General features: G+C 54.7%; 54 protein-coding genes and 1 riboswitch (1 of these 55 running past the window's edge). Of the genes, 30 read left to right on the plus strand and 24 right to left on the minus strand.

Annotated features, from left to right (window positions below; all coding sequences use genetic code 11):
* The 3 genes from DK507_RS03365 to DK507_RS03375 form a co-directional block, all read left to right on the plus strand.
* On the plus strand, positions 1–687 hold a 687-nt coding region (locus DK507_RS03365), incomplete at its 5' end, for a hypothetical protein (RefSeq protein WP_109354875.1).
* A 365-nt stretch (positions 688–1,052) separates the two neighbouring features.
* On the plus strand, positions 1,053–1,937 hold the full coding sequence (locus DK507_RS03370) for an alpha/beta hydrolase (protein WP_109354876.1): 885 nt from the start codon (positions 1,053–1,055) through the stop codon (positions 1,935–1,937).
* Positions 1,934–2,764 (plus strand): NTP transferase domain-containing protein, encoded by an 831-nt coding sequence (locus DK507_RS03375; protein WP_109354877.1) that lies wholly within the window; start codon positions 1,934–1,936, stop codon positions 2,762–2,764. The genes DK507_RS03370 and DK507_RS03375 overlap by 4 nt, the downstream gene beginning before the upstream one ends.
* Here DK507_RS03375 and DK507_RS03380 read toward each other — a convergent pair.
* Positions 2,761–4,116 (minus strand): lipopolysaccharide biosynthesis protein, encoded by a 1,356-nt coding sequence (locus DK507_RS03380; protein WP_109354879.1) that lies wholly within the window; start codon positions 4,114–4,116, stop codon positions 2,761–2,763. The genes DK507_RS03375 and DK507_RS03380 overlap by 4 nt on opposite strands.
* A gap of 95 nt (positions 4,117–4,211) precedes the next feature.
* On the opposite strand from DK507_RS03380, the gene DK507_RS03385 reads away from it, so the two are divergent.
* On the plus strand, positions 4,212–4,958 hold the full coding sequence (locus tag DK507_RS03385; RefSeq protein ID WP_109354880.1) for a sugar phosphate nucleotidyltransferase: 747 nt from the start codon (positions 4,212–4,214) through the stop codon (positions 4,956–4,958).
* On the opposite strand, the gene DK507_RS03390 is transcribed toward DK507_RS03385, so the two are convergent.
* Both DK507_RS03390 and DK507_RS03395 read right to left on the minus strand, forming a co-directional pair.
* Positions 4,955–5,386 (minus strand): HIT family protein, encoded by a 432-nt coding sequence (locus DK507_RS03390; protein WP_109355501.1) that lies wholly within the window; start codon positions 5,384–5,386, stop codon positions 4,955–4,957. The two genes, DK507_RS03385 and DK507_RS03390, sit on opposite strands and share 4 nt — an antisense overlap.
* A 7-nt stretch (positions 5,387–5,393) precedes the next feature.
* Positions 5,394–6,491 (minus strand): CDP-alcohol phosphatidyltransferase family protein, encoded by a 1,098-nt coding sequence (locus DK507_RS03395; protein WP_109354881.1) that lies wholly within the window; start codon positions 6,489–6,491, stop codon positions 5,394–5,396.
* Positions 6,492–6,796: 305 nt separating this feature from the next.
* Here DK507_RS03395 and DK507_RS03400 point away from each other — a divergent pair, with 305 nt between their 5' ends.
* The 4 genes from DK507_RS03400 to zapE all read left to right on the plus strand — a co-directional run bounded on the left by DK507_RS03400 (position 6,797) and on the right by zapE (position 10,358).
* Positions 6,797–7,579, plus strand: coding sequence for a succinate dehydrogenase iron-sulfur subunit (locus DK507_RS03400; protein ID WP_109354882.1), 783 nt, complete (start codon positions 6,797–6,799; stop codon positions 7,577–7,579).
* Between the two features lie 81 nt (positions 7,580–7,660).
* Complete coding sequence (locus tag DK507_RS03405) at positions 7,661–8,692, plus strand: phosphatidylserine/phosphatidylglycerophosphate/cardiolipin synthase family protein (protein WP_109354883.1); 1,032 nt, start codon at positions 7,661–7,663, stop codon at positions 8,690–8,692.
* 74 nt (positions 8,693–8,766) lie between these two features.
* Positions 8,767–9,240 (plus strand): PaaI family thioesterase, encoded by a 474-nt coding sequence (locus tag DK507_RS03410; protein ID WP_109354884.1) that lies wholly within the window; start codon positions 8,767–8,769, stop codon positions 9,238–9,240.
* On the plus strand, positions 9,237–10,358 hold the full coding sequence (gene zapE / locus DK507_RS03415) for a cell division protein ZapE (protein WP_109354885.1): 1,122 nt from the start codon (positions 9,237–9,239) through the stop codon (positions 10,356–10,358). Before DK507_RS03410 ends, zapE begins: the two co-directional genes overlap by 4 nt.
* 1 nt (position 10,359) lies before the next feature.
* On the opposite strand, the gene DK507_RS03420 is transcribed toward zapE, so the two are convergent.
* Together DK507_RS03420 and DK507_RS03425 are read right to left on the minus strand one after the other, a co-directional pair.
* Positions 10,360–11,424 (minus strand): phosphotransferase, encoded by a 1,065-nt coding sequence (locus DK507_RS03420; RefSeq protein WP_109354886.1) that lies wholly within the window; start codon positions 11,422–11,424, stop codon positions 10,360–10,362.
* The gene (locus DK507_RS03425) at positions 11,421–12,533 is read right to left on the minus strand and encodes a hypothetical protein (RefSeq protein WP_109354887.1); all 1,113 of its coding nucleotides are present in this window, start codon (positions 12,531–12,533) and stop codon (positions 11,421–11,423) included. The genes DK507_RS03420 and DK507_RS03425 overlap by 4 nt, the downstream gene beginning before the upstream one ends.
* Before the next feature lie 163 nt (positions 12,534–12,696).
* On the opposite strand from DK507_RS03425, the gene DK507_RS03430 reads away from it, so the two are divergent.
* From DK507_RS03430 to DK507_RS03475, 10 genes are all read left to right on the plus strand, one after another.
* A complete protein-coding gene (locus DK507_RS03430) occupies positions 12,697–12,879 on the plus strand; it encodes a hypothetical protein (RefSeq protein WP_216822327.1) in 183 nt (60 codons plus the stop codon).
* A gap of 176 nt (positions 12,880–13,055) precedes the next feature.
* Entirely contained in the window at positions 13,056–14,018 is a 963-nt protein-coding gene (gene mdh, locus DK507_RS03435; protein ID WP_109354889.1) for a malate dehydrogenase, read from the plus strand.
* A gap of 38 nt (positions 14,019–14,056) precedes the next feature.
* Positions 14,057–14,566, plus strand: a complete 510-nt coding sequence (locus DK507_RS03440) for a hypothetical protein (protein WP_162558873.1) — start codon at positions 14,057–14,059, stop codon at positions 14,564–14,566.
* A 25-nt stretch (positions 14,567–14,591) separates the two neighbouring features.
* Complete coding sequence (gene sucD / locus DK507_RS03445) at positions 14,592–15,482, plus strand: succinate--CoA ligase subunit alpha (RefSeq protein WP_109354891.1); 891 nt, start codon at positions 14,592–14,594, stop codon at positions 15,480–15,482.
* A 54-nt stretch (positions 15,483–15,536) separates the two neighbouring features.
* On the plus strand, positions 15,537–18,326 hold the full coding sequence (locus tag DK507_RS03450) for a 2-oxoglutarate dehydrogenase E1 component (protein ID WP_109354892.1): 2,790 nt from the start codon (positions 15,537–15,539) through the stop codon (positions 18,324–18,326).
* Positions 18,327–18,368: 42 nt separating this feature from the next.
* Positions 18,369–19,592, plus strand: coding sequence for a 2-oxoglutarate dehydrogenase complex dihydrolipoyllysine-residue succinyltransferase (gene odhB, locus DK507_RS03455; protein WP_109354894.1), 1,224 nt, complete (start codon positions 18,369–18,371; stop codon positions 19,590–19,592).
* A gap of 94 nt (positions 19,593–19,686) precedes the next feature.
* On the plus strand, positions 19,687–21,096 hold the full coding sequence (gene lpdA, locus DK507_RS03460) for a dihydrolipoyl dehydrogenase (protein WP_109354895.1): 1,410 nt from the start codon (positions 19,687–19,689) through the stop codon (positions 21,094–21,096).
* Between the two features lie 52 nt (positions 21,097–21,148).
* Positions 21,149–22,483 carry an amidase family protein gene (locus tag DK507_RS03465; RefSeq protein ID WP_109354896.1) on the plus strand — a complete coding sequence of 445 codons (1,335 nt, stop codon included), beginning with the start codon at positions 21,149–21,151 and terminating at the stop codon, positions 22,481–22,483.
* 3 nt (positions 22,484–22,486) lie between these two features.
* Positions 22,487–23,164 (plus strand): PepSY domain-containing protein, encoded by a 678-nt coding sequence (locus tag DK507_RS03470; RefSeq protein WP_109354897.1) that lies wholly within the window; start codon positions 22,487–22,489, stop codon positions 23,162–23,164.
* On the plus strand, positions 23,161–23,793 hold the full coding sequence (locus DK507_RS03475; RefSeq protein ID WP_109354898.1) for a trimeric intracellular cation channel family protein: 633 nt from the start codon (positions 23,161–23,163) through the stop codon (positions 23,791–23,793). Before DK507_RS03470 ends, DK507_RS03475 begins: the two co-directional genes overlap by 4 nt.
* Here the strand turns inward: DK507_RS03475 and sppA are convergent.
* The 7 genes from sppA to DK507_RS03510 form a co-directional block, all read right to left on the minus strand.
* On the minus strand, positions 23,766–25,661 hold the full coding sequence (gene sppA, locus DK507_RS03480) for a signal peptide peptidase SppA (protein ID WP_254054247.1): 1,896 nt from the start codon (positions 25,659–25,661) through the stop codon (positions 23,766–23,768). The two genes, DK507_RS03475 and sppA, sit on opposite strands and share 28 nt — an antisense overlap.
* A 66-nt stretch (positions 25,662–25,727) precedes the next feature.
* A complete protein-coding gene (locus DK507_RS03485) occupies positions 25,728–26,369 on the minus strand; it encodes an NrsF family protein (RefSeq protein ID WP_109354901.1) in 642 nt (213 codons plus the stop codon).
* 1 nt (position 26,370) lies between these two features.
* Positions 26,371–26,895 (minus strand): sigma-70 family RNA polymerase sigma factor, encoded by a 525-nt coding sequence (locus DK507_RS03490; protein WP_108811366.1) that lies wholly within the window; start codon positions 26,893–26,895, stop codon positions 26,371–26,373.
* Positions 26,896–26,919: 24 nt separating this feature from the next.
* On the minus strand, positions 26,920–27,360 hold the full coding sequence (locus DK507_RS03495; RefSeq protein WP_109354904.1) for a DoxX family protein: 441 nt from the start codon (positions 27,358–27,360) through the stop codon (positions 26,920–26,922).
* Between the two features lie 25 nt (positions 27,361–27,385).
* Positions 27,386–28,108, minus strand: coding sequence for a putative DNA-binding domain-containing protein (locus DK507_RS03500; RefSeq protein ID WP_162558874.1), 723 nt, complete (start codon positions 28,106–28,108; stop codon positions 27,386–27,388).
* On the minus strand, positions 28,092–28,928 hold the full coding sequence (locus DK507_RS03505; RefSeq protein WP_254054248.1) for a DUF692 domain-containing protein: 837 nt from the start codon (positions 28,926–28,928) through the stop codon (positions 28,092–28,094). Before DK507_RS03505 ends, DK507_RS03500 begins: the two co-directional genes overlap by 17 nt.
* 150 nt (positions 28,929–29,078) lie before the next feature.
* On the minus strand, positions 29,079–29,375 hold the full coding sequence (locus DK507_RS03510; protein ID WP_109354906.1) for a DUF2282 domain-containing protein: 297 nt from the start codon (positions 29,373–29,375) through the stop codon (positions 29,079–29,081).
* Between the two features lie 342 nt (positions 29,376–29,717).
* Between DK507_RS03510 and groES the strand changes: the two genes are divergently transcribed.
* Positions 29,718–30,005: a co-chaperone GroES gene (gene groES, locus DK507_RS03515; protein ID WP_109355504.1), complete on the plus strand. Its 288-nt coding sequence runs from the start codon at positions 29,718–29,720 to the stop codon at positions 30,003–30,005.
* 50 nt (positions 30,006–30,055) lie between these two features.
* Positions 30,056–31,714 carry a chaperonin GroEL gene (gene groL, locus DK507_RS03520; protein ID WP_109354907.1) on the plus strand — a complete coding sequence of 553 codons (1,659 nt, stop codon included), beginning with the start codon at positions 30,056–30,058 and terminating at the stop codon, positions 31,712–31,714.
* A 103-nt stretch (positions 31,715–31,817) separates the two neighbouring features.
* Here groL and DK507_RS03525 read toward each other — a convergent pair whose 3' ends face one another.
* Positions 31,818–32,318 (minus strand): ClbS/DfsB family four-helix bundle protein, encoded by a 501-nt coding sequence (locus DK507_RS03525; RefSeq protein ID WP_109354908.1) that lies wholly within the window; start codon positions 32,316–32,318, stop codon positions 31,818–31,820.
* Positions 32,319–32,502: 184 nt separating this feature from the next.
* On the opposite strand from DK507_RS03525, the gene DK507_RS03530 reads away from it, so the two are divergent.
* From DK507_RS03530 to DK507_RS03545, 4 genes are all read left to right on the plus strand, one after another.
* The gene (locus DK507_RS03530) at positions 32,503–34,359 is read left to right on the plus strand and encodes a DUF885 family protein (RefSeq protein WP_109354911.1); all 1,857 of its coding nucleotides are present in this window, start codon (positions 32,503–32,505) and stop codon (positions 34,357–34,359) included.
* Between the two features lie 128 nt (positions 34,360–34,487).
* Positions 34,488–35,864, plus strand: coding sequence for an L-serine ammonia-lyase (locus DK507_RS03535; protein ID WP_109354913.1), 1,377 nt, complete (start codon positions 34,488–34,490; stop codon positions 35,862–35,864).
* A 26-nt stretch (positions 35,865–35,890) separates the two neighbouring features.
* The gene (locus DK507_RS03540; protein ID WP_109354914.1) at positions 35,891–36,985 is read left to right on the plus strand and encodes an MBL fold metallo-hydrolase; all 1,095 of its coding nucleotides are present in this window, start codon (positions 35,891–35,893) and stop codon (positions 36,983–36,985) included.
* 29 nt (positions 36,986–37,014) lie between these two features.
* On the plus strand, positions 37,015–38,019 hold the full coding sequence (locus tag DK507_RS03545; RefSeq protein ID WP_109354915.1) for an NADP-dependent oxidoreductase: 1,005 nt from the start codon (positions 37,015–37,017) through the stop codon (positions 38,017–38,019).
* On the opposite strand, the gene DK507_RS03550 is transcribed toward DK507_RS03545, so the two are convergent.
* Entirely contained in the window at positions 38,009–39,142 is a 1,134-nt protein-coding gene (locus tag DK507_RS03550) for an MFS transporter (RefSeq protein WP_162558875.1), read from the minus strand. The two genes, DK507_RS03545 and DK507_RS03550, sit on opposite strands and share 11 nt — an antisense overlap.
* A 10-nt stretch (positions 39,143–39,152) precedes the next feature.
* On the opposite strand from DK507_RS03550, the gene DK507_RS17760 reads away from it, so the two are divergent.
* A complete protein-coding gene (locus DK507_RS17760; protein WP_162558876.1) occupies positions 39,153–39,311 on the plus strand; it encodes a hypothetical protein in 159 nt (52 codons plus the stop codon).
* On the opposite strand, the gene DK507_RS03555 is transcribed toward DK507_RS17760, so the two are convergent.
* The 5 genes from DK507_RS03555 to DK507_RS03575 all read right to left on the minus strand — a co-directional run bounded on the left by DK507_RS03555 (position 39,308) and on the right by DK507_RS03575 (position 44,392).
* Positions 39,308–39,991, minus strand: coding sequence for a DJ-1/PfpI family protein (locus DK507_RS03555; RefSeq protein ID WP_109354918.1), 684 nt, complete (start codon positions 39,989–39,991; stop codon positions 39,308–39,310). The two genes, DK507_RS17760 and DK507_RS03555, sit on opposite strands and share 4 nt — an antisense overlap.
* Positions 39,992–40,011: 20 nt before the next feature.
* A riboswitch (ZMP/ZTP riboswitch) is annotated at positions 40,012–40,108 on the minus strand.
* 37 nt (positions 40,109–40,145) lie between these two features.
* Positions 40,146–41,399, minus strand: coding sequence for an ABC transporter permease (locus DK507_RS03560; protein WP_109354921.1), 1,254 nt, complete (start codon positions 41,397–41,399; stop codon positions 40,146–40,148).
* Positions 41,396–42,100 (minus strand): ABC transporter ATP-binding protein, encoded by a 705-nt coding sequence (locus tag DK507_RS03565; RefSeq protein WP_216822328.1) that lies wholly within the window; start codon positions 42,098–42,100, stop codon positions 41,396–41,398. The genes DK507_RS03560 and DK507_RS03565 overlap by 4 nt, the downstream gene beginning before the upstream one ends.
* Positions 42,101–42,103: 3 nt before the next feature.
* Positions 42,104–43,357, minus strand: coding sequence for an efflux RND transporter periplasmic adaptor subunit (locus DK507_RS03570; protein WP_109354924.1), 1,254 nt, complete (start codon positions 43,355–43,357; stop codon positions 42,104–42,106).
* A gap of 102 nt (positions 43,358–43,459) precedes the next feature.
* A complete protein-coding gene (locus tag DK507_RS03575) occupies positions 43,460–44,392 on the minus strand; it encodes a Gfo/Idh/MocA family protein (protein ID WP_109354925.1) in 933 nt (310 codons plus the stop codon).
* Between the two features lie 133 nt (positions 44,393–44,525).
* Between DK507_RS03575 and DK507_RS03580 the strand changes: the two genes are divergently transcribed.
* From DK507_RS03580 to DK507_RS03595, 4 genes are all read left to right on the plus strand, one after another.
* The gene (locus tag DK507_RS03580; protein ID WP_109354926.1) at positions 44,526–46,253 is read left to right on the plus strand and encodes an IlvD/Edd family dehydratase; all 1,728 of its coding nucleotides are present in this window, start codon (positions 44,526–44,528) and stop codon (positions 46,251–46,253) included.
* A gap of 4 nt (positions 46,254–46,257) precedes the next feature.
* Complete coding sequence (locus tag DK507_RS03585) at positions 46,258–47,160, plus strand: 2-dehydro-3-deoxygalactonokinase (protein WP_109354929.1); 903 nt, start codon at positions 46,258–46,260, stop codon at positions 47,158–47,160.
* Positions 47,157–48,044, plus strand: a complete 888-nt coding sequence (locus DK507_RS03590) for an SMP-30/gluconolactonase/LRE family protein (RefSeq protein ID WP_109354930.1) — start codon at positions 47,157–47,159, stop codon at positions 48,042–48,044. Before DK507_RS03585 ends, DK507_RS03590 begins: the two co-directional genes overlap by 4 nt.
* A gap of 92 nt (positions 48,045–48,136) precedes the next feature.
* The gene (locus tag DK507_RS03595) at positions 48,137–48,853 is read left to right on the plus strand and encodes a FadR/GntR family transcriptional regulator (RefSeq protein ID WP_109354931.1); all 717 of its coding nucleotides are present in this window, start codon (positions 48,137–48,139) and stop codon (positions 48,851–48,853) included.
* Here DK507_RS03595 and DK507_RS03600 read toward each other — a convergent pair whose 3' ends face one another.
* Both DK507_RS03600 and DK507_RS03605 read right to left on the minus strand, forming a co-directional pair.
* A complete protein-coding gene (locus DK507_RS03600) occupies positions 48,854–49,483 on the minus strand; it encodes a 2-dehydro-3-deoxy-6-phosphogalactonate aldolase (protein ID WP_109354932.1) in 630 nt (209 codons plus the stop codon).
* Positions 49,484–49,512: 29 nt separating this feature from the next.
* Positions 49,513–51,036 (minus strand): SLC5 family protein, encoded by a 1,524-nt coding sequence (locus DK507_RS03605; protein ID WP_109354933.1) that lies wholly within the window; start codon positions 51,034–51,036, stop codon positions 49,513–49,515.
* A gap of 114 nt (positions 51,037–51,150) precedes the next feature.
* Here DK507_RS03605 and DK507_RS03610 point away from each other — a divergent pair, with 114 nt between their 5' ends.
* Positions 51,151–53,301 (plus strand): alpha-galactosidase, encoded by a 2,151-nt coding sequence (locus DK507_RS03610; RefSeq protein WP_162558877.1) that lies wholly within the window; start codon positions 51,151–51,153, stop codon positions 53,299–53,301.
* 79 nt (positions 53,302–53,380) lie between these two features.
* Here DK507_RS03610 and DK507_RS03615 read toward each other — a convergent pair whose 3' ends face one another.
* The 3 genes from DK507_RS03615 to DK507_RS03625 all read right to left on the minus strand — a co-directional run.
* Positions 53,381–56,518, minus strand: a complete 3,138-nt coding sequence (locus DK507_RS03615) for a TonB-dependent receptor (protein ID WP_109354935.1) — start codon at positions 56,516–56,518, stop codon at positions 53,381–53,383.
* A gap of 485 nt (positions 56,519–57,003) precedes the next feature.
* Positions 57,004–57,408: a MucR family transcriptional regulator gene (locus DK507_RS03620; RefSeq protein ID WP_109354936.1), complete on the minus strand. Its 405-nt coding sequence runs from the start codon at positions 57,406–57,408 to the stop codon at positions 57,004–57,006.
* 188 nt (positions 57,409–57,596) lie between these two features.
* On the minus strand, positions 57,597–57,671 hold the 3' end of the coding sequence (locus DK507_RS03625; protein WP_109354937.1) for a CoA transferase subunit B. The gene runs 561 nt beyond the window's last position; 75 of the gene's 636 nt are visible here — the last part of the coding sequence; its start codon lies off the right edge, out of view; it ends in the stop codon at positions 57,597–57,599.

Genomic DNA, 57,671 nt, shown 5'->3' on the forward strand with positions numbered 1-57,671 from the left:
CATGATGGCTGGGCGCCGGTTATGCAGGTGGTGGTCCTGGGGGCCCTGGCGTGGACCGGTAATGTAAAGGCAGCGGCGCGCTATGCGGGATTGTCCCGGGAGGGCGCTTACAAGCTCAGGCGGCGGCCGGATGCACGGGCTTTTGCCCGGGCGTGGGATGCGGCGATTATCCATGCGCGGGATGTGTTTCAGGATGAGCTGATGGACAAGGGTCTTAATGGCTGGCGGGAAGCCGTCTGGCATCAGGGCGAGGAAGTGGGAACAAGGGAACGCTGGAGCGCGCCCCTGTTTCTGGCGGCACTTTCCCGGCTCGACAAGATGGCCGATGGTCTGGACGTGGCCGGCAAGCCAGCACGGGTGGCGGCAGAGAAGTTTGATGATTTACTGGAGGGCATCGGCAAGGGTGATGATTGTGCCGCGCTGGTCGACGAGATCGATGGGGCGGGCCGGACGGCGGAGCAGGAGCATGGCTCGCTTTCCAATGCACAGATTATGAACGCCCTGCAGCTGCAACAGGGGCGCGAGCGGATACTGGCGATGGCGCCGGAGGATATTGATGTGTCTGATCTGGATCTGGCGGACTGCGAAGAGTGGGGCGAGCTTGACTGGGAGCGGGCTGATCGCAGCGGGTTTCTGGAACGTAGTGGTTTTTATGAGCAGGAAGAGAGCGAAGCCGAAGCGGTGTGATTTGTGTGAACTTTGGGGGGGGGGGGAGGGGGGGAGTCTTTATTAGACCTCAAGCGCCGGGCGCGCAGTCGCGCTTGCCTCGCTGCGCTCGGACATAGCCTCTGTAACTGGCACCAGACCGACGCGAAGCGGAGGCAAGCACGCCAAAATCAAATGGCGTCCGCCGCGCCTTATTGGCGCGTAGCCAAGGGCACGGATGTGCCCGCCCGGCGCCTGAGGGAATCAACAAAGACTCATCCTCCCCCCGCCCGGCGCCTGAGGTCTAACAAAAACTCCCCCTACCTCCGCGAGCCAAATCCCTGCAACATTGCCAGCTCCTCCTCGGCTGGCTAAAGCGCTGAGAATAATAATAAGGTCCCAATATAATGAAATGGCTTATCACTTTCGGGGTTATGGCGGTTGCTATCGCTGGTTTTGCCTACTGGTTTTTCTCGCAGCCCGGTCCGCGTCAGCTGGATATGGTCAATAATATTATTCCCGGTGACAGGGACGCGAAACTGCTGGTTAGCGATCAGGTCTATGATGAGGAGCTGGGCCTTGGCCTCAACATCTGGGCACCGACCAAGGCGTCTGACAAGCCCTTGCCGGTCGTCATATTCATCTATGGCGGCGGCTGGCGGTCAGGATCGAAGGATGAATATGCCTTTGCCGGACGCGCATTGGCTCATCGCGGTTATATGACGGTGCTGGCTGACTACCGCCTCTATCCCGACACCAAATTTCCCGGATTTCTCGAAGATAGCGCCAAAGCGGTTGCCTGGGTGCATGACAATATCGCAGGTCACGGCGGCGATGCGGAACGGATATTTCTGTCGGGCCAGTCGGCGGGCGCGTATAATGTCGCGATGCTGGCACTTGACCGGCAATGGCTGGGGCGGCTCGGCAAAACGCCCGATGTTATCAAAGGCGTGGCCGCTTTGGCCGGTCCCTATGATTTTTATCCGTTTGACAGCGAGACGACCAAAAACAGCTTTGGTTCTTACCATGTCCCGGAAATGACGCAGCCGGTGAATTTTGTCCGCGCCGATGCGCCGCCGCTCTGGCTGTCGACTGGCGTGAATGATACGCAGGTTAGGCCGCGTAACAGTCGGATATTAAGCGAGAAAGTCCTCGAGGCGGGCGGCGATGCGGAATATGTGGAATATCCCGATATGGATCATCTGGAAATCATGATGGCGATATCCAAACCGTTTCGCGGCAAAGGCCCGGTGCTGGATGACATGGTTGCCTTTTTCGAAAGCCGTCGATGACAGGCAAAAAATCCGACGATAATGCCGCGCCGGAAACCGCCGATGCGATCATATTGGCCGGCAGCCGACCGGGTGGTGATGCGATGGCGGATAACCGGGGCATTGCGGTCAAAGCGCTCATCCCGGTGGCGGGAAAAGCGATGCTTGCACATGTCACGGCGGCTTTGCTGCGGCACAGGGCCATCGGCAACATACATCTGCTGGCACAGGATTTTACGCCCTTTTGGGACAATGACGATACCCGGCATCTGGCATCGGACGACCGTGTGGTTGCACAGACCAGCGCAGCGACCATCGCAACATCGATCGATGCACTATTGGGGGGGGAAGAGGCGCGCTACCCGATGCTGATCACCACCGCGGACAATGTGCTGTTGAGCGACGCGATGGTCGATGATTTTCTGGGGCATGCGGTATCATCTGATATTGCCATTGCGGTGGTCGAGAAAGATGTTCTGCTTCGCCGCTATCCCGCATCAAAGCGGACCTGGCTGAAATTGCGGGGCGGCCATTACAGCGGGGCGAACCTCTTCTATTTTGGTTCTCCGAAAGCGCGACAGATATTGCGCTATTGGGCCGAGGTTGAACAGGACCGCAAAAAGGGCTGGAAGATTCTGACGATATTCGGGCCGTGGCTTTTGTTTCTGGCGGTGACCAGAATGCTGACCGTTGATCAGCTGGCGGCGCGGGTCGGCAAGAAGCTGGGATTGACGATCAGAATTGTGAAGATGGCGCAGGCAGAGGCTTGCATTGACGTTGACAAGGACAGTGACCTTGAAATGGTCGAGCAGATAATTGCCGCGCGGAACGAGGCTGGTAGCGCTTAACCTTTGGCCAGATTGCGCCGGGCGGCGACGCCAAAAAGAACGAGCCGGATGATCGCCGCGACCAGCATTGCACCGGCGGCACCTGTCGCTCCGAAGAAATGCAGACCCACAAGCAGCATGGTGATGAACAAGACAGCAACGGTCGCCTGTAATTTCAGGGCCGTGCGCGCGCCGCTGCCGGACAATAATGTCGGTTCATATATCGCCCCGGCAAGATCGACAGAAGCCGCCGCGGCAAGCAGGATCAGCAGGGGATAGGCGGGCAGAAATTCCGGCCCGGACATGTAAAACAGGGCGGGTTGGCCAATGGCGACCACGATCAGGATAACGGTTCCGCCGGTCATGAACAGCATCCGGCTGGCCTTGCGGAACAGGACCTTCATGGCTTCTGCACCCTGCTGCGCGCGCATCAGATTGACCTCTGCAAATATCGCGCGGGACAGCAGCACCGATATTTTGGTCATCGCGACACTCAGCTGGCTGGCGAGCCGGTACAGGCCCGCAGCGGTCGGCCCGACAAAATAGCCGACGATCAGCAGCGATATATTCTGGGACAGACCGGCAAGGGTCGAGCCGAGATTGGATATCAGCAGAAATTCGCCAATGCCTCTATTCTCCCGCGCCGCCCGCTTCACGCGAAAAAGGTTGCGAGGGGACATGATGTCGCGGCTGTTCCATGCGGCAAACAGCCAGTAGCCAATGGCATGAATGACCTCCGACAAGGCCCAGACGGCCAGAAAATTGATCAGCCTGGGGTCGGTGAACCAGACAATCAATGTGCCGATCAGGCGGACCGTTGGAATAATCGCCTCGGCATAAGCGGCAAGGTCAAAACGGTTTTCCACCCGCAATATGCCGGTCGGGGTTGATTTGATGGAAAGCAGCATGACCAGAGCAAAGATCAGCGCATTTTGTGCCAGCTCATCATCCCAGCCGAAAAAGGGGGCCAGCCAGCCAACCGCAAAATAGGCCAGGATGCACCCGGTCACCGCTCCGGCAATGTCGAGCAAGGTGCACAGTCCGACCAGCCGTCCGAATTGCTGCCGGTTTTCCGCACCCTTGATATTGCGCGCACCAAAGCGGATGACGACTTGCCAGGTCTGAAACGTGACGATCAGGGCAATCGCCTGCGCAGTGCCGGTGATCAGTGCAAACTGTCCAAATCCCGCAACGCCCAGCGTGCGGGTCAATATCGCGAGATAGAAGAGGCTCAGGATGCCGCCAAAACCCTTGCCCCCCAGCAGCCATCCGGTATTGGCTATGATTCGCTTGATGCCGGTTTTTTCCGGTTTGGCACCTGTTGGTTCGATCACCGCTTCTTCAGCCATGGTCAGACAGGCATCCGAACGCATATCTGCAACTGGCTGTTACAGGATTGAGCTTTGATGGCCATCGTTCTAAGTGTCTCCCCGCACCATCCCTATCCCGATAAAGGCCAATTGCCAACATGATCGACAAAGTAATAATCCTGAGCGCAGGTCAAGGCTCGCGGCTGCTGCCGCTGACTGCTGAGCGCCCCAAATGCCTGATCGACTTTTCGGGCAAGAGCCTGATCGCATGGCAGATCGAAATGCTGGCGGCCGGCGGGGTGAAGGAATTTCACGTGGTGACCGGCTTCATGACCGACATGGTCGAGGCGGAGCTTGAGGCGTTGAAGCAGGCGGGTACCAACATCACCATCCACTTCAATCCGTTTTTCAAGGTTGCCGACAATCTGGGTAGCTGCTGGATTGTCCGCGATGTGATGGATGGGGATTTCATGATCCTGAACGGTGATACACTGATCTCGCCGGAGATTATCGAGACCGCTCAGCAAACCGAGAATTGGCCGATTACGGTGACGGTTGATATCAAAGATCATTATGACAGCGATGATATGAAAGTATCGCTGAGCGGCGAGCGGCTGACCGCGATCGGCAAGACGCTGACGGCCGAACAAAGTGATGCGGAATCCATCGGTTTTCTGGCTTTTCGCGGAGAAGGCGGAGCAATGTTCCGGGAAAAGGTACGCGATGTCATGCGCACACCGGCGGGCGTGGAAAACTGGTATCTCAAGATCATCGATACGCTGGCACCCACCGAGAAAGTCGGCACTGTGTCTATCCAGGGCCATGACTGGGCCGAGGTCGATTTTCTGAATGACGTGGAAACGGCAACCGTTCTCACTGATCAATGGTTGGCGAAATTCGGTTAATCGGGAAAGTCTGATTTGACCCAGGTCGCCATAGCCGAGATCTGGTCATCCGACAGTTTGACGGCATCACCAAGGGCTGGCGGGCCGGGCCATGATTTGTCTTCGAAATCCTGATCCATCCACTCGCGTTTTCCCTCATAGCGGGGGATCAGGTGGAAATGGACATGCGGATCAACCATCATCAGCATCAGCCAGTTGAGTTTCTGATGCGATATAAGGCCTTTCAAAGCCGACGACACATCAGCGGTTACTGTTTTCAGTTCGGCGAAATGATCGTCCGACAGATCGCCAAAATCCGTTGCATCCGATTTGGCTGCGACAACCAGTGAGCCTAAAGTTACCTGCGCCGGGCGGAGCAGCACGACCCAGTGATCATAGTCCTTCACCAGCGTTGCAGGATATCCGAACTTCTTGATGGTATCATTGATCATCCGTCTATCCTTGCTCTTGCTCCAGCCATGAAACAATTTGTCCGCCACGTATTTTTACGAGCCAAGCCTGCATTATCTGAACCATATGCACCGCGAGTGAGATTAATGTCCACCAGGCAACGGCGATGAGGCCGATGTCGGGACGGCCAAAAATCAAGGAAATAAATAGCAACACCATATTGGGATTCCGTCTGGCAGTGATCAGGCGGAACCATGAATCCATCGGGCGCCAGACATGGATATGCTGGCCGAAAGCGCGGATGAAAATGCCTTCAATCACCCGCTGCAGGACATAGCCGCCCAGAATGACGATGAGCGCGAGGCGGAGTTGATCCTCGGGCAAAGCAAGCCCCACTGCACCAAGGCCAAATGCCCATGCGACCCACCAGAAGGGTGGGTGAACCAGATCTAGTCCGTGATCAAAAATATTACCCCAAAAGGAAGATGTGATGGTGCAACGCGCCAGCTTGCCGTCCACTGTGTCGAGCACCATGAAAACAAAACCCGCGGCCATGCCGGACCAGAAATGGCCGTAATAGAACAGGAAAGTTGCAGAGATACAGCCTATCGCACCTATGGCCGTGACCATATTGGGGGTCATTCCCAGCCGGGCCGCCAGGCGCGTGAGAACCAATGCCAGTTCCGGCCAGAGATATTTGGTGAGAATGTCGGTAACGCCTTTATAGGCCCCGAAATAGCTTTGCCGCTCGATATCCTTCACCGTTTCTGCATTAAGTTCGCGGACAAACGGTGTTTCCAGTTTGCGTAGCGAGGCATTGTGGATTTGCGGCTTGTCATGATATTCCATGACTGTCATTCCGGCTGGCACTGTCAAAGCCGCAAGGGCCTGTGTGTCTTCGTCGCTGTCGAGATGCGCGAGCACCGGAATGCCGTCAAAAGTAACCATGGTTCCCGGATTGTCATGAATATGCTGAATCCACTGTGGATCAAAAGCAAATGTCATATTTATCCATAGACTGCCGCTGATATTGCCCTGCAATTTTTCGACCAAGCGGCGTCCCCGTTCCGCGTTGGTCATTCCCCATATCAGCGTGTCATTTTTGCCATGCAGCAAAAGAGTCACACCGTTTTTGGTCTGCATATGATTTGTTCCTGTCGTAATTTGGGTGATTTGGGCGTTATCTTCGTAAATACCAGTGATTTGTATGCGTTAGCAGAAAAATGGGGCATTTTAGAATCGAAAAAGAGGCAAATCGTGCAAATCGCAAGAGTGCGAGCGTTTATCAAAATTACCAGCATCATATGTTTTGCTAGTTTTTCAGGGCCTAGGGGTGATTTAGCGGCGTATTTCAGGCATTGAGTTTGCCGAGAAACTGGCTATGAAAGGCGGAGCATAACCGACTACCAACGCGACATCTATTATTTCGCCAACACAAGAGAATATTGATGGCAACCTTTACGCTTCCGAAAAACAGTAAAATCCGTAAAACCGGCGAAGTGCATGAAGCGCTGAGTGGCGGAAAGGCGCGCGCGTTTAAAGTCTATCGCTATGATCCGGATAGCAGCGAAAACCCGCGCTATGACACGTTCAAGATCGACACTGATGACTGCGGGCCAATGGTTCTCGATGCGCTGATCAAGATGAAAAGCGAACAGGATTCTACCCTGACCTTCCGCCGGTCGTGCCGCGAAGGCATTTGCGGGTCCTGCGCGATGAATATCGACGGTAAAAACGGCCTTGCCTGCACCACCGCGATTGAGGATTGCGGCAAGGAAGTCAAAATAACACCGCTGCCACATATGGAAGTGATCAAGGATCTGGTCCCTGATTTTACCCATTTCTATGCGCAATATGCATCCATCCAGCCGTGGCTGAAAACGGTGACGCCGACGCCTTCCGGTAAAGAACGGCTGCAGTCACCCGAAGATCGCGCGAAACTCGACGGCCTTTATGAGTGCATCCTGTGCGCTTGCTGCCAGACCAGCTGCCCAAGCTATTGGTGGAATAGCGACAAGTTCCTTGGCCCCGCCATATTGTTGCAGGCCTATCGCTGGCTTGCCGATAGCCGGGATGAAATGACCGGGGAGCGTCTGGACGAGCTGGAAGATCCCTTCCGTCTCTATCGCTGCCACACGATCATGAACTGCGCCAATGCCTGCCCCAAAGGTCTCTCGCCCGCAAAGGCCATTGCCGAGATCAAGAAGATGACGGCCGCGCGCGAAGTTTAAGAAGCATTCTTACAGGCCGTATTGAAATCATCACCGCGGCTTTGAACAGTCTGCAGAACATGAATATGGTGGGCATGAGGAGTGGCAGATACTCCATCCTTACATTTTGGCGGGACCGGTTTTCCCGAACGCCATTTGCGGGACATATTGGAAGCACGCGTCCATGCTGTTCCGCCGGGCGGAGAGATTGTCTGGACCACCTATTATTTCCGTGATCGGGAACTGGCAAAGGCTCTTGTAAAAGCTGCCGAGCGCGGTGTGCAGGTGTATATTCGTATGGAAGCCGAGCCGCGATATGCGGGCGCAAATGATGATGTTATTGCCATTCTGAAAAGCAATATGCATTTGCCAGGTTTGACATTGAACCTCTGGGACTCGGCTGTGCCGAAAAAGCTGGCGGCGCATCTGCACAGCAAGATTTACTGGTTCTCCCATCCTGTACCAACGGCATTTGTCGGCTCTTTCAACCCGTCAACCGATATACCGGAGGATGAAACGATTGTCGCAGCCATTGGTGATCAGGACCGGGGCTATAATCTTTTGTTCGAGACCCAGGATGACGCGATTTGCGCGGGACTGAGGACTTATTCGCTCGACGGGTTTTCTCCGCTGCAGCGTTTTCACAGCATGCAGAATAAGGCCATTCATGGTGATGCGCTGTCGCTTTGGTTCTTTCCGCGTATCAATAGCCGGATCGTGCATAATCGTCTGAAACAGGTGGGCTCAAACGCACGGATTTCGCTGGCCATGTCCCATTTCAAAGACGTGGAAATCCTCCGCCGGCTGGAAGATGTGGTGCGCCGGGGTGGTGAAGCGCGGATGATCGTGCATCATACCGAGCGACGCGTGCCAGAAGCTATCGTCGCACAGGCACGTAAGGCGGGGATCAACATCCGCCGCTACCGCCACAAGGACGCGCTACCGATGCATAGCAAATATCTGCTGATAGAAACCGCCAACAGGAAGGAAAGCTGGCTGGGGAGTTTGAACTACAACTGGCGCTCTCGCTATATCAACCACGAGATTTTGCTGCGATCGACAGAGCCGGACATTCAGGATGCGTTAGCCCGTAACTTCGACACTATCTTTAGTGAATGCACCAATCCGGAATAGGTCATGGTGACAGACGTTAAGCACAAGATATTAAAGATCGATATTCCGGAGCGGCCAGATTACAGTGGCGGGATATGACCGAAGCAGAGAAGAATTTTTTCACCAGCGACCCCGATCCGGATCATCCCGGTTGGTACCAATGGAAGTTGAAAGACCCGGAATGCTATAACAGCTTTCTGGGTCCCATGATTGTGCGCCGTGGTGGCGATGGCATCGCGGACAATATTGCTCGGGTCCGCATGTTCCCGGAACGACAGCACCGCAATCTCGGTGACGCCGTTCATGGCGGTACAATGATGGGCTTTATCGACTGCGCACTGTTCGCCGCGATGCGGGTTTTGGAAATCGGACCCTCGGGATTTGCGGTGACGCTGGAATTGCAAACCCATTTCATCGGTGCGGCACGGCTCGGTGAACCGCTTGAAGCGCAGGTTGAAGTGGCACGAGAAACCGGTCGTTTCCTGTTTCTGCGCGGGCTGGTGGTGCAGGGCGACGGCAGTGAGAATATGGCCTCCTATACGGCTATCGTAAAAAAAGCACCGCAATGACAGGCTTTTACGCGCGTTATCAGGCGTTGATCGCAAATGGAGAATTGAGACCCGACGCGGATCAGGACGCCTGCGCACAGCGCCTGTCCCAATTGCAGGAAGAGCTTGAGGCAGTTCCGCCGCGTGGCAGCGTATTGTGGCGGATGTTCTCGAAAAAGCCGAACGCGCCGCGAGGCATCTATATGTGGGGCGGTGTCGGGCGCGGTAAATCGATGCTGATGGACCTGTTCTACGACAGCCTGCAGATTAATCGCAAGAAACGCGCGCATTTTCATGAGTTCATGCTTCTCGTGCACGATATGATGCGGGCGTGGCGGGAAGCCGATCCCGGTGATCCGATCCCCAATGTGGTGCGCGATCTGGCGCAGGATGCTCGCGTCTTGGCCTTTGATGAAATGGTGGTGAACAACAGCGCCGATGCAATGATCATGTCCCGGCTGTTTACTGGCCTGGTCGAAGAGGGCGTAACCCTTATTGCGACCTCCAATCGACCGCCTGTTGATCTGTACAAGGACGGCCTCAATCGCGAACATTTTCTGCCGTTCATTGATCTGCTCGAGAAGCGGCTTGATGTCATCTCGCTCAACGGGCCGACCGACTATCGCCGCGAGCGGTTGGGCGGTGTCGACCTGTGGCATGTGCCCAATGGCGATGCGGCGACCAAGGCGCTGAGCGAGGCTTTTTTCCGGCTGACGGACTATCCACCGGAAGACCGCGCCCATGTTCCTTCCGAGGAACTGCCGGTGCAGGGTGGCCGGTCGATGCATGTGCCCAAAGCATTGAAAGGCGTCGGTGTTTTCTCGTTCAAACGTCTCTGCGCAGAGGCACGGGGAGCGCCGGATTATCTTGCCATTGCGCGGCATTTTCACAGTGTCATCATTGTCGGTATTCCCATCCTGTCCAAAGAGAACCGCAACGAAGCGGCGCGCTTTGTGACCCTGATCGATGCGCTCTACGAATATCGGGTCAAGCTGCTGGCCAGCGCAGATGCCGAGCCAGATGCGCTCTATCCTGAAGGAGACGGTTCATTTGAATTTGCCCGCACCGCCTCCCGGTTGGTCGAGATGCAGTCGGATGATTATCTGGCGCTTGGGCACGGCACCGGCGAGGCACTCTGATCTAAAGCAGACTCAAACTGTCGAGATCGAGAGCCATTTGCGCTGGGCGCTCGGCCATTACCGCAAACATCCGGTCGCCCCGATCCGTTTGCTCAACATGCAGCGACGCATTGATGGCCATGATGAAGCCGGCAAAGGCATGACGGCGATATTCCTGCCAAAACTGATCAAAACCAAAGGGCAATCTCCGTTTCTCTTCACGCCGATAGAGATAGTCTTTGACCAATTTTTCCTCATGCTGGCGACGCATCGCTGGATCCGCAAAGCTGGTCCCGATCATATAGGCAACATCATTGGCAGGGTTACCGAATGTGCAAGTCTGCCAGTCCACCAAGGCAGCCAATTGTCCATCTTCATAAAAGAGAATATTATCCAGCCGCATATCACCGTGCGTAATGGTCTGTTCCAGAGGTTCGTGTCCGACATAGGATCCGATCCGGTCCACCAGTTGCTGACCAATATCAAGTATCTCAGGCGAGAGCAGATCGGCGAATCGCTCTTTGAAAACGGGATAGCCATTGGTCAGGGTCTGCTCGGTAAACGCCACATTCTTGGCGGCATGATGCAGCCATGCAAATGTCTCAAAACCACCATCTGGCTTGAAACTGTGGAGGCCAGCAGCTTCTTCCAGAGTAGTTTCAACCTGAACAAGTGTTGCTCCTGCCAATTGATCGCCTTGCTCTGCCGGGGCCATGTCTTCCAGCATCAGGACAAATTCCTGTTCATTGTCGGCAATGGCAGCGTGGTAGCATTTCGGACATTTGACACCAGAGCCGCCAGCAACATCGCGGTACCATCCGACTTCCATATCATAGAGGTGAAAAATGGCCGCCGCACTGCGACTGATCTCGTCGGCGCTTGGACATTTGGCGATGAACGTCGACGGCCGCGTTAACTCATCATAGCCTTCTGTCCACTCGCAACCAAAGCGGAAGCTGTCACACACTTGCCCAGTCCCAACCGGTTTATGGGTAAGAGATGTCAGAGCGCCCGATGGCGCCCCAAAAACCTTCTCGACAAAGGCTTTTTCAAATTCTTCCGGACGGAGCGGGAATTCCGCGCTCATGGTGCGGGGTGCAGCAGGTCGGTGAGCCCGCTGGTCTTGTGGGGGCCAACAAAAAGCTGTTCGACAATGCCGATGCCTTCATGGCTGTCGTCGCCACTGATCAGCACCGTATCGCTGAGCGCCTGGATATGGATATAGAGCATGTCATGATCCGGCACATTGGCCAGATCGATCACATCATAGGCGGTTTCGAGCGGGCCATGGTCCATGCCGTGTCCCCATTCGGGGTGCATATAGCCGAGGCCGGACATGTAGAATGTCCGCGTCGCGTCTCCCGTGCGCGGGGTGATCGACAATGTGCCATTCGTCGTTTCCAGGTCGAGCTGTTTCACGCGTCGCGTGCCGCTATGATAGCTGAGACCAAAGCTGGGCGGCTCAAATTCCTGCCGCGCACCTTCTATGGCATCGACCACACCGCGCCGGTTCCACGGCAAGCCTTCGCCATCATCATTACTGTGAAAGAAACAGGCATGATGGTCGAAATTGAGCGGTGTCCACAACCACCAGAATTGCGGCAGGGCACCGGCTGGTGGCGGCTGCGATTCCGGTGAACCGACGGGCCGGATACCCCAGCTGCGATCCCGGGTTCCGTGATGCGTTTCGGGGGAAAGCGCTATCTCTTGGCCGTCGACATGCAATGTTCCGGACCATCCGCCATTTTGGGTCAGGCGGGTATAGTCCATCACCATGCGGGGGCCATCGCGGCGGATGAAGCGTGGTTCCTCAATCGGCATATGGCGTGCCGTGAAGCGGATGTCTGCTGTGATCGGGCAGCCGGTTTCCTTGGCATTGTCTGTGACAATCAGGCGCAGCTCTTGCAAAGGCTCGACAATCTCAATCGTGATCGGACCAACGCTGAGGTCCAGCCTTTCGCTGTCCATGCGTTTGGAGGCGCGCAGATTGTGCTGCTTGCCGTCAATCGACACGCAAAAAGCCGCATCCATGATATCAAGCTGTGGATAGACGCCCAAAGCGGCGGCGAAGAAGATGCTGCCATCGGCGTTATAGCCATTGAAGAAATAGCGGTCGTAGAAATTCCGGTTATCCCCGGATACCGCCATTGGCTCCGGCGTCTGGTGCAGCGGATAGTCGTCACCTTTGCTGAGCATGCTCTCTCTCCCTCGCAGTCGGTTGGTTTGGCCCCACCGCCAATTTTTGATTGCTGCCACAATGCGCACCAAATTGACAGAGATCAAGGCGCCGTTTGCCAGATGGTGAAACAGCAAAGCTGGCCAGAATTAACAGGGCCGTATCGCGCAAGAGGAAAAGCCCATGTCCATGTTTTTAAAAACCATGATATTCCACATTTTTATCGGCTCGACTTTAATGGGTACTGCTGTAACGGCACTGCTTGTCATGGATCAGGCAAGCAAGATGAGTATTTTGGTGGCTGCCTTGACGGCATTTGCGGTGGCCGGGCCTGTAAGTTGGCTGATTGCAAGGCGATTGCACTGAATTTTGTTCAGAAATACCTGCAGGGTTAACGCAATATAGCGCGCTGTATTGCTACTGCGAACCAATTGCAAAGAAAGCCCGCAAATTGGTGCTTTCAGCGGTTGAAATTGCCTGTGGATAAGCCTAATCCAACTCCATATCCTTTTTACGACTCTGATTTCAGGAGAATTTTTCCCATGGCCCGTAACAAAATCGCGCTGATCGGCGCTGGCATGATTGGTGGCACGCTTGCCCATCTCGCCGCTTCCAAAGAAATGGGCGATGTCGTCCTGTTTGATATTGCCGAGGGTATGCCTGCCGGTAAAGCGCTCGACCTCAGCCAGGCCGCGCCGGTTGACGGGTTTGATTCCAACCTGAAAGGCACGAATGATTATGCCGATATTGCGGGTGCCGATGTTATCATCGTCACCGCTGGCGTGCCGCGCAAGCCCGGCATGAGCCGCGATGACCTGCTCGGCATCAACCTGAAAGTCATGAAAGCGGTTGGTGACGGCATCAAGGCGCATGCACCGGATGCTTTTGTTATCTGCATCACCAACCCGCTCGATGCGATGGTCTGGGCACTGCGTGAATTTTCCGGACTGCCGCACAATAAAGTGGTCGGCATGGCAGGCGTTCTCGACAGCGCGCGCTTCCGTCATTTCCTCGCGGAAGAATTTGAAGTGTCGGTGGAAGATGTCACTGCCTTCGTTCTCGGCGGCCATGGCGATACCATGGTTCCGGTGCCTGCTTACTCGACGGTTGCCGGGATCCCGATCCCCGATCTCATCAAAATGGGCTGGACCACGCAGGAAAATATCGACGCGATCGTCAAGCGGACCCGCGGCGGCGGCGGCGAGATTGTCGGCCTGCTCGGCAATGGCTCGGCCTATTATGCGCCAGCGACCAGCGCGATCATGATGGCGGAAAGCTATCTTAAGGATAAACGCCGCGTGCTTCCCGCTGCTGCGCATCTCACCGGCCAATATGGCGTCGATGATCTTTATGTCGGCGTGCCGGTGATTATCGGCAAAGACGGTGTCGAGAAAGTCATCGAGATTGAACTGAGCGACGAAGCGCAGGGCAATTTCAATGTGTCAGTCGATGCGGTGAAGGAATTGCTGGAAGCGTGTAAGGGGCTGGATCCGAGCCTGGCGTGATAACTAAAAACGGCCTTCAAATAGTTGGGGGATTTTTGATGTCCTTTGTTTCGGTAAGCGGGGCTTCGGCACAGCAATCGAATCAACCAACTGTGCCTGCTACGGGCGTGTTGGCGGACCGGGCTTCTTTGTGCGGTAAGATCTCGATTCTTGATCGCAAGCTTCTGGAAACGATTTTGGAGATGAGGCAGGCAAGGAATGGTTGGAAACTTTTAACCGAAACTCGAAAGAAGTTCGACAACCGAACATACTTCGTCCGTACATTCAATGTGCCAACTGACATTACTATAAAAATAGCACATGATCCGAAGGCACATAACAAGACAGTTTGTCAGTATACGGCTAGAATAAAGACGGCGAACATTGATTCTGAATTAGAGAGCCTGCAAGAACGACTCACAAAAACTGCTGCGATCCGGGTTCTTAACCCGTATTTCTACCGCTCTGGGAGTGGAGAAACCATACAAGTCTCAAATATTGTAAAGGCTTCTCCCGACAGTCGAATTTACCAAGTAACTTTTAAAAATACTGGTGGTTACCCTTTTTAACTTAGTGATTGAGGATCAAAAATAGATGTCCATCTTAATCGACAAAAACACGAAAGTCATAACTCAGGGCATGACCGGCAATACCGGGACATTCCATACCGAACAGGCGTTGGCTTATGGCACGCAGATGGTTGCGGGCGTGACCCCTGGCAAGGGCGGGACTAACCATATCGGGCTGCCCAACTATGACACTGTGGCCGAAGCCAAGGACGCAACCGGCGCGACCGCTTCGGTGGTTTATGTGCCGCCGCCATTTGCCGCGGACTCGATCCTCGAAGCGATTGATGCCGAGATTGAATTGATCGTTGCGATTACCGAAGGTGTTCCGGTGCTCGACATGGTGCGGGTGAAGCGGGCGCTGCAAGGCTCCAAGTCGCGCCTCATCGGCCCCAACTGCCCTGGCGTTTTGACCCCTGATGAATGCAAGATCGGTATCATGCCCGGCAGCATCTTCAAGAAAGGCTCTGTCGGCGTTGTCTCTCGTTCCGGTACGCTGACCTATGAAGCGGTGCATCAGACGACGGCGGTTGGCCTCGGCCAGACCACAGCGGTGGGTATTGGCGGTGACCCAGTTAATGGCACCAACTTCATCGACGTGCTCGAGCTCTTCCTGGCCGACGACGACACCAAGTCGATCATCATGATCGGTGAAATTGGCGGCAGCGCGGAAGAAGAAGCGGCGCAGTTTATCGCGGACGAAGCCAAGAAGGGTCGCAGCAAGCCGATGGTCGGCTTTATCGCTGGTCTCACGGCGCCTCCGGGTCGCCGCATGGGCCATGCGGGTGCGATCGTTTCCGGCGGCCAGGGCGGCGCGGAAGACAAGATCGCGGCGATGGAAGCGGCCGGCATTCGCGTGTCACCTTCGCCAAGCGAACTGGGCACGACGCTCGATGCGATGCTGAAAGAAACGGTCTGAAGATAGTCTAGTGCCCCTGCGCAGGCAGGGGCCGCCCTCCCCAAGGAACTTATCATGGGATTAGAAGGTCAGGAATTTAACGGTTCACCGGAAACGGAAGAAGGCCCGAGCTGGCAAAAGAAACATTGGCCGATTGATGACGCCGATGAACTGAACAGCGCGCTCGACCCCACGCAAATGGGGATCGAGATCAAGGCGGCTGCTGCGAAATCCGGCAAGTCGATGTCGGATGCCGAAGTGGCGCTGGCGGCGGAGAAATCGATCCGCGCGATGATGCTAATCCGCACCTATCGCGTGCGCGGGCATCTCGGCGCCAATCTGGATCCGCTTGGCCTGTCCAAGCTGGAGGAACCCGCTGACCTGACCCCTGAATTTCATGGCTTTAAGGCGGATGAGCTGGACAAGCCCGTCTATCTCGGCGGCGTATTGGGTTTTGAAACCGCGTCGATCAAGGAAATCGAAGCCGTGCTGCGCGCCAATTATTGCGGATCGGTTGGCCTCGAATATATGCATATTGCCGACACTGAGGAGCGCCGCTTCCTGCAGGACCGGATGGAGGGCAAGGACGCCGCCATCCAGTTTACACCGGAAGGCAAGAAAGCGATCCTCAACAAGGTGATCGAGGGCGAGGAATATGAAAATTTCCTCGGCAAGAAATATGTCGGGACCAAGCGTTTCGGCCTCGACGGCGGCGAAGCGATGCTGCCAGCGCTGGAAAATGTCATCAAATATGGCGGCCAGTCGGGCGTGCGCGATATTGTCTATGGCATGGCCCATCGCGGGCGGCTGAACATCTTGGCCAATGTGATGGCCAAGCCTTACAAGGTCATCTTTCACGAATTCCACGGCGGCTCGGCCAACCCGGATGAAGTGGGCGGCTCTGGCGATGTGAAATATCATCTCGGCACCTCCACCGACCGCGAATTTGATGGCATCAACGTGCACATGTCGCTGGTGCCCAATCCCTCGCATCTCGAAGCGGTGGACCCGGTGGTGCTCGGCAAGGTCCGGGCGCAGCAGGTCGCACGCGATGACCTCACCAAGCATGAGCAGGTGCTGCCTGTATTGATCCACGGCGATGCGGCCTTTGCGGGTCAGGGCATTGTCTGGGAATGTCTCGGCTTCTCCGGCATCCGCGGCTATAATACCGGCGGCTGCATCCATTTCGTGATCAACAACCAGATCGGTTTCACCACCAGCCCGCAATTTGCGCGCAGCTCGCCTTATCCAAGCGACGTGGCGAAAGGCGTGCAGGCACCGATTTTCCATGTGAACGGCGATGATCCTGAAGCGGTGACCTTCGCCTGCAAGATCGCGATAGAGTTCCGCCAGCGCTTTGGCCGCGATATTGTCATCGACATGTGGTGCTATCGCCGCTTTGGTCATAATGAAGGTGATGAGCCAAGCTTCACCCAGCCGATCATGTATGCAGCGATCAAAAAGCATCCCAAGGTCAGCAAGCTTTATGAGCAGCGGCTGATCGAGGAAGGCGTGATTGACGCGGACTGGGGCACGAGCACACGCAAGGCCTTTGCCGACCATCTCGAAGGCGAATTCAAGGCGGCAGATGATTATGAGCCAGACAAGGCTGACTGGTTTGGTGGCCGCTGGCAGGGCCTGCATGTTCCCGCGGACCCGGAAACAGCACGGCGCAATGTTGAAACAGCCATTGATGCCAAATTGTTCGAGAGCCTGGGACGGACACTGACCACGGTTCCCGAAGGGCACAAGATTCACAAAACGCTCGGCCGTGTTCTCGATGCCAAGGCGAAGATGTTCCAGACCGGCGAGAATTTCGACTGGGCGACCGGCGAAGCGCTGGCGTACGGATCGCTGGTTGCCGAAGGTTATAACGTCCGCCTGTCCGGTCAGGATAGCGGGCGCGGTACCTTCTCTCAGCGCCATGCGGTCTGGGTGGATCAGGACAATGAAGAAAAATATGTGCCATTGAGCACCGTGCCGCATGGCCGGTTTGAAGTGCTCGACAGCCCGCTGTCCGAATATGGCGTGCTCGGCTTTGAATATGGCTATGCCGGCGCCGACCCGAAAACACTGGTGCTGTGGGAAGCGCAATTTGGCGATTTTGCCAATGGCGCACAGATCATGATTGATCAGTTCATCGCGTCCGGTGAGGCCAAATGGCTGCGCGCGAATGGCCTCGTGATGCTGCTTCCGCATGGCTATGAAGGGCAGGGGCCGGAGCATAGCAGCGCACGGCTCGAACGCTTCCTGCAACTATGTGCGCAGGACAATATCCAGGTTGCGAATATCACAACACCAGCCAATTATTTCCACGTATTGCGCCGCCAGATGCTTCGTAGTTTCCGCAAGCCGCTGGTCATCATGACGCCCAAGTCGCTGCTCCGCCACAAAATGGCAGTTTCCAGCGCCGAGGAATTTCAGGGCGACCATCATTTCATGCGGATCAAGTCGGACACCAATCCGCCAGCGGACAAGGATATCAAGCGGTTGGTACTCTGCTCGGGTAAGGTCGCCTATGATCTTATCGAAGCACGTGATGCAGCGGGCGACAAGAATACGTCGATCGTCCGGATCGAGCAGCTTTATCCCTTCCCGGCCGAACCACTGGTCGTACGTCTGAAGCGGATGAAAAATCTCGAGACTCTGGTCTGGGCACAGGAAGAGCCGAAAAATAACGGCAGCTGGGACTTTGTCCGGCCCTATCTGGAGGATTGTCTGGAACAGGCGAAAGTCGGGCCGACTGACCCCGTCTATGCCGGGCGCGTGGCGTGTGCTTCGCCAGCAACGGGGCTGGCCTCTCGGCATGTAGAACAGCAGGGAAAGCTGGTTGCCGAGGCTTTGGGGCATCCGGTAAAAAAGTGATGATGAGCGGAAAATTCCGCCGATGAAAGTGAGCATAAGACTATGGCAACAGATGTAAAAGTCCCCGTACTGGGAGAATCGATTACCGAAGCGACTGTGGGTGAATGGCTCAAGCAGCCGGGTGATACGGTGGATGCCGACGAGCCCATTGCCAGTCTGGAAACCGACAAGGTAGCTCTGGAAGTGCCAGCTCCTGAAGCGGGTACCTTGAGTGAGCATCTCGTTGCCGTCGGCGATACTGTCGAGGTAGGTGCGATTATCGCGAAGATTGAAGCCGGCGGCGGTGCTGCGGCGTCGGCAGCCAAAGCTGCTCCGGCACCGGCGGCAGCCAAGGCAGAACCAGCAGCGGATGCATCCTCTATAACCCTGTCACCGGCGGTCCGCCGTCTGGTGCTGGAGCATGGAGTCGACCCCAGCAAGATCAAAGGCACCGGCAAAGATGGCCGCCTGACCAAAGATGATGTCGAGCAATATGTGAAGACCGGTGCTGAGGCGCCGTTGGTTGAGAAGGGTACGGCAAAAGGTGCCGAGGTTCCGACCACCGCGCCAGCAGCTGGCGGCACCCGCAATGAAGAGCGCGTGCGGATGACCCGCCTGCGCCAGACCGTCGCCAAGCGTCTGAAAGAAGCACAGGATACGGCGGCTTTGCTGACGACATTTAACGATGTCGACATGACCGCGGTGATGGAAACGCGCAGCAAATATAAAGAGCTGTTTGCCAAGAAACATGGCGTGAAGCTGGGCTTCATGGGTTTCTTTGCCAAGGCCGCCTGTCTCGCATTGAAAGACGTGCCGTCGGTCAATGCGCAGATTGATGGCGATGAGATTGTCTATCACGACTATGTCGATATCTCGGTCGCGGTGAGCGCGCCCAATGGTCTGGTTGTGCCTGTGATCCGCAATGCCGAAGCGATGAGCTTTGCAGATGTCGAGAATACCATTGGCGATTTCGGCAAGCGCGCCAAGGATGGCACGCTGACCATGGCAGATATGAAAGGCGGCACGTTTACGATTTCTAATGGCGGTGTATTCGGCTCGCTGATGTCGACCCCGATTATCAACCCACCACAATCGGCTGTGCTCGGTTTGCACCGGATCGAACAGCGTCCGGTGGTGATGCCAGACGGATCCATTGAAGCGCGTCCGATGATGTATCTGGCGCTGAGCTATGATCATCGTCTGATCGATGGCCGTGAAGCGGTGACATTCCTGGTGCGGATCAAGGAAGCGATTGAAGATCCGACCCGGCTTTTGATTGATTTGTAACCTAGGTAACAACCCTAACTCGTCATGCTGAACTTGTTTCAGCATCTACTAAGGCCCCGAAACAAGTTCGGGACGACGAACCAAGAGGCAGAATATGGCTAACAGTGAATATGACTATGATGTTCTGGTAATCGGCTCTGGCCCCGGCGGTTATGTCGCGGCTATTCGAGCCGCGCAGCTCGGCCTGAAAACCGCTTGTGTGGAGAGCCGGGAGACACTGGGCGGCACCTGCCTCAATGTTGGCTGCATCCCGTCCAAGGCGATGCTGCACGCGTCGGAGCTTTATCATGAAGCCCATAGCGGTGCCCTTGAGAAATTCGGCATCAAGCTGACAGGTGCGAAACTGGATCTCAAACAGATGCACGCGGAAAAATCCAAGGCGGTCGACGAACTGACCGGCGGGATCGAATTTCTGTTCAAGAAGAACAAGGTCGAATGGCTAAAAGGGCGCGGCGCGTTTGAAAGTGCGAATAGCGTCAAGATCGGCAACAAGACGGTCACCGCGAAAAACATCATCATCGCAACCGGGTCTTCGGTCACCCCGCTGCCGGGCGTCGATATCGACAATAGCAAACATGTCGTCGTCGACAGCACCGGTGCACTCGAACTGCCGAAAGTGCCGAATCATATGGTCGTCATTGGCGGCGGCGTAATTGGTCTGGAACTGGGCAGCGTTTGGCTGCGTCTGGGTGCGAAAGTGACCGTCGTGGAATATCTCGACAAGATCCTGCCCGGCATGGATGGCGATATTCGCAAAGATGCCGCCCGCATCTTCAAGAAACAGGGCTTTGACATCAAGACCGGAACCAAAGTGACCGGGTGTACCGTTAAAGGCAAAAAAGCGACTCTGACCGTGGAACCAGCGAAGGGTGGCGATGCAGAAACCATCGAAGCGGATGCGGTACTGGTGGCGATTGGTCGTCGGCCCAATACCGATGGCCTCGCGCTCGATAAGGCAGGGCTGGAAACCAACAAGCACGGCCAGATTGAAGTCGGTCATGATTTCCAGACGGCGGTTAAAGGCGTCTACGCTATCGGTGATGTCACCCCCGGACCGATGCTCGCACACAAGGCCGAGGATGAAGGCATTGCCGCAGCCGAATTTGTCGCAGGTCAGCAAGGTATCGTGAACCATGACCTGATCCCCGGCGTGGTCTATACCTATCCGGAAATTGCCAGCATCGGTAAAACTGAAGAAGAGGTCAAGGAAAGCGGTGTCGCCTACAAGGTCGGCAAATTCCCCTTTGCAGGCAACAGCCGCGCGAAGACCAATCGCGATACTGACGGCTATGTAAAAGTGATTGCCGACGCGGAAACGGATCGTGTGCTGGGTGCGCATATCATTTCTTCGCTCGCGGGAACCCTTGTCGCACAAGTCACGCAGGCGATGGAATTTGGCACAACAAGTGAAGATATTGCCTACACCTGTCATGCCCATCCGACGCACAGCGAAGCGGTCAAGGAAGCAGCGATGGCGGTACAGGGCAAACCCATCCACATGTGATTTGACGGTACCATTATTATCGGCGCATAATCTGTAGCGGAGAGAGAAAAATATGACGATCCCTTCCCTTACAGATCAGCCCGGCGCCATAGCTGTGGCAGCCGATATCGCGGCAGGAAAATTAACGGCAGTCGAAGCGGTAGAGGCTGCGATCAAGCGTATTGAAAAGCTGGACGGCCCAATAAATGCAGTTGTCGTGCGCGATTTTGAGCGCGCCCGACAAGCCGCGCGCGATGCCGATGCGCGGCTGGCCAAAGGCGATCGCAGCCCCTTGCTGGGCGTGCCGATGACGGTCAAGGAAAGTTTCAACATTGCCGGACTGCCGACCAGCTGGGGAATTGAGGCGGCCGCCGGTAATATTGCCGAATCAGACGCGTTAGTGGTCCAGCGCCTCAAAGCCGCCGGTGCGGTCATCCTTGGTAAAACCAACGTACCACCCATGTTGGCCGACATGTTTTCCGAAAATGCGATCTATGGACGGACCAGCAACCCTCACGATTTGGGACGATCGCCCGGCGGGTCATCCGGAGGCGGTGCCGCTGCTGTGGCCAGCGGGATGGTGGCACTGGAATATGGTTCGGACATTGGCGGTTCGATCCGCGTCCCGGCCCATTATTGCGGCATCTGGGGGCACAAGCCAACCTATGGTGTGGTGAGTGGTGACGGCCATTTCATGCCGGGTTTTCAGGAGGGGGCTTTTCGGCCGCTTTCCGTGGTCGGACCGCTGGCCCGCAATGCTGATGATCTGGAGCTTCTGTTCGAACTGACGCTGGACCGGTCTCTGCCCAAGCAGTCGAAATCCTTGGGCGAAACGCGCATATTGCTGCTTGCCGACCATCCTTGCGTAACTATGGGGGAAGGCATGCGGCAGTGCATGGAAGCTGTTGTCGCCCGCCTGGAGGATAGCGGGGTAGAGGTGGCGCGCTCGACCACCTTGCTGCCGGATCTGGAGCAGCAGCATCGCGATTATCTGCATATGCTAAACGTCATTATGACAGCTGGAGCGCCGCGGCCCGATGGCACTGTTGTGACGGCGGCCGATTGGTTCGGTCTGCTGGATGCACAGGCCCGTAACCAGCGGCGTTGGCGCGACTTGTTTGAAGAATATGACCTCGTGATAGCTCCGCCATCCAGCATGCCGGCATTTCCTCATGATACCCGGCCTATGAAGGACCGAACGTTGTCGATTGATGGTGTCGATCAGCCTGCTGCCGAACAGCTTGCCTGGTCGGGTCTAGTAACATTTCCGGGCTTACCGGCGACGGTCCTGCCCATCGGGCAAGTCGATGGGCTGCCGGTCGGGATGCAGGTCATTGCTGATCGCTATGAGGATCATAAAGCCATAGCCGGCGCGCGTGAGATCGGCGTGCTGCTGGCCAGCGAATAGCTGATGCACGGAAGATTTTATCACTGGCATGTCTGGCTTGGCTGGTTGATCGGTGTACCGATCATATTGTGGACTGCTTCTGGCCTGTTGATGGTGTCGCAGCCGATTGAAACCGTGCGCGGCAATCATTTGCGCAGCGAGCAGCCTGCGCTCGATCCGATCATACCGGTGGCACCCGTTTTGGAAGGCCGAAAGGCCAAAGACCTGACCCTGCAGCAAAATGTGCAGGGCCCGTATTGGGTCATAAGCTATGCCGATGGCGGTAAAAGGCGGGCCGATCCCGTGACCGGAAAATTGCTGCCACCGATTGCTGCTGCTGAAGCCAGTGCGCTGGCTATCGCGGCCCGGTCGGATGTTACTGCAATACAGTCCGTTGCAAAATATGCGGCAGACAAAGCACCATCGGATTTGCGCCGGGATCGCCCGTCTTGGCAGGTTGTTTTCGAGGATGACGCCCGTTTCTATATCGATGCGGATACCGGCGAATTGCTCGCCGTCCGTACCAAATTCTGGCGTGTTTTCGATTTCATGTGGGGTTTGCATATCATGGATTTGCAAACCCGCGAAGATACCAGCCATCCGATCCTGATCGGGTCGGCTGTGCTGGCTCTGTTCAGTTCAATACTGGGCTTCGTGCTGCTGTTCACGCGTGGTGCCCGCAAAAGACGGAAAAGCGTTTGAATAGCACGGTCCTTTACAACGCGCTGGGCTGGCTTGACCTGTTCGGCATTGCGGTCTTCGCGATATCAGGCGCTCTGGTTGCCGCGCGCAACGGGCAGACCTTGATCACCTTTGCGTTTTTCGCGCTTGTTACCGGGGTCGGCGGCGGTACCGTGCGCGACTTGCTCATCGGGGCTCCGGTTTTCTGGGTCCAGGACAGCCGTGTGCCGATCCTGTGTCTGGGTATTGCGCTGATTGTCTGGATCACGCCGGTTCGGATCTGGCGTCCGGCAGCCGTAGACTGGTTCGACGCCATCGGGCTGGCGGCTTATTCCGTCTTCGGTGCGGCCAAGGCGCTGCAGTTAGGCATTGATCCGGTGCCTGCGGCGATTATGGGGATTATCACCGCAAGCGTCGGCGGCGTCATTCGTGACCTGATTGCCGGGGAACCGTCTATCATCATCCGGCCAGAACTTTATGTTACGGCGGGGGCCTTGTCAGCCTTTGCGTTTGTTGGCCTTGCGCAGACTGGCATACCCGGGATCATCGCTGCCTTGATCGCTTTTGCTGCAGGTTTTGCCTTGCGCGCTTTGGCTATCGTGAAGGGATTGTCCCTACCGTCCTATCGCGGAGCCGAGGACAGCGAATAGCTCCTGAGCAGATCGAAAAGGGCAGGTGTCTGACTATGTACTCTGGGGCTAACTCCGCCGCATTCCAGACATAGAGCCTGTACGTCTTCGCGTGCCATCAAACCGCGAGCGGTCTGTAATGCTTGGGCAAAACTCGCCTTTTGTTGCCGCGCAACCCAACCGATCATGCCAGTGACCGGTTTGGCTCTGGCTTCCCCAAAGGGTGTTCCTCCAAGCGGAAGCCATTTGAACACGGGTGCCTCCTCAAGATATTTCGCATGATAGTCGCCCTCCTCAAGCCCGGCGCGTTTCGCTGCTTCGGCGAGCGCTTCTTTCATCCCGCCAAAACTGTCTACCAGTCCCAGTTGCCGAGCTGTGCCGCCGTCCCAGACTCGGCCCTGACCAATAGTATCAACCTCTGCGTTGGTCTTGCCGCGCGCCTTTCCGACGAGGCTGAGGAAATCCTCATAGCTATGCTCAACTCCCGATTGCAGGACAGTGTTGAGATCTTCGCTGAAACCGCCGACAAAATCCGGTTCGCCAGATAGGGGAGTCGTCTGCACACCATCAGCGGTAACGCCCCATTTACCCAGGGCTTTTTCAAAACTGGGCAAGACGGCAAAGACACCAATGGATCCGGTAATCGTATCCGGCTCGGCCATGATATGATCGCCTGCCGCGGCAATCCAATAGCCGCCGCTGGCTGCAACATCCCCCATGGAGATAACAATGGGAATCTCGGCTTTCTTAATGTCGTCAAGTGCTAACCGGATTTCTTCGCTGGCAAAGGCCGATCCTCCAGGCGAGTTTACCCGTACAACGAGTGCCTTGATCTGCTTTTCTTCGAGCGCCTTGTAAATCTGTTCGGCAATCCGGCCGCTGGCGGCAATGCCGGGTCCAGCGTTGCCGCTGACAATTTCTCCGGCGACGGTGATGACACCAATTGCGTCACCGCTGCTGCCTTCGGGATTGGCGGCGACGAAACCGTCATAGTCAATGCTTTTGAAACTGTCCGGAGACGGCTTTGTGTCTTCCCCAACTTTTTCAGCAACATAGCGACCAAAGGCTACCCGGTCGCCAATTTTATCGACCAGTTTTTGCTCGACTGCGATCTTGGTATAGTCACCTCCGGCGGTCTTGATGAGGGTCGCCGGATCATTGGCATAGGGCTCAATCACGGCTTGTGGGCGCGCCTTTTTTACTTCCGCCAACCAACTGTCCCACATGACGGAATAAAGCGCTGCGGATGCCTCTTTCGCTTCAGGGGACTGGTTGTCGCGCATATAGGGCTCCACCGCGCTCTTATAGGTGCCGACACGGTAGATATTGGCGGTGATGCCCAGCTGATCGATCAGATTTTTATAGTAAAGCCTGTTACCACCGGGGCCGGCAAAGACAATACCGCCCATCGGGTCCATCCAGATTTCATCGGCATGGGCCGCCAGCTGATAACTGTCATCGCTGTAGAAATTGGCATAGGCATAAATTGGTTTTTCGGCCAATTTGACCTGCTCAAGTGCCTCGCTTACGGCGTTGAGACTGGTTTGTCCGGCGCCCATGAAAGTGCTCAGGTCAAGAACCACGGCTTTCACCCGGTCATCTTCGGCCGCGGCATCAATCGCGCGAACCACATCCCGCAACCGATATTCGCGCATGGTATTCTCATTATTCGTGAACATGGCTGTAAAATCCTGCTGTGCAGGTTGTTCGACAATGACACCATTGAAATCGAGGAGTAGTGCGCCGTCATTAATTGCTGCCACATTGGGCCGGACCGAAAGAGCCGCATAAAGGACAGCGAAGAACAGCAACATTGCGATCAGGACCAAAGCGTCTTTGATCGCTACCAGAAATTTCCAAGCTGCACGGGCAAACTGCATTGTCGTCATTCTCCACAAGAAAGGCGGCTGATCATCGCTGACCGCCGCCTTTTATATGGTTATACCTGCCGGAAATTACCAGCGGATAAGATGCGGTACGACAAATCTTCCGATCAGAGCACTGACCAGTACCGGCAGGGTGAACCATAATCCGATATAGTAAATGTCGTTAAACGGGCAGAAAATATTATAAGCAGCCGCTCCCAGAGCGCCGGATGCGATGCCGACCAGCCAGCCAGCGCGTTCCGGAGAGGTTGGCGCGCCTTGGCGTAACCAGGTGGTCAGACCGCCGCCAATGACCAAAGCTGACATCATGCTGACCGTCAGGCAGCGCAGACCTTCAGTGGGTCGCAACGCTTCTACTGGCGGCATGTTGATCGCGCTCATGATAGCTGCTGTCAGCGGGAATAGAGCTGCCGTAACCAGCGCCCAAATCCAACCGCGATTGAGATTGCCAACACCGGGTCGAGCCATATTGGCTGCTGCAAAAGCCGTTGCAATACCAAGCATCAAGAGCACGCCGCTGCGCAGGAAGAACATCTGATGAGCCATGCCCATCGCCAGATCACCGCGTACGCCCAAAAAGAAGGCGACACTGGAAGAGACGGCCAACATCAGGATCGCTGTCACCGCCATACCGCCTGAAGGTTTCAGGGTACGGACCGGTGCAAGATCATCGACCAGGTCATCGATCAGGCTATTTGCTACTTCACTCATTTCATTCACTCTCGATAAGGGCGCTCATTTTCTTGAGCCCCCGATGGATATTTACTTTCACCAGTGATTCCGACTGGCCGGTTTTTGCCGCGGCTTCGGCAATGCTTAGTCCCTCAATTTTTACCATGGCGATAACATCGGCCTGTTTATCAGGGATCATTCCCAATAAACGTTCCAAGCTCACCTTGGCGGTTACGTCCTCATCCTGTGGATCGGCAACCAGTTCTTCATTCAGTTCGCCATGCTCGTGGCGATAGATTTTGCGCAGGCCGTCAATCCAGCGATAACGTCCGATGGCGGCGAGCCAGGGCAAGAACGCTTTGGTAGGATCATAGCTGGCCCGCTTTTTGTGCAACGAGATCAACGTTTCCTGCACCAGGTCATCAACCTCCGCCGGATTGATCTTGCGCGCATAATAGCGCCGCAGCCATTTCTCGCACTCCGTCAGCAGACTGGCATAACATTGTTTGTCGCCGCCCTGCGCCTTGACCATTAAATGGCGCAATGTTTCTTCATTGGCGATCATGGCTACTCTCCCCGGCTTCCCAGCTTAGCCCAGTTTCCCGCCGACCAGCTTGTCGAGGGAGAATAGGCCGCCGCCACGCGTAATCAGGACCAGTGCCAAGGCTACCCAGATAATATGCACGGACCACCAAGCTTCAGGATAGACGAAAAACTGGATGACCAAGGTCATGACTAGCAGCCCGGCCGCGCCAAAGCGGGTTGCAAGACCCAATACGAGTAGAATCGGGAAGAAATGCTCGGCATAGGTAGCGATCAAACCGGTGATTTCGGGAAAAGGCATGCCATATTCATCACGGAACAGATCGACGGTCAGTTCTTTCATCGTCAGAAAACTGCCATCTTCGACCTTTGTGCGGGCAGAGCGCCAGAATATGCCAGCCAGTGCCACGCGGGCAAAGAGGAGCGCGATCGCTTCTGGAAAAGCGCCGCTTACTAGACCAATTGCTTTTTTAATCAGGTTCATCATTTCGGTTACCCCGTTAAATCATTCATTATATTCTCATTATCACGCCGCTTTGGATCAGCTTTATGATCCTCTCCATTGCAGTGTCTTCACCATCCAGTTCGATGGCTGCTGCCAAAAGGTTACCCATAGTTGAAATATTTGCAATTTTTTCCGCAATATCGTGTTCTAACTGGGTGAGCGGGTGAAATAGAACTTCAGCTTCTGGGCGTGCGACCATCAGTGCATCAGGCGTGCCATCTCCTAATTCTGCCAGCTCCGGCGAAAGTGCTCCGGTCAGGTTGACCAACCGCATTGCGGGATGCGCGCCGATCTCAAGGCCGAGAAGGCTTTCTTCATCCAGTGTCGCAATGTCATTAAGCGCAAGCGGCGTAGCCTCGGCGCTATGGTAGCTTTTGATCCACGCCCATTCTATCCGGGCCAGATCCACTTCGGTTTCGCTAAACCCCTGTTTTGCGAGAAAATCCCCAAAATCTGCGGCGATACTGTTCATGTCACAGGTCAGGATGTGGTCCTGCTCGATATAGTCTCGAGAAATGGCGTGAAAAGGCTCATGTCCCATATGTTCGTGCAATTTGGGATAGGCGTTTTCAAGCGCGACGAGCCGTGCATGGGAAACAGTATTGGCATGAGCCTTCAGGCCCAGAAGCGCTCGTTCCGCACTCTCGCTGAATAGGTCATCTGGGAAATGGGTCGGGCCTTTTTGCAGGCAAGCGATGAAGCGAGACTGGCCGTCAGCTAGCGAGGGCATGCTGTTCATCTTGTAAAACATGGCTGTTCAGCACCGTTTCAACTTTTGAAACTTCTGCCATTAACACGCTATATTCGGGAATATCCGTGTCCCATTCAATCAATGTGGGCTTGGGCCCAGCGCGTTTGATGAAGCGTTCATACAGCCGCCAGGTGATATCGCTGACAATCGAGCCATGATCGTCGATCAGCAATGGACCATCGTCATGCTCTTCACGTGCATGGCCAGCAAGATGCATTTCCCCGACAATATCCGGATCAATGGCATCTATATAGGCCTCCATATCCAGCCCGACATTAGTAGCGGTGACTTCGACATTATTGACATCGAATAGCAGGCCGCAGCCAGACTTTTTGCAAAGGGCCGAGATGAAGTCAGTCTCGCTCATCTCGTCATCACGGTAGCTGAGATAGCGCGACGGGTTTTCGACCAATATGGGCCGTTTTAGCCGGTCCTGCACCTTGCCAATCTCTGCGGCGAAATGATTGAGTGCTTCTTCTGTATAGGGAATGGGGAGCAGATCGGGATAGCGATCATGGGCGTTACCGCTCCAGCTCAGATGATCGGAAACCATGGCTGGTTGGTAGCGATTACAAAGATCGGCAATTTTATCGAGATCATATTGGTTCAGACCATCAGCTGAGCCAAGCGAAAGTCCGACGCTGTGAAAGCTCAAAGGATAGTCTTCGGCGATGGCGGTCAGCCAACGGTGTAGCGGGCCGCCATCACCGAAGTAATTCTGCGGATGTACCTCGACCCATCCGGGTTTTTTTGATCCGACTTCTTCGGACAATACATCATTATAATGTACTGACTTCAAACCTATGCCACCTGATGGAGGGAGGGAGTGAGGCACAGGCGTCTTCATAACGGACAGACCAAAATTTGAGGTTTGAGTAGAGGTAGCATCCACAAAACTTAGCGTAGAATCACGTTTCGCGCCAGAGGCTTGAACGTGATTGAAGGTGGTTTAACCTCTCTGCGGTACTGGCTTCTTGTTGCCTTTTTTCGCGGTCAGCGAACCACCGGCTTTAACACAAGCGCCCTTGGCGGTGTATTTCCAGGCATTGCCCTGATAGTCGGCGGTTGAAGTGCCGGCACAGCTTGTGCCTGGTCCTGCGGCACAATCATTCTTGCCCTTCAGCGCGATACCGAAACATTTCTCTTTGGCACCAGCCGCAACGGCAGTGGTTGGCGAAATCGCAATAGTCGCAGCAGCGGCGAGGGCAGCAGCAGCGGCAGTGGCTTTGATCATGGAGTTGGACATTTGATTTTCCTCTCTTAGAGATTGGGTAATAGGGGCGAACCTGTCGTGCAGGCTCATCATGTGTTTCGGTGGAAGGACCCGGCTGGTTACATCTCTTTTTCCAAAGTCCGGAAAAACTGGTGCGGGATTTTCCGAAAATGGCTTTTTTCTAAAGGATACAGCTTGCAAAAAGATTTCGAATTTTTTGCGGGAAAGCCTTGACGATCGCTCAGAATAGCCCATATGAGCGTCGTTAGCACTCGACTCAAGGGAGTGCTAATCCTCCATTTGAATATATCTTGATGGCCCGGGCTAAAGGAGCGGGGCCGCAGGAAAGTAAATTTGGACAAGAAAGGCAAACTTATGAAATTTCGTCCACTACATGATCGTGTGCTGGTTAGCCGCGTAGACGCGGACACGAAAACCGCTGGCGGCATCATCATTCCTGACAGCGCTCAGGAAAAACCATCCGAAGGTAAAGTTGTTGCTGTTGGCAATGGTTTGAAAGACGACAATGGCAAGTCAACACCGCTCGACGTCAAAAAAGGCGACAAGATCCTGTTCGGCAAATGGTCCGGCACGGAAGTCACCGTTGAAGGCAAAGACCTGATCATCATGAAAGAAAGCGATATCCTCGGTATCATCGAGTAGTCGCATTGCATTTCACTAAACATTCATTCTCATAAGCAGAGGAAAATAACATGGCTGCTAAAGACGTAAAATTTGGTCGCGACGCACGCGAACGCATTCTGACCGGTGTCAACACGCTGGCTGATGCTGTAAAAGTAACCCTTGGTCCTAAAGGCCGCAACGTCGTTCTCGACAAATCATTTGGCGCACCGCGCATCACCAAAGATGGTGTATCGGTTGCCAAGGAAATTGAACTGAAAGACAAGTTCGAAAATATGGGCGCCCAGATGCTTCGTGAAGTTGCATCGAAAACCAACGATGTTGCTGGCGACGGCACCACCACCGCGACCGTTTTGGCGCAGGCGATTGTCAAGGAAGGCATGAAGTCCGTTTCTGCTGGCATGAACCCAATGGACCTAAAACGCGGCATCGACCAGGCGGTTGATAAGGTTGTTGCTGATCTGCAAAAGCGTTCCAAGAACGTCAAAGGCAGCTCCGAGATTTCTCAGGTTGGCGTTATCTCTGCAAATGGTGACGAAGAAGTTGGCCAGAAAATCGCAGAAGCGATGGAAAAAGTGGGCAAAGAAGGCGTTATAACGGTTGAAGAAGCCAAGGGCCTCGACTTTGAACTCGACGTTGTGGAAGGCATGCAGTTTGACCGCGGTTACCTGTCGCCATATTTCATCACCAACCCGGACAAGATGATTGCGGACCTCGAAAATCCATACATCCTGATCCACGAGAAAAAGCTGACCAACTTGCAGCCTATGCTCCCAATTTTGGAAGCTGTTGTACAAGCTGGACGTCCGCTTTTGATCATTGCCGAAGATATTGAAGGCGAAGCGCTGGCAACTCTCGTGGTCAACAAACTGCGCGGCGGTCTGAAAATCGCAGCCGTGAAAGCTCCTGGCTTCGGTGATCGCCGTAAAGCGATGCTAGAAGATATCGCGATCCTCACCAAAGGTGAGATGATCTCCGAAGATCTCGGCATCAAGCTGGAAAGCGTTACGCTGAACATGCTCGGTCAGGCGAAAAACGTCACGATCGACAAAGACAACACGACCATTGTTGATGGTTCCGGCAAGTCGAAGGACATCAAGGCCCGTGTTGAAGCGATCCGTACGCAGATCGAAAACACTACATCCGACTATGACAAAGAAAAACTGCAAGAGCGTCTGGCGAAACTCGCTGGCGGTGTTGCCGTGATCAAAGTCGGCGGTGCAACCGAAGTCGAAGTGAAAGAGAAGAAAGACCGTGTTGACGATGCATTGCATGCAACCCGCGCTGCGGTTGAAGAAGGAATCGTCCCTGGCGGCGGAACCGCACTTCTTTATGCAACCTCTGCTCTCAAAGGTCTCGAAGGCCATAATGACGACCAGACCCGCGGCATCGACATTGTTCGTAAATCGCTGCAGGCTCCGGTTCGTCAGATTGCTGAAAATGCCGGTTTTGACGGCGCGGTTGTCGCTGGCAAATTGCTCGATCAGAAAGACAAGAATTTTGGCTTTAACGCGTTTAGCGACAAGTACGAAGATCTCGTCAAATCTGGCGTGATCGACCCAACCAAAGTTGTGCGCGCTGCTCTGCAGGACGCGAGCTCGGTTGCCGGTCTCTTGATCACCACTGAAGCCGCTGTCTCCGACGCACCGGACGACAATGCTGGCGGCGGCGCTCCTGCAATGCCTGACATGGGCGGCATGGGCGGCGGCATGGGCGGCATGGGCTTCTAAACAGCTCAGCCGTTCAGGCGCTCAGCTAAGGCTGAAAAAATACGAGGGGCTGGAAGGAAACTTCCGGCCCCTTTTTTTGTTTCTAACGGCAATATTCAGTGCGTCATCCTCGTTTGAGCTCCCTCAGCCGCGCTCGCACATATTTTGATGCTGATCGGAAGTGACTCGCACCTGCCGCCTCCGCCCAACGACCAGGTGTCCATTTATTGTTCGCGCCCTTCATCGGGCCATCATACAGATCACGATTTGAATGTGTCTCAATAAAATCCAAGAGTTTTTCGTAACTCTTGTTTAACGCCAGGACGGCTTCCTCCCAGTTGATATTGTTCTGCCTTTTTCTCAATTCGGCATTGTAGCGCTTTAGGTCATTCCACTTATAACCTTCGGCGGGAAAATATACGGTTTTCCCGGCCATTCCGTCGGAATACCAATTGAAAAATAGCTCAATCCAATGCGCTCGGTGCGAAACAACATCTTTAATAGACGTGTTATCTTCATCTTTACAAAGTGCGGCTTTGCTATCGATTGAAGATATCAGCCGTTCCAGCTTCTGATATTCTGCTTGCGTGATTTGATGCAATTCAGACTTGTTTTCCGCCGCCATCGCTGACCTACCTTTCAGGTGAAATATGGTCGATGCAGCGACATAGAGCGTTGATCCAAATCAACTCTCAAACACGCACCATCTTTAGGTGTATAGCAAGTACAGATATTCCTAGATATTCCCAAAGCGTTCGGACTGTGCCATGTCGTTGCCAACGTAACTTCTTGCACGGGGATTAAGCGGCATGACCAAGTTTCTCACACTCATATTGGCTTCCACCACATTGGCCGGACTCGCAGTAGCGGCTCCTGCGGTTCATGCCCAAAATGCTGCGCCGGCAGTCGCGGATGCGATGGAGACAGAGACGGATCGTCTCAACATCTGGTTTGACAAAAAATTTGAAGAACAGCTGGCTTTTAGTCCGATCCGCCAGACCCTGTTGGGCCGCCGGACCGCTTATGACCAGATTGATGATTATTCGATCGAAGCCGCAGACCGCCAGCTTGCATGGATGCGAGAGGCGACGGCCGAGCTGAAGCGTGACTTTGACTATGAGAAGTTAACGCCGGATGCGCAGATATCCTGGGACATGTGGCTGTTCCGACTCGAGCAGGCGGAGGCCGGCGTGGCGTTTCGACAAAATGGCTATGTCCTGCATCAGTTTAACGGTCAGCAATCATTCTTCCCGACCTTTCTGATCAACCAGCACCGCGTGGCTAGCGAGGCTGATATGGTCGCCTTTATCGAGCGGCTCAAAGGCAGTGCGCGGGCGCTCGACCAACTGCTAACGCGCGCGCAGGCCAATGCGGAATCCGGAACGCGGCCGCCACGCTTCGCCTATGAAGGGGTGATCAAGCAGTCCGAGAAAATCACCACTGGCACGCCTTTTGATACTGGCGAAGCGTCGGCCCTTTGGGAGGCGACTGAGAGCAAATTGGCCGCGCTTGTGGAAGCCGGTACGATTACGCAAGTCCGCTCGAACGAATTCAAAGAGCAGGCGCGGCTGGCGCTCACCGGTTCGCTGAAGCCAGCCTATGAGCGGATCATCACCTGGTTCAAGCAGGACTTGCCAAATACGAAAGCAGAACCCTTTGGTGTGTCCGAACTTCCCAATGGCGAAGCCTTTTATAATTACCGATTGGCCAATCAGACGACGACCGGTCTGACGGCGGAGGAAATTCACACCATCGGCCTATCCGAAGTCGCACGCATCCGCAGCGAGATGGAAGCGATCAAGGACAAGGTGGAATTTAAAGGCGACTTGCAAGCCTTCTTCACCTTCCTGCGTGAAGATGATCAGTTCTATTTCTCTGAAGATGACAAGGGCGCACAGGACTATATCGATACCGCCGAAAAGCATCTGGCATTTATCAAAACCCGCTTGCCGGATTTTTTCGGTACCCTGCCAAAGGCCGATCTGGTCGTGAAACGGGTCGAGCCCTTTCGGGAACAGGATGGCGCGGCCCAGCATTATCGGCCGGGTACACCGGACGGCACCCGCCCCGGCACCTATTATGCGCATTTGTCCGACATGCGCGCCATGCCGATCCACAGTCTGGAAGTGATTGCCTATCATGAAGGCAACCCGGGCCATCATATGCAAAGCTCGATTGCGCAGGAACTGACAGGCATTCCGAAATTCCGCGCACAGGGCGGTTATATCCCGGCCTTTGGCGAAGGATGGGCGCTCTATTCCGAGCTGTTGTCCAAAGAAATGGGGGCCTATGAAAATCCCTATTCCGACTTTGGCCGGCTAACTACGGAAATATGGCGCGCGATCCGGCTCGTTGTGGATACAGGACTACACACAAAAGGCTGGAGCGAAGAGAAGGCTGTGGCATATTTCCTCGCCAACTCGCCTATTCCAGAGACAGCAGTGCGCAGCGAAGTACGGCGCTATCTGGTCATGCCGGGACAGGCGACCAGCTATAAAATCGGCATGCTAAAAATCCAGGAACTGCGCGCCAAGGCGGAAAAAGAGCTGGGCGAAAATTTCGATATCAGAGGTTTTCATGACACCGTATTGGGCGGCGGCTCGGTGCCGCTGAACATATTGGAAAAGCAGGTCAATCAATGGATCGCGAAAGAAAAAGTGTCCTAGGGAAAGCACCCTAGGGAAAGCGCTGGGCCACGTAACACTTGCGGGATCGCCCGTTGCGATTTTTTCATTGGCCGCAACTTACGATCGTGCGGTAAAGCTATCCTGGATGTAAGGAGGAAGAACAGACAATGGTGTGCAGCACATTTGAGCTGTTCAAAATCGGCGTCGGACCTTCGAGTTCCCATACCATGGGGCCGATGCTTGCGGCTGCTACCTTTGTTGCGCGGATTGCGGATCAGGGGATTCTGGATCAGGTCACACGGACAGAGACCAAGCTTTTTGGCTCGCTTGCGCTTACTGGCAAGGGACACGCGACTGATCGTGCCATTTTGCTGGGCTTATCGGGCCAGGTCCCGGAAAACATACAACCGGATGCCGCCGATGCTCTGGTTGCACAGATTAGGAGCGAGAAACGGATCCAGCTGAAGGGCACGCAGGCTATCGGCTTTGACGAAGATACGGACGTTATATTTGATCAACGTAAGCGGCTGGACTTCCACTCCAACGCCATGCGGTTCACGGCCTTCAAAGGCGAGGAAGAGCTCGCCAGCCGCGTCTATTATTCCGTTGGCGGTGGCGCGATTCTGGATGAGGATCAGATCGGTGCCAATGATCCGGAAAGTGGATTATGGGACGTGCCGCACCCCTTTTGCTCCGGTGCTGATCTACTCAAAATTGCCGAGGAAAAAGGCCTGTGCATCGCCGATATCATGCGCAACAATGAACGCGCCGCCAAAACCGATGAAGAAATCGGCATCGGCATCCGCCAGATTGCCGATGCGATGTCGGCTTGCATTGATCGAGGTATAAAATCAGAGGGAATCTTGCCGGGCGGACTGAACGTGAAACGCCGGGCGCCCCTGATCCATGCGCGCTTGATGGAGCGGCAGGAGCGTGCGTTGTCCGATCCGCTGACGGTGCTCGATTGGGTAAACCTGTGGGCGCTGGCCGTGAATGAGGAAAATGCAGCGGGCGGCAAAGTCGTGACCGCCCCGACCAATGGTGCAGCGGGAATCGTGCCCTCGGTTTTGCGGTTTTACGAACGCTTTTCGCCGCAGGCCGATGTCGAGGGTGTAGAAAAATTCATTTTGACCGCCGCTGCCATTGGATCATTGTTCAAGGAAAACGCCTCGATCTCTGGCGCAGAAGTCGGCTGTCAGGGCGAAGTTGGTGTCGCCTGTTCCATGGCGGCGGCGGGTTTGACCGCGGCCTGGGGTGGCACGCCGCTGCAAGTCGAAAATGCTGCAGAGATTGGCATGGAGCATAATCTGGGCCTGACCTGTGACCCGGTGGCGGGGCTGGTGCAGGTGCCGTGTATCGAACGCAACGCCGTGGGATCGGTCAAAGCGATTGAAGCCGCGCGGCTGGCGATCATGGGCGATGGCACCCATCGCGTCAGCCTGGATGAAGTCATTGAAACCATGCGCAAAACCGGTCTGGACATGAGCGAACGGTACAAGGAAACATCGCAAGGCGGCCTAGCGGTCAATCTGGTCGAATGTTAGGGCTATAAAGACGGCCGGAGGATTGCATGGACAGATCGAAGATTTTCAGCAAGCGTTGGCTATGGGGCTTGGCCGTCGGAATCGGTGTTCTTGCCAGCGCCCTATGGCTTCTTCGCGCTGAAATAGGCTCCCGGCTTTTTGCCAATGCCGTGGAAAGCGCCGTTAGCCGAGACGTTATAGGTGATTTGCCCGAAGGCATGCATCTGGCCCTTTGCGGAACCGGGTCGCCCTTGCCGGACCCCAGTCGCGCTGGCCCCTGTTCAGCGGTGATGATCGACGGCAAGATGTTCATTGTCGACATAGGCGGCGGAGCGGTGCGCCGACTGGGTGAAATGGGACTGAGCCCGGGCCGGGTCGAAGCGTTGCTGCTTACCCATTTTCACAGCGACCATATTGACGGCATGGGCGAGCTGTTGTTGCAGCGCTGGGCTGGCGGCGGCCATGACGCGCCATTGCCGGTCATTGCGCCCGAGGGTGTGGCCGCGATTGTTGACGGGATAAATGCCGCCTATGCTGCCGACGCCGGCTACCGCGTGGCGCATCATGGCGAAGATATCATGCCGCCCTCCGGTATCGGCGGGATCGCGCAGTCTTTCGCCTTGCCCGCGGACGATGACGAGCAGATTGTCTATGATCAGGACGGCCTGAAAATCACGGCCTTTACGGTCAATCACGAACCGGTTGTGCCGGCAGTTGGCTACCGGTTCGACTATAAAGGCCGGTCTATCGTGTTTAGCGGTGACACCACGCGAAGCGCCACGGTCGAAAAGGCCTGTAACGGTTGCGACATATTGGTGCATGAAGTGCTGAACGCCGAGATGGTTGCGATTACCGAAGCGGCGATGAAAAAAGCCAAAAGACCGCGGCTTGAGAAGATCATGGCGGATATTCCCGACTATCACGCCACACCCGCCGAGGTGACGGAATCGGCCAAGGCTGCCAAAGCGAAAATGCTGGTCTTCTCCCATATCGTTCCGGCGGTACCGATCAGCCTTCTGGAACCCTATTATCTGCAAGGCGTCACTGCCGGCTTTGGCGGAAAAATCGTAGTGGGAAAGGATGGCATGCTGTTCATTCTCCCTGCCAATACAGATAATATCGAGCGGCAGGATTTGCTCTAGACTGCACCCTGAAAAAGGGGAGGCAGGCAATGACGACAAATCGTTTCTGGCAATTGAACAGGCGCCCTGAGGGTGACGATGTCGCCAGCGCGCTGTCGTTGGAGAGCGAGGCGATGCCGGAACTGGCCGAGGGGCAAGTGCTGGTTAAAGCTGCCTATCTTTCCATGGATGCTGGCACCCGCATGTGGATGACCGAGCGGGAGGACAGCTATCAGCCGCCGCTGGAATTGGGCACCAAGATGGTTGGCCTCGTGCTGGGCTATGTTGCTGCGTCGCGCCATGATGGATTTGTCGAGGGCGATCTCGTGCGCGGTTTTGGCCAATGGGCCGAACATGCTGTGGTCGAGCCGGAGCTTGCCGGGCTGGTGAAGGTCGATGCCAATATTAGCGATATGAAACAGTATTTTGGTGTGCTTGGGTTCAACGGCTGGACCGCGCTTTGGGGCCTGCAGGAGACGGCCGGGGTGCAGGCAGGGCATAATGTTCTGGTTTCGGCAGCGGCTGGTGCGACAGGTGTGCTGGCTTGCCAGATTGCGAAAATTTTGGGAGCTAATGTCCATGGCTTGGCAGGCGGGCCGGACAAATGTCGCTGGCTGGAGGAAGAACTCGGGATCACCAAGGCGATCGACTATCAAAATGACGATATCGCTGCGGAGCTGGCAAAAATCGAGGGCGGGATCAATGCCTATTTCGACAATGTTGGCGGGCCGATATTGGACGAGGTGCTGCCCAATATGGCACTTTACGGCCGCGTCGCACTATGCGGATTGCTGGCCCAATATAAAGGCGACGGGCGCGGGCAGGGGCCGGGACATTTTGACCAGATCCTGATGAAGCGGCTGCGTGTCGAAGGCTTTTTCTCGCCCGATTTCATGGATCAGGGCGAGCGACTAACAGCGCAGCTAAAGGACTGGCTGGAGCAGGGATTGATCGATACGCCCTTTGACGTGACCGAGGGCATTGAGAATGTGCTGGCTGCTTATGACAAGCTTTTTACCGGCGGCAATATCGGCAAGGTATTGGTCAAGCTTTAGGTCGCAACCGCAGCCCCCAGAGCGAGAAGCCCATGATCAGGGTCGCAAAGACAATTGATATCCCGACAATTGCGTCCCAACCGCCCCAGGCATAGGCGGCGGTGCCCAGCCAGCTCGACAGGCCTCCGCCGGTAAACATGATGACGATGTAAATGGTCATCAATCGGGTGCGGATTTCCGGGTCTCGACCAAACAGGATCGTGCGATTGGCGACATCCATTGACGCACCGCCAAAGTTGCTGAACAGGATCGGCAGGATCAATATCCATAGGCTGTTACCTGCAAATATAAGCAAAATCGCGCCGATCAACTGGGCGATGGCAAATAGCATGCGGGCCTTTTCGGCACCGATCCGGTCTGCCAGCCGGCCGGACCAGGGGGCGATAAAAACATTCATCCCGGCCAGTAGCGCGAGATAGCCCACAACATCGACCCCATAACCCATTTGCGGGCTGGTGATATGCAATCCAATGCCCAGCCATAAGGCCAGAAAAAACCCGAACGACAAGGCCTGAAGCAATCCTGCTAGCAATACGTCCGGCATGGTCCTGATTATCGGCCAGAGCGAGGCGATCAGTGTGCCGTAACTTTCCTGAGGCTCGCTATCATCGCGCAGCTTTTCATCCTTCTCCATGATCAGCGGCAAGATGACGAGCAACAGGAAGGTCAGCGCGGTGCCAACCCAATAGGCGGATCGCCAGCCAAAATAATGCCCCAGCACACCCGCACCTGCGCGGCTGCCGAGCAAACCAACCGTGATCCCAGCGGTCATGATGCCAGTAACATGACCGATGCGATCTGGCCGCACCCGTTTGGTGACATAGGCGGGCAGCAAATAGGGCGTGATGGTCGCAAAGCCGAGCAATGAAGATGCGGCGACGAACAGGCGGAAATCCTGCGCCGTCGCCATGGCAAGTAGCGCCAGAAACTGGCCTGCGACAAAGGTGATGACAAGCTTGCGGTTGTTGATCCGGTCACCGAGCGGCAAGAGCAGCAGTATCCCGAGCGCCAGTGCGATCTGATTAAAAGCGGGCACCAGCCCGAGAAATGTTCCGCTCACGCCAAAATCGTCTCCGACGGGCGCGATGAGCGGATGGATATAATAGCCGTTTGCGACCGCCACGGCACAAGCCATGGAAAAGAGAAACAATTTCGTTTCACTAATCCTGCGCGGTGCGGTTTTGCTGGAGGTTGGCGCGGCGTCGGTCAGTTTATCGGCTTTCTATATTGGGTCATCAATTGCTTGTGATGCCCATGACGAAAGCGGAGCCCCAAGTCCTCTATTTGTTTAGCTAGCGTCGATCACCTTTTGCAACTCTTTCAGGACGTCGCCATAGTTGCGATCGTTGAGCAGTTGGACCAGCTTGGGATCGGCGACGGCGGGATTACCGCTATCAAATGGCGGGTCGGGATCATATTCCAGCCCCAGCTGCACAGCCTCTGCAAATTGCTGTCCGGCAATTTCGGCGATCACGGTCAGGGCAAAATCGATACCCGAGGTGACTCCACCGGCGGTAATGACATTGCCATCTTTGACGACTCGAGCGGCTTCATAGGTTGCGCCGAATTTTTCGAGCAAGGACGTATAGGCCCAATGGCTGGTTGCGCGTTTGCCTTCCAGCAATCCCGCCGCACCCAATGCCAGTGAACCGGTGCAAACCGAGGTGACATATTGCGCCTCCGCTGCCTGATCGCGCAGGAATTGCAGTGTCTCGTCATCCTGTATGACATCGCGCGTGCCAAAGCCGCCCGGGACGCAAAGGAGGTCGGCCTGCGGACAATCGGCCAGGCTCGTATTTGGCATTATCGCAAAGCCGCTATCGGTTTGAATGGGCTGCACTGCCTTGGCTGCGGTGTGCACCACAGCCCCCGGCATGCGCGCCAGAAACTGGGCAGGTCCAGTAAAATCAAGCTGGGTGATACCGTCGAATAACAGAAAGACGATGTGGAAAGGTTTTTGTGTGTCGGCCATGAGCATGTCTCCTTCGTTTCAAGAAATGCCCAGGCGCCCGACTGAAAATTGCATCTTTGACTATGCACCCGCTCCCCGGTGGTGAACCACCCTATCGCGCCAGTTGCGAGTTGCACATTGATATCATCGCTATACCCCTAAAGGCAATCCGGAATTATTCGGTGCGCAAAGCCTCGATTGGCGACAGGCGCGATGCGCGCACGGCCGGGTAACCACCAAATAGCAAACCGATAAACGCAGAGAATATGATCGCACCAACGCCGACCCCAACGCCGATAGGAACCGGGAAATCGGCATAGACAGTCAGCGCCGTGCCGCCTGCTATAGCGAGTATCAGGCCCATAGCGCCGCCAATCACGCAAAGCACCGCCGCTTCGACCAGAAACTGGTTGCGGATATCGCTGCGCTTGGCACCCAAAGCCATGCGCAGCCCGATCTCACGCGTCCGTTCGGTGACGCTGACCAGCATGATATTCATGATACCAATCCCCCCGACCAGCAGTGAGATAGACGCAATGGCGACGAGCACGATCTGGAAAATTCCGGTGACCTGGGCGGATTCTTTCATGAATTCCTCGGTCGTGCGAATGGTGAACGGGTTGATATCCTTGCCCCGCACCCGATAGCGTTCGCGCAGCAATTTTGTCATCTCGCGCTTCGCATCCGGCAGCGATATTCCATCCTGAAAGCCGACAAACAACATTTGCAAGTCATCGGGGCCCGCGAGGGAGCCCCCGGAAAATCGTTGGCGCATCGTACTGATCGGCATCAGCGCGATATCATCATTATCATTGCCAAAGCTCGATCCTTTGGATTCGGTAATGCCAATGACAGTAAACGGCGCGCGGTTGATGCGAATAGTCTCGCCAACCGGATCAAAATCACCGAATAATTTTCGTGCGACCGTGGGGCCGAGTACTACGACACGTGCAGCGGAGCGGACATCGGCTTGGCTAATGAAGCGACCGTTCTCGGCGACAAGATTGGAGACTTTACCATAGCCCGGAGTCGTGCCAACGGCATTGGTTGAAGCATTGCGTCCGGCGACAATGAGTTGAATGTTTGAGCGCAGTTGTGGGGCGATGTCATCAATTCCGCTAATCTGCTTTTGGATCGCGCGCGCGTCACGCATCGTCAGCCGTCCGCGATCAAAGGAGCGCCGTCCGCCTTCACCTGTATCTGGCTGCGGAAATATCAGCGCCATGTTGGAGCCCAGCGCGTTGATTGATTGCATCACCGACACCTGCGCGCCGGAACCAACCGCCACCGCCAAAGTTACGGCGAACACGCCAATCATCACGCCCAGCGTGGTGAGTATCGAGCGCATCAAATTGGTGCGCAGCGCCGTCATCGCTATGGCGACATTGACCAGCCATCCGGATGCCTGTTGTCTGAAATTGCCGATCATGAACTGACCTTCTGGCGATTGTTCACAACCACATCTTCAATCACCTTGCCATCGCGAAACTCTATGCGTCGTTTAGCATGACCGGCAATTTCCGCTTCATGGGTAACGACGATGATGGTGATGCCCTGTTCGTTCAGACTTTCAAAAATCTGCATGATGTCTTCGGACGTCTTGCTATCGAGTGCGCCGGTCGGTTCGTCGGCTAGCAGAATCACTGGATCGGTGACCAGTGCACGGGCAATCGCTACACGTTGTTGCTGACCACCCGATAATTTGGCCGGACTGTGATCCAGCCTGTCGCCAAGTCCCATTTCTTCCAGTTTCGCCTTCGCTTTGTCTCGCCGCGCCTCCGTACCAAGACCGGCATAGATGAGCGGTACTGCCACATTGTCGAGCGCGGTTGTGCGCGCGAGCAGATTAAACTGTTGAAATACGAAGCCGATTTTCTGGTTGCGCAGTTCGGCCAGAGCATCACTGTCGCGATCACTCGTCGCAATACCATCGATGCGGACAATACCTGATGTTGGAATATCCAGACAACCAATCATGTTCATGAAGGTTGATTTGCCGGAGCCACTTGCCCCCATAATGGCAACATATTCACCGCGTTCGATGGACAGCGAAACCCCGTCAACTGCCCGCACCGTTTCGCCGCCGAGCTCATATGTTTTGACCAGATCCTGGGTTTCAACAAGGGCCATTATCTAAGTGTTCCCGCGCGCAAATTCGTCCTCTTCCTCGTCCTCTTCATTTTCGAGATTCTTGGAGCGGACGAGGACTTTCTCTTCTTCCGTCACCCCTTTGATGATTTCGACAAAATCTTCTCCGGCAAGGCCAATGGTAACGGTGCGTGGGTCCGGCTTGTAAGGGTCATCGCTGGCCAACCATATATTGGCGGTACGGTTCTTGGATTTATCTTTGGAAACCGGCTTCTGACCTTTTTCGTCTTCATCGGGCCGGTCATCTTTGCGCGGGCGAAAGCGGATGGCGGGTGCTGGAACGCGCAGCACATTGGCTCTTGTCCCGGTGACTATTTCAACATTGGCCGTCATGCCGGTCAGCAACTTCCCTTCCTTGTTATCGACATCAAGGATGACGAGATAGCTAACCACATTCTGCTCTTCGGTGGCCGATTTCCGGATCTGTCCTACTTTGGCGACAAATGTGTCGTCGGGATAGCTGTCCACGGTAAAGCGCACGAGCTGCTCCACCCGAACCTGCCCGATATCCGCTTCGTCGACTGAGGCTTCGACCTGCATACGGCTGGTGTCGGCGGCGATTTCAAACAGGTTGGGCGTCTGGAAACTGGCAGCCACCGTGGTGCCGGGCTCGACCAGCTTGTTGATCACCACGCCGCTGGTTGGCGCAAGGATCCGTGTGCGATTGAGATCGAGCTGGGCGGAGGATAGTTCAGCCTCGCTTTGCGCAATTTGTGCGCGCCCGCTTTGCGCTTGTGCCTTTGCCGTACTCAGTGACGCCCGGGCATTGGCCAGCGCATTGCGCGCCTGATCAATACCCGCTTTGGAGACAAAGCCTTTATCGGCCAATTGCTGCTGTCGTTCAAATTCGCGGCTTTGTACTTCATAGTCGGTTTGCGCTCGAATAATCGAGGCTTCGGCCTGTGCCAGCGTCGCACGAGCCGAGGCCACCTGTGCCCGTGCCTGGGTAACGCGCGCTTCAATACGGGTAGGATCGATTCTGGCGAGCACCTGACCCGCTGTGACCGGTGAGTTGAAATCAACATAGACGTCGGTGACTTGTCCTGAAATTTCCGATCCTACATTGATGGTGTTGAGTGCCCGCAACTTCCCGCTGGCAGATACGATGCGCGCAACATCGCCCCGGGATACCGGTTCGGTGACATACTCATATGTCTGCGCGGAAGGGACAATGATCTTGTACAGGATTGCCAGGACGACAATAGCGATAAGGCCTGAGGCGTAAGGATGGAGACGCATCCATGCAATTGCTTGTTTGATAATCGCTTCACCTCTGTATTAGCTAACTAAGTCACTATGGCAGGTTGTGTTTGGGTAGGCAATATGCCGCTCAATCAAAGATTAGCCAGCAAATGGTGCAACATTATGGCGCTCACCGATCATGAAGGCATCTGCGGTCAGTTTTAACGGCGCCAGATCAACGTCGGACTGACCATTTTGCATCAATTCGACAAACCTTGCGTAGATCGTCGAATATTCCTCATCGGCATGCTGTTCCAACACGGTTTCACCATCAATTTTCAACAAGCTGCCACCCTGCTCCAGGCGGAGCAAATGGGTCTTGGTTTTGACTTTGATCGTCCAGATTTCATCACCGGTTGTCCGAAAGTCGAATTCGGCGCTGGCATTTTTGGCAAAGGCGCCTGAGAAACTGATATTCGCGGCGATAGGGGCTTGATGATTCTCTGCGACAAAAAGGCTGGCCTGATCGACATGAAAGTCCACCGGGATAATTTTGGTGGCGATGGACAGGGCATTGATGCCTGGATCAAAAACACCAAAGCCGCCTGCTTGCCACAACCATGTCTGCCCGGGATGCCATTTGCGGACATTTTCGCGCCAGTCTATTGCAAAGGAGCTTATCTCTTGATCGGCCAGAAAGGTGGCGGCTTTGTCGACCGCTGCATTATATTGTGCATGCCATGTCGCAAACAGGGTGCGACCGGTTGATACGGCATAACCAGAAAGTTGTTCAACCTCCATTATGGTCGCACCAGGTGGTTTTTCTAACAGGACATGCCAGCCGCGGCTCATCGCCTCCCGGGCAATATCTGCGCGGCCTTTGGGCGGTGTACAAAGCGCAACCGCGTCGACTGCGATGTTGCTTTCCGCCAGCTCGAGCAGAGAAGAAAATACTGGAATCCCGTCCGGAGAGTCGCGGCGGCTGCTGACAATGGCGACCAGCTCGGCACCGTCGGTTTTTATGATCGCCGGGACATGTTGATCCTTTGCGATCTTGCCATAGCCCATGATCGCGATGCGCTTATTGCTCATAGTGAAGTCAACCCTGGGTCTGTGCCGGACATTCGGCTTGCATAAATCATATCAATATGATCATGTGAATGACGGTTTGGCGCAGCTTTTGTCAAGCTTTGCTGAGGGTATGGCAATCGTGATGGGAAAATAGGTGACCGACAAAAAGGCCCGCAGAAGCGCCGCTGTTTATGGCAAGCGTGATAGAGATGGCTTCATCCATCGCAGCTGGATGAAAAGCCAGGGGCTTCCCGATGACAGTTTTGATGGCCGTCCGATCATTGGCCTGTGCAACACCTGGTCAGAACTGACACCTTGTAATGCCCATCTGCGTATCTTGGCAGAACATGTGAAACGCGGCGTCTGGCAGGCGGGCGGGGTTCCGGTGGAGTTTCCGGTTTCCTCTTTGGGCGAAACCCAGATACGGCCGACTGCGATGCTGTTCCGCAATTTGCTCGCGATGGATGTGGAAGAAGCGCTGCGCGGTTATGCGATGGACGGCGTGGTTCTTCTGGGCGGATGTGACAAGACAACGCCGGGCCAGTTAATGGGTGCGGCATCGGTGGATTTGCCTGCTATTGTCGTGTCTTCCGGTCCGATGCTGAGCGGCAAGTTTCGGGGTGAAACCATTGGCTCGGGTACAGACGTCTGGCGCCTTAGCGAAGCGGCACGCGCCGGCGAGATTAGCGAAGAAACATTCTTCAGTGCGGAAGCCGCCATGTCGCGCAGCGCCGGTGTCTGCAACACGATGGGGACGGCATCGACCATTGGCAGCCTGAGCGAGGCTCTGGGTGTGGCGCTGCCTGGCAATGCCTCCATTCCCGCCGTCGATGCGCGTCGCCGGACGATGGCACACGAAGCCGGACGGCGAATTGTCGCACTGGTCGAGGAAGATAAGCCGCTATCCACTTTTTTAAGCCGAGCGGCTTTTGAAAATGCGATATTGGTCCATGCCGCCGTTGGTGGCTCGACCAACGCGGTCGTCCACCTGCTCGCGTTGGCCGGTCGCTGCGGTATTGATTTGCAGCTGGAGGATTTTGACGAGTTGTCTCGGGATATCCCGCTGCTCGCCAATCTATTGCCGTCCGGCAAATATCTGATGGAAGATTTCGATTATGCTGGCGGGATGCCAGCGATCATGAACCGCATTGAAGGTCATTTGCGCAGCAATGCGCCAACAGTTGGCGGTACCAGCATTGGAGAAATTGCGGCTTCGGGCGAATGTTTCAACGATGAAGTTATTCGCCCGCTGGACAATCCGGTGCAAAGCTCGTCCGGCACATGGGTATTGCGGGGCAACTTGTGTCCCGGGGGAGCGATCATCAAACCGAATGCCGCTACGCCCGAATTGCTGACGCATGAGGGGCCGGCCGTAGTCTTTGAATCGATTGAGGATTTTAAGGCACGGGTGGATGATCCCGATCTGGAAATCACAGAAGACTCTGTGATGGTGCTGAAGCAATGTGGTCCCAAAGGTTATCCCGGAATGCCGGAAGTCGGAAACATGCCGCTGCCCAAAAAACTGCTCCAAGCCGGGGTGCGTGACATGGTGCGGTTGTCGGATGCCCGGATGAGCGGAACCGCTTATGGTACGGTCGTCCTCCATATATCACCCGAATCCCATCTCGGTGGCCCATTGGCCCTGGTGCAAAATGGTGACCGGATCAAAATTGATGGGCCGGCGCGGTCCCTGTCTCTTTTGGTGGACGATGCCGAACTGGAAAGGCGTAAAGCGGATTTGCCAGCGCCGCCGACGCCGCCCAATAGCGAACGGGGCTATGTCCACTTGCACGTGAGCCATGTCGAGCAAGCGGACAAAGGCTGCGATCTCGATTTCCTGGTAGGCAAGAGCGGTTCGACGGTTACCCGCGAATCTCACTAAGGCCATGACGAAACCGACCTTTATCGCAATTGACTGGGGTACCAGCAACGCACGGTTCGCGCTTGTTGATGAAAACGGCGCGATGCTGGAAGAGAAACAGGGACAGGGCATAGCAAAGATTGATGGCGCGGCTGCCATTGAGTTTACATGCTTTGAAGCGATTGCCGATTGGATCACATTGCATCCGGCGCTGCCGGTTTTGATGGCTGGAATGGTCGGGTCGAATATTGGCTGGCGTGAAGCCGCTTATGTTGAAACGCCCGCTTCGATCCGGAAAATCATATCGGCCGCTAACCTGTTCGAAGCACGAGGCACAAGATTTGCAATCCTTCCGGGTGTGAAGACAGAGCGGCAAGCCGATGGCCTGCCAGATCTGATGCGCGGCGAAGAAACGCAAATAATCGGCACCGCAAAAGATGGCCTGATATGCTTGCCGGGCACCCATTCGAAATGGGTGCGCCTGACGGACGGAGAGATTGCGGCTTTTCATACTGCGCAAACCGGTGAGCTGCTGGAATTGCTCGGCAAACACAGTATTTTACTGAATCCACGTCGAGCGCCCACGGCGCAGATTGGGCCGTCATTCAAGGACGGCGTAGAAACCGCATGCAGAAACGCGCTGGGACTGGAATCTTTGCTCTTCACCGTACGTAGCCGGCAAGTGACAAGCGGCCTGCCGGCGGAAGACGCCGACTCCTATCTGGCCGGGTTGGTTATAGGGAGCGAAATTCGTTCTGCTCTTATCTCGCATGATGGTAGTGAAACAGTGCAGCTTATCGGATCGCCCGGCTTGACGGCGCTTTACGCTGCAGCACTTGATGTTGCGGGAAAACGATCAACGCAGGTGGACGGACAAACCGCCAGCCTTGCTGGCCTAGCCAGAGCTTATCAGGATATATTTGGATGACCATCAATGATCCAATGAAAGCGCCAGATATCAAAAACCGGCTTGGGGAATGTGTGATATGGGATGCTCGCGAAAATGCGGTGCTATGGACCGATATTGAATCATCCTTGTTCTGGAAATGGCGTTTCCCGGATGCTGAACCGCAAAGCTTCTCCTTGCCTGAGAGACTAGGCAGTTTTGCCCTCACCAAAAAAATGGGGACTTATCTGGGTGCGTTTGAAAGCGGGTTTGCGATGTTCACGCCATCCGAAGGAAAGTTTCGGCTGACCGCTCCCGTGTCGGCCGACCAAAAGCACTTGCGAATGAATGACGGGCGCGTGGATCGTCAGGGCCGGTTCTGGGCCGCGACCATGGCAGAACAGGATCCCGTCGACGATGAACCCTGGGGGACCCTGTGGTGCTATGATCATGGCGAGACTACGCCAAGTCTGTCGGGTTTCAAAATACCGAACAGCCTGTGCTGGAGCCAGAATGGCCGGGTCATGTACTTCGCCGATTCCCCGCAAAACACCATTTGGCGCTATGCCTTCGATCAGGAAAAGGGACCGATTGGCGATCCCGAGATATTTGCAAAGACCGAGAAAGGCGTTCATCCTGATGGCAGCCTGATCGATAGCGAAAACCATTTGTGGAATGCGCAATGGGGCGCAGGTGAAGTGGTCAGATACCGGCCTGATGGAAGCATCGAGCGGCGAATAGAACTGCCAGTCAGCCAGCCCAGTTGCGTGGCCTTTGGCGGCCCGGATCTCGATATATTATTCATCACAACAGCGCGTGTTGATCTCAGCGAAGAACAGCTTGCGGATCAACCGCTTGCTGGTTCATTATTCGCCTATGAGACTGATATAAAAGGCCTTCCGGAGATGATTTGCCAATCCGTTTGATATTGCCTGCTATCGTCAAAGGTACAGATGACACTTGCAACAGATAAGCAGGACCCGCAAAGATAGTGTCTCAGGAGGAAGGAACCAGAACTGTGGCCCGAACGCCAAAAGGGAATCTGACCGATCATGTGGCGACATCGCTGGGCCAGTCTATCGTGTCCGGCGAATATGTCCCAGGTTCGGTTTTCCAGATCAATGATCTGTGCGAAACTTTTGACGCCAGCCGCACGGTCATGCGGGAAGCGGTAAAGGCGCTTACCGCCAAAGGTCTGGTAACCTCCCGCGCCAGTGTGGGCAGCATTGTCCAGAAAGAAGAGAGCTGGAACCTGTCTGATCCGGATGTGCTGGACTGGTTTCTGCACGTAAAGGGCAATACCGTACCGCTGATTCGGGAGTTTATGGAATTTCGCCTAGCGATTGAGCCCATGGCGGCCATGCTGGCGGCGGAACGTGGTGACAAGGTCGCTATCGATAAAATATATACAGCGCTCGACCGCATGAAAGCCGCCAAAAACGGCGAAGATGATGCGCTAGCCGCGGATATAGAATTTCACGTCGCCATTTTGCATGCGAGCGGTAATCGCTTTTATATCAACATGCGGCATACCGTTGATGTGGCCCTGAACATCTCGATCCGCGTTACCAACCGTTCAAAAGGCGTGTCCCGGGCCAGCGTGTCAGATCATGCCAAAATAGCAGATGCAATTCAGGCCGGTGATGGCGAGACCGCGAAACTTGCAATGCAAAATCTTATCATGGAGGCGCAGCAGCTATTGCAGGGCAAGGTTCCCGCTTTGGAAAGCATTTAGTCAGCGCAGCATATCAGCAAAAGCTTTTGCGCTGGCTCCGACTTTGGCAGCGCTATCCCCTGCGCGGTATATCGATCCGCCAATGCCAAATCCTGTCGCACCGGCATCACGATAAACCTGCAGGTTGTCAGTGGTGACGCCGCCAACGACAAGCATTCTGGCTGCAGGTGGGAGCACGGCCCGCATCGCTTTGACCCCGGCAGGTGGTACAAGTTCTCCGGGGAACAATTTCACCGCATGAGCCCCGGCATCCAGCGCATCAAAGGCCTCGCTGGGTGTCAGGCAGCCCGGCGTGGAAATCATGCCACCAGCGACGGTCGCCTCGATAACCTCTGACCTCATATTGGGTGAGACGATCAACTGACTCCCAGCATCTTTGCAGCGCTGAACATCCACGGTGTTGAGAACGGTGCCGGCACCAACTATGGCACGATTGGCAAAACAACGCGCCATTATCTCAATTGATGCAAACGGGTCAGGCGAATTGAGCGGTACTTCCAATATCGTGATGCCCGCAGCGATAATAGCCTCGCCGATGGCCTCAATCTCGTCCGGTCGGACACCGCGCAGGATAGCGACCACCGGCATGGCGGAAAGCCTGCTTTCAAACACGTCGGTTAAATCTGTCATCTCGCTGCCTCGCAGAGCAAATGGATAATTCAGGCTGCCTCAGCCGCGCGCTGCGCTTTGCCCTCGCTGCTGAAGATAAAGACCGCACGGTTACCGAAAAGCAACCGGTTTACTGCCAAAGCAAATATCACTGATGTCACCAGCACCACGACCATGACATCAATATAATGCAGCCATGGAATACCGATATACTGGTAAACTGTCTCGCCTTCATAAATCAGACCGGGTTTGTACAGGACAAAATTATGGAAGGCGTAGAGCGCGAAGCCCCACAAGAGTCCCGCGATTGCCGCACGCGCATCGACATGCCGGAACAACAGGCCAACAATGAAGGTCGAAAGGATTGGCATGGAAAGCAAGCCGTTCAGCTCTTGCAGCAAATTGATGATGCTTTCGGCACTGGCAAATAGCGGCACCAGCGCAATGGCAACCAGTGATGCACCAACGCCGACGATCTGGTTGATCCGCCCGGCATTGGCTTTCGGATTGATAAACTGACGGTGAAAATCAATTGTGTATAAAGTGGTAGTGGCGTTGAGCACGGCGGAAAAGGTCGTTAGCACAGCCGCCGCGATCATCGCCGCGAATAGTCCGCTGGTCCAGCTGGGCAGTACCTGAGCTACCAGCATGCCATAAGCGCGGTCGCCGACATCTCCGAACAGTTTGAATGCGACGACGCCGGGCACGACGACGATCGCGGGTATGATCAGAAAGCGGATCAAGGCCGCTGCCATCACGCCCTTTTGAGCCTCCTTGACGGTGGGCGCGGCCAATGCCTTTTGGGTGATATTCTGATTGGTGCTCCAATAGAAAATCTGGATGAAAATCATCCCGGTGAAAAGCGTATGAAAGGGAATGGGCGAGTCATTCGACCCGATCATCGTAATTCGCTCTCGCGGCACGTCGGTGACAATGTCGAAATTGACGGCCTGAAGCGCGAGGAAGACCACGACGAGCGCCAGCCCCAAAATACCCACGCCGCTATAGGTGTCGAGCACCGCTACGGCGCGCAGGCCGCCTAATATGGCATAAGCGGCCCCGACAGCCGCGAAAACGGCGGCGATCACTGTGAGAGGAATATTAACGCCAAATAGCGACTGCATGAATAATGCGCCGCTATAAATCACTGCGGGCAGATAGATCACGACATTTCCGATCAGGAACAACGCGGAAATTGTCGTGCGGATGTTACGCTTGTTATAACGCTTTTCGAGCAGTTCGGTAACGGTCGTACAGTTATTGCGATAATAGATGGGGACAAAGACAAAGGCCAAAATCGTCAAGCCGACAATGGCGGAAAGCTCCCACCATGCGAGCAGCAACATTTGATTGCCATTCATTCCGACAAGCTGGTCGGTTGACAGGTTTGTCAATGTGATCGCACCAGCAACGAAGAACCAGCTCAGGCCTCCACCGGCAAGAAAAACATCCTTGGCGGAGCCGTCCCGGCCGGCACCCTTGCCGCGCACTTTCAGATAGGTGAACAGGCCCAGCAAGACCATGATTCCCAAAAATACGCCGATCTGGACTGCCGACACTCCCCCACTATTCATCGTCAAACTCTCCCGATTCATACTATTAATAGTATTTTTTGGCGACGCATGCCAGAACGGTTTTCCTTTTTGCAAAAAAGAAAATTCTATTACGAACAGACCATGGCCGGAGAAATGCAAATCAATAATCGCGAAGACATGGTCCGTTTTGATGCGGGTGACATGTCTTTCATTCTCTCCTGTACCACCGGGGAACCGCCTTTTGTGATATATTGGGGGCCCCGGCTTGCCACTGATACGCCAGATAAGGAGGTCGCTCTTCTGCACATGCGGCAAAGCGCACACGGGATAGAAGATAGTATTTTACAGCCCTCTTTGGCGATGGAACCTGGTATCGGATATACCGGGTCAAGCGGTTTTTCCGCCCATCGCGAGGGTAGTGATTGGGGTAGCCGGTTTGTCGTTTCGCAAGTCGAACAGACATCGACCGGCTGCCGGGTGGGTTGCTTGGACGAGCGGACTGCTATCACACTGGACTATGATATCGCCTTTAGCAGCGACACCGGACTGCTAACCTTTTCGTCGATGATCACCAATCGCGGAGATCAGTCGCTCAACCTGATAGACATGGCAACCATCTGTTTGCCGATACCTCAGCATATGACGGATATAATCGGCTTTACCGGTCGCTGGGCTCGCGAATTTCAGATGGAGCGGATCAACCGTTTTGCCGGTTCTTATGTGCGAGAGAACCGTCGGGGCAGAACTTCTCATGACTGTTTTCCTGCACTTATCCTGTGCGATGATAAGACAAGCGAACAAGCCGGTGAAGCCTATGGTTTGCATCTGGCATGGAGCGGCAATAGCCGGATGCGCGTTGACAGCAATGGTGACGGGCGTGTTTTTGCCTCCATGGGTGCATTGTTGTTCCCGGGTGAAATCGTTCTGGAACCGGGTAGAAGTTTCAAAAGTCCGGAAGTGATCGGCGCCTTTTCATCTTCCGGCCTCTCCGCATTAAGTCGCCAGTTTCATGATCATGTGCGCCATACCCTGCTGCGCCCCTCGACGCGGTCACGCGCGCGGCTGGTCCATTATAACAGTTGGGAAGCGGTCTATTTCGATCATGATCTGGAGCGGCTAAAGGCTTTGGCATCGCGCGCTGCCGATATTGGTGTCGAGCGTTTTGTCCTCGATGACGGCTGGTTTGGCGCGCGGCGCAATGATCGGGCCGGACTGGGTGACTGGTATGTTTCCGATGCAGTCTACCCCGATGGACTGAAACCGCTGATTGACCATGTCACAGGTCTCGGCATGGAAATGGGCATCTGGTTCGAACCGGAAATGGTCAATCCCGACAGCGATCTGTTTCGCACTCACCCTGACTGGATACTGACACTCGATTGTGTCGATCAGGTGTCGTTTCGCAATCAATATGTGCTGGATATATCGCGGCAGGAAGTATCTGATCATCTGTTCGAACGGGTCAGCGCGATATTGTCCGATCATGACATCGGTTATGTGAAGTGGGATATGAACCGCGATCTGAACCACCCGGGTAATGACCAGGGCTTTGCCAGAGCGCATGCGCATGTGCTGGCACTTTGGGCCCTGATTGATCGCTTGCGCGATGCTCATCCGGACGTTGAGTTTGAAAGCTGTTCCTCCGGCGGCGGACGAGCTGATTTCGGGATGTTGGCCCGTACCGATCGTATCTGGACGTCCGACAGCAACGATGCGCTTGATCGTCAGGCCATCCAGCGCGGTGCATCGCATTTTCTGCCGCTTAGCGTAATGGGTGCCCATGTTGGCCCCCGCCACTGCCATATTACGGGGCGGACCTTGTCGATGGCGATGCGTGCGGGCACTGCGTTAATGGGGCATATGGGGCTGGAGCTGAATTTGCTGGAAGAATCAGCCGACGAGTTGGATGAGCTCAAAACCGCTATTGCCCTTTACAAAACCCACCGCGCGCTGTTGCACGCCGGTGATTTTTACAGGATCGACAGCGCGGAATATCTTAACATCATCGGTGTGGTTGCACAGGACAAGTCCGAGGCGCTTTATTCTGTCACCTATCTGACAGGACATATCCCCGCATTACCTAGCCGGTTGCATCTGGTCGGACTTGATCTGAAAGCCTCTTATCGGATGCGCCAGGTTTGGCCACAAAACTGGGTCAGCGAAAAATCGCCGTCCATTGTTGAGGCCATGGATTTGGCAGGCGCAGGAACGGTGGTTTCGGGAGAGGCTTTGATGAAAGCAGGAATACAGCTGCCGGTTGCACCACCAGAGACGACGCTGCTGTTTTACCTGTGCACCGATTAAGTCTGTGGGTTAGCTTGTCGCCGCAGCAACAAAGGCCGCCAGATGGCGGCCTTTGTCGTTCAAATATGATTGCTGTCGACTATAAGTCCACTTCGACACCGGCATAGAAGAAACGCCCGGTATTGGTGAAAATACCACCGCCTTGGCTGGTGCCGTCCAGATCCAGCGGCGGGAGACGGTCAAAGACATTGTCGATGCCGGCGTAAAAACGGAAGCGCTCATCCACGTCCATGCCCAATCGGATATCGTGATAGAACACGTCCGGATAGAATACTTGCGGAAAAGCGTCCGGATCCCGCGGCGGTTCTCCATTGAAGGAATTTTGGGTCTCATATTCGGTAGCGATGGTCTGTTTGCCAATATAGCGCAAATCATACGAGACATCGAAATCACCGAAATCAAGCGCGACGCGGAATGTGCTTGTCCATTCCGGATCGCCCAGTTCGCTCTTTAACCGATCAGCAAAATCTGGCTGGGTGATGTCGGTGAACTGGGTCCGGTCAATGAGATAGCTTGTCAACCACCGCGTGCTGAGCTGTACGCCGTCAAATATCTCTCCAGTGTAAGAAATGTCAAAATCGATACCCGACGTTTCGAGTCTGGCGAAGTTAAATGGTCCGGCGCGGAAGGAATCCCCTATAACAGGTAGACTGATGACATCGGCACCGATCCTGCGATCCGATTGTCCGGTAAATGTACCATCGGGCCGCCGTGAAATCGCATCACAGAACGGATTGTCGATACCGCCGGGATTATCATAGCATTGATTGACGATTGTCTGCCCGAGCAACGTAAAAATCACATCTTTCACGGTGATGTCATAATAGTCGACAGCAACGGTCAGGCCTGGCGCAAAATTCGGTTGATAGACGGCTCCGATGGTGAGGCTTTCCCCGCGTTCCTCTGTCACATTGGGGTTACCAGCATTCAGGCCCCGAACCCCGGAATTGGGTATGTTTGTAAATGGCGTGACGCCGTCGGGGTTAAATGCGGGCACATTCGGATCCGCCAGGCAATTCGCTCGGCGATTGGGGTTGTTTTCAATATTCTGCGCGCTGCACGGGTCCTGAAAATTGTTGGCAAAGGTCTGTGACCCCGCATCAAACTGATCCGATAGCGTCGGTGCACGGACAGACTCGGCATAACCGACGCGCAGCCGAAGATCACTGATCGGCGCATAGGTACCGGAGAGGTTGTAAGCAAATACTGTACCGACCGCTCCTTTATAGTCGGAAACCCGGCCAGCGGCCTGGAGCGTCAGCTCTTCGGCGAATGGCACATCGGCAAGAATAGGAAAGTTTATTTCGCCATAGGCTTCCCAGACCTCTGCGGCCGGCGGATCGAACTCAGCGATTGCGTTCAGGAAGGTCGCTCCGCTTTCTGTCACATCATCAAATTTTGAAAATGCCGTATCACGTCGATATTCGCCGCCAATGACAAAACTGACCGGTCCGCCGGGCAGCTCAAACAAATCGGACGTGTCGCCTGCTACAAAGGCTGTTGCGCTATATTGTTCAGCCTTTTCATCGCGTGAGGACGTAAAGAGAAAATAGTCTTTCGATGCCTGCGAAACATTGTTCACACCGAACAGATTGGCTGGCGCACATGCTGGATCGTCATTGGTCGGATCGGCATCGGCATTAATAGCGCACACAATGTCGCCACTTGCATTGCGCACTGCATCTCTCGCATTGAAAAATTCGTTTATGAGAATATTGCCTCTGGTTTCGTAGAACGTATCGAGGCGGCCATAGTTAAACGCGACCTCATATTTCCAGTCATCGTTAAAAGTACCGTCGACGCCAACTACGATGCGATAGGTTTCGCGTCGGTGATCCTCTCCGCGTCCACCGAAATCAGTATCGAAGCGAAAAGCATTGAAGGTCGTTACCCCATCAGGTAAACTGGACACCAGAAGGTCACGGCTTTCAGTGTCAAGGAAAGGGTTGTCGATGCTGAACGGGTTGTTGAAGAAGGTTGCCTGCCCTTCCTGGATAGCATCAATGCGGACATATTTTGCTTCGATAAAGGGGCGAAATGCATCCGATATTTCATAACTACCCAGGAAATTGACTGCATAGCGCTCCAGGCCGGCTTGCAATAATCCTGTGTTGTTCAAGGTAGAGCCGAGGCCGCCGACCGCATTGTTCGAACCAACTGGTCGCAGGTCCTGAATAAGAGGGTTGGCAATAAGGCGTCCATTTTCATTGAAAACAAAAGTTCGGCCCAGTTCGTTATTTCCTCCGCCAGCGGCAAACAAGCCGGTACAGTTGACCGCCCTGCGCCTGTCTATTTGAGCAAAATCGGGATCCGTAGGGTCCACTGCTTCTGGGCAGCTGGATGTGTAAAGTCCGCCATCCGAGATATTGTTATTGCGGATACCCCTGATAAAAGCCCGATCCGGAACGCCATTCCCGGTGCTCGGTTCACCAATTCGGTCTTCGACAATCTGGAATTGATTACGACCAGAAAACGCCCCCGTTAAATTGTCTCGTTGTCGGTTGAAGAGCGGGTCTGAATTGGCATATTCCAGTGCTATGGCAACATTGCCGCGTTCATCTCCGAAATTCTCACCAATTGTCAGGCTCGCAAATTGCGATGCTCGGTCTCCTTCGCTGGAAATGCCGGACTGTCCACGAAAACGGATGCCTTCAAAGTCGCGTTTCAAAACAAAGTTGACGACACCAGCGACAGCATCGGCGCCATAAATGGCCGAATTGCCGCCAGTCACAATGTCCACACGTTCCACCAAATCGGTCGGGATCGTATTTACGTCGACCCTAAAATCGCCAGGCGATGCCGTAACATGACGGCGCCCGTTGACCAGCACCAGGGTCCTGAGTGTTCCAAGGCCGCGAAGATCGAGCAAGTTGAGTCCGGCTGTACCAATGAATCGTGTAGAATTGCCTTGGCTGAATGTTGAACGCAGTGCTGGCAGTTCATTGAGGGCATCGCCCAGGGAGACATTGCCAGTGGCCACCAAATCTTCAATCTCGACGCTGGTGATCGGTACCGGCGAAGAAACGTTCGGGTTCTGAATCCGGGTGCCGGTTACCACAATTACGGAATCATCAGCATCCGATTCGCTTTGTTCCGCCTGAGCTTCGTCTTCATTTGCACTTTGAGCTTCGGCAGCTGTTGCCGAAATTGCCATCGCCACAATCGCTGTTGAAGCAAAAAAATGACGCACGGTTTTCGTTTTATAATTGGATCGCATGTTGGGGGCTCCCTGCTTAGTTGCAAGGGTAACTATATAATATTAGGCGATTTCCATCAATAAAATAAAAAATATTACAAATATACAAGTTTACAGTATTGTGTAATTTTATTATTTACTTACATTAATGTAAATTGTAATGTGTAATATGATAATTCTGTTATATATCTGAGTAAAAAGAGAAATATCCTCCATTTTCGGGAATTTTGCGGCCGAATATTTTTACATTTCCAGTCGAGAATCACAGACTCCGTCCGTTAGCGGAAAGCCGGTATGTTCTGGTGCATATTGACGCAGGAGCCATTGCGGATGTTTGCAATCCGTAAAATAATGGCAGCCATCGAGCCGGGCATACGGCGTCAAATTACAAGCCGCTAATGCAGGTCGTGAGGCAGGAGTAAATGGTCAGCAAATGCCGAAAGATTACAGTATTTTTGGTTCGGACTGACATCACCACACTTCGAAGAGCGGGCGAGGGCAGTGCTCTATTTTCGGCCCAAGCCTATTTTCGTAGCCAAACCACTGCGAACTTTTGAATAGTTGGAAGATACCATCGGATAGTCCGGTGGAAGTCCCCACTTGGCCCGATATTCTTCAGGTGTCATATTATAGCTGGTCATCAGGTGCCGTTTGAGCATTTTGAATTTTTTGCCATCTTCCAGACAAACAATATGATCCGGCTGGATGGAATCCTCAATTGGCACGGCCGGCTCTTGTTTCGTCTTGGTTGGCGCTGATTTGCCAGCAAGCTCTGACATTGCCCCATGCACACTATTGATCAGCAATGGTAGGTCAGAGACCGCAACGCTATTGTTATTAACATGCGCCACGACAATTTGTGACGTTAAAGCGATGAGTGTTTCGTCCATCCGACTGTTAGTTTCTGTCATTTCCGCCCCACTTTTCCCCATTTTTATAATTTATATCCATTTCGGATATAAAAATCTGATGTCCTTTACAGCAACATAAATCAAGTGCTTATTCACTATTGAATTGGGTAAGGAAGGGGCAATGGGTTATTGTCCGTTTTCAGGACAATATTCCTTGATCCTATTGCAGAATAGTATGCACCAAATTCTTATGTAATATAGGTTGCTGTTGTTTTTCCGGCGACATCTTCTGCGGACACACCTGGAGCCAGTTCGATGAGCTT

Source organism: Sphingorhabdus sp. EL138, from assembly GCF_900258045.1.
In the GTDB taxonomy this organism is placed as follows: Bacteria; Pseudomonadota; Alphaproteobacteria; order Sphingomonadales; family Sphingomonadaceae; genus Parasphingorhabdus.

Bases quoted from the DNA above. Each gene is read 5' to 3' on its own strand.
- DK507_RS03450 (WP_109354892.1), top strand. From the start codon at position 15,537: ATGGGATTAGAAGGTCAGGAATTTAACGGTTCACCGGAAACGGAAGAA.
- DK507_RS03410 (WP_109354884.1), top strand. From the start codon at position 8,767: ATGACCGAAGCAGAGAAGAATTTTTTCACCAGCGACCCCGATCCGGAT.
- sucD (WP_109354891.1), top strand. From the start codon at position 14,592: ATGTCCATCTTAATCGACAAAAACACGAAAGTCATAACTCAGGGCATG.
- DK507_RS03590 (WP_109354930.1), top strand. From the start codon at position 47,157: ATGACCATCAATGATCCAATGAAAGCGCCAGATATCAAAAACCGGCTT.
- DK507_RS03615 (WP_109354935.1), bottom strand. From the start codon at position 56,518: ATGCGATCCAATTATAAAACGAAAACCGTGCGTCATTTTTTTGCTTCA.
- DK507_RS03605 (WP_109354933.1), bottom strand. From the start codon at position 51,036: ATGAATAGTGGGGGAGTGTCGGCAGTCCAGATCGGCGTATTTTTGGGA.
- DK507_RS03555 (WP_109354918.1), bottom strand. From the start codon at position 39,991: ATGGCCGACACACAAAAACCTTTCCACATCGTCTTTCTGTTATTCGAC.
- DK507_RS03440 (WP_162558873.1), top strand. From the start codon at position 14,057: ATGTCCTTTGTTTCGGTAAGCGGGGCTTCGGCACAGCAATCGAATCAA.
- DK507_RS03385 (WP_109354880.1), top strand. From the start codon at position 4,212: ATGATCGACAAAGTAATAATCCTGAGCGCAGGTCAAGGCTCGCGGCTG.
- DK507_RS03395 (WP_109354881.1), bottom strand. From the start codon at position 6,491: ATGCAGACCAAAAACGGTGTGACTCTTTTGCTGCATGGCAAAAATGAC.
- groES (WP_109355504.1), top strand. From the start codon at position 29,718: ATGAAATTTCGTCCACTACATGATCGTGTGCTGGTTAGCCGCGTAGAC.
- DK507_RS03610 (WP_162558877.1), top strand. From the start codon at position 51,151: ATGCAAATCAATAATCGCGAAGACATGGTCCGTTTTGATGCGGGTGAC.
- DK507_RS03495 (WP_109354904.1), bottom strand. From the start codon at position 27,360: ATGATGAACCTGATTAAAAAAGCAATTGGTCTAGTAAGCGGCGCTTTT.
- DK507_RS03430 (WP_216822327.1), top strand. From the start codon at position 12,697: ATGTCCATGTTTTTAAAAACCATGATATTCCACATTTTTATCGGCTCG.
- DK507_RS03425 (WP_109354887.1), bottom strand. From the start codon at position 12,533: ATGCTCAGCAAAGGTGACGACTATCCGCTGCACCAGACGCCGGAGCCA.
- groL (WP_109354907.1), top strand. From the start codon at position 30,056: ATGGCTGCTAAAGACGTAAAATTTGGTCGCGACGCACGCGAACGCATT.
- DK507_RS03565 (WP_216822328.1), bottom strand. From the start codon at position 42,100: ATGGCCCTTGTTGAAACCCAGGATCTGGTCAAAACATATGAGCTCGGC.
- DK507_RS03400 (WP_109354882.1), top strand. From the start codon at position 6,797: ATGGCAACCTTTACGCTTCCGAAAAACAGTAAAATCCGTAAAACCGGC.
- DK507_RS03600 (WP_109354932.1), bottom strand. From the start codon at position 49,483: ATGACAGATTTAACCGACGTGTTTGAAAGCAGGCTTTCCGCCATGCCG.
- mdh (WP_109354889.1), top strand. From the start codon at position 13,056: ATGGCCCGTAACAAAATCGCGCTGATCGGCGCTGGCATGATTGGTGGC.
- DK507_RS03620 (WP_109354936.1), bottom strand. From the start codon at position 57,408: ATGACAGAAACTAACAGTCGGATGGACGAAACACTCATCGCTTTAACG.
- DK507_RS03490 (WP_108811366.1), bottom strand. From the start codon at position 26,895: ATGATCGCCAATGAAGAAACATTGCGCCATTTAATGGTCAAGGCGCAG.
- zapE (WP_109354885.1), top strand. From the start codon at position 9,237: ATGACAGGCTTTTACGCGCGTTATCAGGCGTTGATCGCAAATGGAGAA.
- DK507_RS03485 (WP_109354901.1), bottom strand. From the start codon at position 26,369: ATGAGTGAAGTAGCAAATAGCCTGATCGATGACCTGGTCGATGATCTT.
- DK507_RS03510 (WP_109354906.1), bottom strand. From the start codon at position 29,375: ATGTCCAACTCCATGATCAAAGCCACTGCCGCTGCTGCTGCCCTCGCC.
- DK507_RS03525 (WP_109354908.1), bottom strand. From the start codon at position 32,318: ATGGCGGCGGAAAACAAGTCTGAATTGCATCAAATCACGCAAGCAGAA.
- lpdA (WP_109354895.1), top strand. From the start codon at position 19,687: ATGGCTAACAGTGAATATGACTATGATGTTCTGGTAATCGGCTCTGGC.
- DK507_RS03375 (WP_109354877.1), top strand. From the start codon at position 1,934: ATGACAGGCAAAAAATCCGACGATAATGCCGCGCCGGAAACCGCCGAT.
- odhB (WP_109354894.1), top strand. From the start codon at position 18,369: ATGGCAACAGATGTAAAAGTCCCCGTACTGGGAGAATCGATTACCGAA.
- DK507_RS03545 (WP_109354915.1), top strand. From the start codon at position 37,015: ATGACGACAAATCGTTTCTGGCAATTGAACAGGCGCCCTGAGGGTGAC.
- DK507_RS03575 (WP_109354925.1), bottom strand. From the start codon at position 44,392: ATGAGCAATAAGCGCATCGCGATCATGGGCTATGGCAAGATCGCAAAG.
- DK507_RS03420 (WP_109354886.1), bottom strand. From the start codon at position 11,424: ATGAGCGCGGAATTCCCGCTCCGTCCGGAAGAATTTGAAAAAGCCTTT.
- DK507_RS03560 (WP_109354921.1), bottom strand. From the start codon at position 41,399: ATGATCGGCAATTTCAGACAACAGGCATCCGGATGGCTGGTCAATGTC.
- DK507_RS03465 (WP_109354896.1), top strand. From the start codon at position 21,149: ATGACGATCCCTTCCCTTACAGATCAGCCCGGCGCCATAGCTGTGGCA.
- DK507_RS03470 (WP_109354897.1), top strand. From the start codon at position 22,487: ATGCACGGAAGATTTTATCACTGGCATGTCTGGCTTGGCTGGTTGATC.
- DK507_RS03530 (WP_109354911.1), top strand. From the start codon at position 32,503: ATGACCAAGTTTCTCACACTCATATTGGCTTCCACCACATTGGCCGGA.
- sppA (WP_254054247.1), bottom strand. From the start codon at position 25,661: ATGACGACAATGCAGTTTGCCCGTGCAGCTTGGAAATTTCTGGTAGCG.
- DK507_RS17760 (WP_162558876.1), top strand. From the start codon at position 39,153: ATGGAAAAGAGAAACAATTTCGTTTCACTAATCCTGCGCGGTGCGGTT.
- DK507_RS03380 (WP_109354879.1), bottom strand. From the start codon at position 4,116: ATGCGTTCGGATGCCTGTCTGACCATGGCTGAAGAAGCGGTGATCGAA.
- DK507_RS03585 (WP_109354929.1), top strand. From the start codon at position 46,258: ATGACGAAACCGACCTTTATCGCAATTGACTGGGGTACCAGCAACGCA.
- DK507_RS03500 (WP_162558874.1), bottom strand. From the start codon at position 28,108: ATGCCCTCGCTAGCTGACGGCCAGTCTCGCTTCATCGCTTGCCTGCAA.
- DK507_RS03370 (WP_109354876.1), top strand. From the start codon at position 1,053: ATGAAATGGCTTATCACTTTCGGGGTTATGGCGGTTGCTATCGCTGGT.
- DK507_RS03540 (WP_109354914.1), top strand. From the start codon at position 35,891: ATGGACAGATCGAAGATTTTCAGCAAGCGTTGGCTATGGGGCTTGGCC.
- DK507_RS03570 (WP_109354924.1), bottom strand. From the start codon at position 43,357: ATGCGTCTCCATCCTTACGCCTCAGGCCTTATCGCTATTGTCGTCCTG.
- DK507_RS03535 (WP_109354913.1), top strand. From the start codon at position 34,488: ATGGTGTGCAGCACATTTGAGCTGTTCAAAATCGGCGTCGGACCTTCG.